At 73.4% G+C, this 48,930-nt stretch carries 38 protein-coding genes; 11 read left to right on the top strand and 27 right to left on the bottom strand.

Annotated elements, in window-relative coordinates; translation table 11 throughout:
- Both ABZ457_RS25530 and ABZ457_RS25525 read right to left on the bottom strand, forming a co-directional pair.
- Positions 1-401 (bottom strand): carboxyl transferase domain-containing protein (locus ABZ457_RS25530; RefSeq protein ID WP_359161509.1); only part of this gene is annotated, 401 nt, incomplete at its 3' end.
- 261 nt (positions 402-662) lie between these two features.
- On the bottom strand, positions 663-884 hold the full coding sequence (locus tag ABZ457_RS25525) for an NPCBM/NEW2 domain-containing protein (protein WP_359161506.1): 222 nt from the start codon (positions 882-884) through the stop codon (positions 663-665).
- Between the two features lie 250 nt (positions 885-1,134).
- Between ABZ457_RS25525 and ABZ457_RS25520 the strand changes: the two genes are divergently transcribed.
- Together ABZ457_RS25520 and ABZ457_RS25515 are read left to right on the top strand one after the other, a co-directional pair.
- A complete protein-coding gene (locus ABZ457_RS25520) occupies positions 1,135-2,361 on the top strand; it encodes a glycoside hydrolase family 64 protein (RefSeq protein ID WP_359161503.1) in 1,227 nt (408 codons plus the stop codon).
- A gap of 238 nt (positions 2,362-2,599) precedes the next feature.
- Positions 2,600-3,202 (top strand): YceI family protein, encoded by a 603-nt coding sequence (locus ABZ457_RS25515; RefSeq protein WP_359161500.1) that lies wholly within the window; start codon positions 2,600-2,602, stop codon positions 3,200-3,202.
- Positions 3,203-3,329: 127 nt separating this feature from the next.
- Here the strand turns inward: ABZ457_RS25515 and ABZ457_RS25510 are convergent, their stop codons facing one another.
- From ABZ457_RS25510 to ABZ457_RS25475, 8 genes are all read right to left on the bottom strand, one after another.
- Positions 3,330-4,541: a S8 family peptidase gene (locus tag ABZ457_RS25510; protein WP_359161497.1), complete on the bottom strand. Its 1,212-nt coding sequence runs from the start codon at positions 4,539-4,541 to the stop codon at positions 3,330-3,332.
- A gap of 173 nt (positions 4,542-4,714) precedes the next feature.
- Entirely contained in the window at positions 4,715-6,088 is a 1,374-nt protein-coding gene (locus ABZ457_RS25505; protein WP_359161494.1) for a hypothetical protein, read from the bottom strand.
- Positions 6,089-6,224: 136 nt separating this feature from the next.
- Positions 6,225-9,338: a glycoside hydrolase family 3 N-terminal domain-containing protein gene (locus ABZ457_RS25500; RefSeq protein ID WP_359161491.1), complete on the bottom strand. Its 3,114-nt coding sequence runs from the start codon at positions 9,336-9,338 to the stop codon at positions 6,225-6,227.
- A 295-nt stretch (positions 9,339-9,633) separates the two neighbouring features.
- Entirely contained in the window at positions 9,634-11,247 is a 1,614-nt protein-coding gene (gene cimA / locus ABZ457_RS25495; protein WP_359161488.1) for a citramalate synthase, read from the bottom strand.
- A 476-nt stretch (positions 11,248-11,723) separates the two neighbouring features.
- A complete protein-coding gene (locus ABZ457_RS25490; protein ID WP_359161485.1) occupies positions 11,724-12,437 on the bottom strand; it encodes a putative Ig domain-containing protein in 714 nt (237 codons plus the stop codon).
- Between the two features lie 400 nt (positions 12,438-12,837).
- The gene (locus ABZ457_RS25485; RefSeq protein WP_359161482.1) at positions 12,838-13,926 is read right to left on the bottom strand and encodes a branched-chain amino acid aminotransferase; all 1,089 of its coding nucleotides are present in this window, start codon (positions 13,924-13,926) and stop codon (positions 12,838-12,840) included.
- Between the two features lie 286 nt (positions 13,927-14,212).
- Complete coding sequence (locus ABZ457_RS25480) at positions 14,213-15,256, bottom strand: 3-isopropylmalate dehydrogenase (RefSeq protein WP_359161479.1); 1,044 nt, start codon at positions 15,254-15,256, stop codon at positions 14,213-14,215.
- A gap of 109 nt (positions 15,257-15,365) precedes the next feature.
- Positions 15,366-15,494: a hypothetical protein gene (locus ABZ457_RS25475; protein ID WP_359161476.1), complete on the bottom strand. Its 129-nt coding sequence runs from the start codon at positions 15,492-15,494 to the stop codon at positions 15,366-15,368.
- A gap of 313 nt (positions 15,495-15,807) precedes the next feature.
- Between ABZ457_RS25475 and ABZ457_RS25470 the strand changes: the two genes are divergently transcribed.
- The 3 genes from ABZ457_RS25470 to ABZ457_RS25460 are packed head-to-tail and all read left to right on the top strand — an operon-like array spanning position 15,808 to position 17,829.
- Positions 15,808-16,179, top strand: coding sequence for a helix-turn-helix transcriptional regulator (locus ABZ457_RS25470; RefSeq protein ID WP_359161473.1), 372 nt, complete (start codon positions 15,808-15,810; stop codon positions 16,177-16,179).
- A complete protein-coding gene (locus ABZ457_RS25465; RefSeq protein ID WP_359161470.1) occupies positions 16,176-16,994 on the top strand; it encodes a hypothetical protein in 819 nt (272 codons plus the stop codon). The genes ABZ457_RS25470 and ABZ457_RS25465 overlap by 4 nt, the downstream gene beginning before the upstream one ends.
- Position 16,995: 1 nt before the next feature.
- Positions 16,996-17,829: a DUF1206 domain-containing protein gene (locus ABZ457_RS25460; RefSeq protein ID WP_359161467.1), complete on the top strand. Its 834-nt coding sequence runs from the start codon at positions 16,996-16,998 to the stop codon at positions 17,827-17,829.
- 118 nt (positions 17,830-17,947) lie between these two features.
- Here ABZ457_RS25460 and ABZ457_RS25455 read toward each other — a convergent pair whose 3' ends face one another.
- The 3 genes from ABZ457_RS25455 to ABZ457_RS25445 form a co-directional block, all read right to left on the bottom strand.
- Positions 17,948-18,196 (bottom strand): hypothetical protein, encoded by a 249-nt coding sequence (locus ABZ457_RS25455; protein WP_359161464.1) that lies wholly within the window; start codon positions 18,194-18,196, stop codon positions 17,948-17,950.
- Positions 18,197-18,403: 207 nt separating this feature from the next.
- Positions 18,404-20,035 carry an L-glutamate gamma-semialdehyde dehydrogenase gene (gene pruA, locus ABZ457_RS25450; protein WP_359161460.1) on the bottom strand — a complete coding sequence of 544 codons (1,632 nt, stop codon included), beginning with the start codon at positions 20,033-20,035 and terminating at the stop codon, positions 18,404-18,406.
- Between the two features lie 65 nt (positions 20,036-20,100).
- Positions 20,101-21,027: a proline dehydrogenase family protein gene (locus tag ABZ457_RS25445; RefSeq protein WP_359161457.1), complete on the bottom strand. Its 927-nt coding sequence runs from the start codon at positions 21,025-21,027 to the stop codon at positions 20,101-20,103.
- A gap of 210 nt (positions 21,028-21,237) precedes the next feature.
- On the opposite strand from ABZ457_RS25445, the gene ABZ457_RS25440 reads away from it, so the two are divergent.
- Positions 21,238-22,398, top strand: coding sequence for a helix-turn-helix domain-containing protein (locus ABZ457_RS25440; protein ID WP_359161454.1), 1,161 nt, complete (start codon positions 21,238-21,240; stop codon positions 22,396-22,398).
- 652 nt (positions 22,399-23,050) lie between these two features.
- Positions 23,051-23,773 (top strand): CAP domain-containing protein, encoded by a 723-nt coding sequence (locus tag ABZ457_RS25435; RefSeq protein ID WP_359161451.1) that lies wholly within the window; start codon positions 23,051-23,053, stop codon positions 23,771-23,773.
- 80 nt (positions 23,774-23,853) lie between these two features.
- Here the strand turns inward: ABZ457_RS25435 and serA are convergent, their stop codons facing one another.
- From serA to ABZ457_RS25405, 6 genes are all read right to left on the bottom strand, one after another.
- On the bottom strand, positions 23,854-25,446 hold the full coding sequence (gene serA / locus ABZ457_RS25430; RefSeq protein WP_359161448.1) for a phosphoglycerate dehydrogenase: 1,593 nt from the start codon (positions 25,444-25,446) through the stop codon (positions 23,854-23,856).
- A gap of 258 nt (positions 25,447-25,704) precedes the next feature.
- Positions 25,705-26,706, bottom strand: coding sequence for a ketol-acid reductoisomerase (gene ilvC, locus ABZ457_RS25425; RefSeq protein WP_359161446.1), 1,002 nt, complete (start codon positions 26,704-26,706; stop codon positions 25,705-25,707).
- 116 nt (positions 26,707-26,822) lie between these two features.
- Complete coding sequence (gene ilvN / locus ABZ457_RS25420) at positions 26,823-27,347, bottom strand: acetolactate synthase small subunit (protein WP_018845263.1); 525 nt, start codon at positions 27,345-27,347, stop codon at positions 26,823-26,825.
- 18 nt (positions 27,348-27,365) lie between these two features.
- Positions 27,366-29,222, bottom strand: coding sequence for an acetolactate synthase large subunit (locus ABZ457_RS25415; protein ID WP_359161442.1), 1,857 nt, complete (start codon positions 29,220-29,222; stop codon positions 27,366-27,368).
- A 217-nt stretch (positions 29,223-29,439) separates the two neighbouring features.
- Complete coding sequence (locus ABZ457_RS25410) at positions 29,440-32,262, bottom strand: EAL domain-containing protein (protein WP_359161518.1); 2,823 nt, start codon at positions 32,260-32,262, stop codon at positions 29,440-29,442.
- Positions 32,263-32,642: 380 nt separating this feature from the next.
- Positions 32,643-33,596 carry a 2-hydroxyacid dehydrogenase gene (locus ABZ457_RS25405; protein WP_359161439.1) on the bottom strand — a complete coding sequence of 318 codons (954 nt, stop codon included), beginning with the start codon at positions 33,594-33,596 and terminating at the stop codon, positions 32,643-32,645.
- 118 nt (positions 33,597-33,714) lie between these two features.
- On the opposite strand from ABZ457_RS25405, the gene ABZ457_RS25400 reads away from it, so the two are divergent.
- The 3 genes from ABZ457_RS25400 (at position 33,715) to ABZ457_RS25390 (ending at position 36,423) form a co-directional block, all read left to right on the top strand.
- Positions 33,715-34,773 (top strand): aldo/keto reductase, encoded by a 1,059-nt coding sequence (locus ABZ457_RS25400; protein WP_359161436.1) that lies wholly within the window; start codon positions 33,715-33,717, stop codon positions 34,771-34,773.
- A 165-nt stretch (positions 34,774-34,938) separates the two neighbouring features.
- On the top strand, positions 34,939-36,111 hold the full coding sequence (locus ABZ457_RS25395) for a PQQ-dependent sugar dehydrogenase (RefSeq protein WP_359161433.1): 1,173 nt from the start codon (positions 34,939-34,941) through the stop codon (positions 36,109-36,111).
- 87 nt (positions 36,112-36,198) lie between these two features.
- The gene (locus ABZ457_RS25390) at positions 36,199-36,423 is read left to right on the top strand and encodes a DUF6191 domain-containing protein (protein ID WP_359161430.1); all 225 of its coding nucleotides are present in this window, start codon (positions 36,199-36,201) and stop codon (positions 36,421-36,423) included.
- Positions 36,424-36,881: 458 nt separating this feature from the next.
- Here the strand turns inward: ABZ457_RS25390 and ABZ457_RS25385 are convergent, their stop codons facing one another.
- The 5 genes from ABZ457_RS25385 to ABZ457_RS25365 form a co-directional block, all read right to left on the bottom strand.
- Positions 36,882-39,986 (bottom strand): AAA family ATPase, encoded by a 3,105-nt coding sequence (locus tag ABZ457_RS25385; protein WP_359161515.1) that lies wholly within the window; start codon positions 39,984-39,986, stop codon positions 36,882-36,884.
- Positions 39,987-40,258: 272 nt separating this feature from the next.
- A complete protein-coding gene (locus tag ABZ457_RS25380) occupies positions 40,259-40,441 on the bottom strand; it encodes a hypothetical protein (RefSeq protein ID WP_359161427.1) in 183 nt (60 codons plus the stop codon).
- A 171-nt stretch (positions 40,442-40,612) separates the two neighbouring features.
- Entirely contained in the window at positions 40,613-42,088 is a 1,476-nt protein-coding gene (gene rox, locus ABZ457_RS25375) for a rifampin monooxygenase (RefSeq protein ID WP_359161423.1), read from the bottom strand.
- Positions 42,089-42,307: 219 nt separating this feature from the next.
- Positions 42,308-42,892 carry a GNAT family protein gene (locus ABZ457_RS25370; RefSeq protein WP_359161512.1) on the bottom strand — a complete coding sequence of 195 codons (585 nt, stop codon included), beginning with the start codon at positions 42,890-42,892 and terminating at the stop codon, positions 42,308-42,310.
- A gap of 74 nt (positions 42,893-42,966) precedes the next feature.
- Complete coding sequence (locus tag ABZ457_RS25365) at positions 42,967-45,183, bottom strand: MMPL family transporter (RefSeq protein WP_359161420.1); 2,217 nt, start codon at positions 45,181-45,183, stop codon at positions 42,967-42,969.
- Positions 45,184-45,517: 334 nt separating this feature from the next.
- Between ABZ457_RS25365 and ABZ457_RS25360 the strand changes: the two genes are divergently transcribed.
- A complete protein-coding gene (locus tag ABZ457_RS25360) occupies positions 45,518-46,429 on the top strand; it encodes a hypothetical protein (RefSeq protein ID WP_359161417.1) in 912 nt (303 codons plus the stop codon).
- A gap of 43 nt (positions 46,430-46,472) precedes the next feature.
- Here ABZ457_RS25360 and ABZ457_RS25355 read toward each other — a convergent pair whose 3' ends face one another.
- The 3 genes from ABZ457_RS25355 to ABZ457_RS25345 form a co-directional block, all read right to left on the bottom strand.
- On the bottom strand, positions 46,473-46,757 hold the full coding sequence (locus ABZ457_RS25355; protein ID WP_359161414.1) for a hypothetical protein: 285 nt from the start codon (positions 46,755-46,757) through the stop codon (positions 46,473-46,475).
- Between the two features lie 87 nt (positions 46,758-46,844).
- Entirely contained in the window at positions 46,845-47,480 is a 636-nt protein-coding gene (locus tag ABZ457_RS25350) for a hypothetical protein (protein WP_359161411.1), read from the bottom strand.
- Positions 47,477-48,751: an AAA family ATPase gene (locus ABZ457_RS25345; RefSeq protein WP_359161408.1), complete on the bottom strand. Its 1,275-nt coding sequence runs from the start codon at positions 48,749-48,751 to the stop codon at positions 47,477-47,479. Before ABZ457_RS25345 ends, ABZ457_RS25350 begins: the two co-directional genes overlap by 4 nt.
- Positions 48,752-48,930 lie beyond the last annotated feature (179 nt).

Genomic DNA, 48,930 nt, shown 5'->3' with positions numbered 1-48,930 from the left:
GGCGCGCCCGCCGAGATCGCCATGTCCATGATCTTGTGGATCTTGGTGGCGTGCGCCTCGCCCAGCGCACCGCCGAAGATCCGGAAGTCGTGCGCATAGACGAAGACCGTCCGGCCCTCGACCGTCCCCCACCCGGTGATCACACCATCCGTGTAGGGCTTCTTCGCCTCCAGGCCGAACCCGCTGGCCCGGTGGCGGCGGAGCTGCTCGACCTCCTTGAAGGAACCCTCGTCCAGCAGGAGCTCGATGCGCTCCCGGGCGGTCAGCTTGCCCTTGGCGTGCTGCGCCTCGGTCGCCCGGTCACTCGGGCCGCGCTGCGCCTGCTCGCGCAGTGCGTGCAGCTCGGCGACGCGGCCGCGTGCGTCGGCCGGCTCGCTGGTGGTCTGGTCCAGAACGGTCATGCATCGACCCTACGGATCCGACCAAGAAAACCCCGCCGTCGACTCTGCACAGTCTCGCGACCGTTCTCCTGTCGGCCTCGTACAGAACCGTCCGACGGGGAGCGCCAACCACCAGCTCGGGACCGGTCCGCGTTGTGGAGGTCCGACAACAGGATGGAGATGAGAGCCGGGTCACAGGGGAGCGTCGGGACTCCGCCGCACGGGTTAACAGCGGGTGGAGCACGGGGCTGCGGGCATGCGCCGGCGGCCCCGCGCAGGATGTCAGCCGGAGCAGCGGAAGCGCGCGGCGCCCCGGTCCGCGTGGTCGTTCCCGTTGCCGTCCCCGCCGTCCTCGACGACCGGCTCCACCTGCTCCGCGCCGGTCACGTCGCCGGTCACGTCGGCGGTCAGGGGCCAGCCCGGGTCGGCGGCCCGGAGCACCGGCGAGGCCGCCCGGCGCTCCCCGTCGGCGAGGCCCCGAGAAGGCGACCCGGCCCCGCTCACCGGGCCGGCGGGCTCGGCGGTTCAGCCGGCGGGCAGGTCCGGGGCGAGGGCGAGGCGCTCGGCGGCGGCAAGGGGCGCGGCAGGCCGACAGCCCTCGCGCGTTGGTCCAAGTCACCTGAAGGAGCGTCGACTTGTGAAGACACGGAAATTCTGAGAGCGCTCTCAGTCATAACTCTTGACGCTGCCCCGGAGCCTCGCGAGAGTGGGCTCCACCCCACACAACTCCCCCCACAGCACCAGGAGTCGCATCGTGATATCCCGACGTCTCTTCCTCACCGGTGCCGCGGCGACCGCCACGGCCCTCACCTACCCGGTCTGGGGAAGCGCTCTCAGCCCGCGCGCGGGCGCCGCGCCCGCCACCTGTGAACTCGCCCTGGAGAACAAGTCCCTGCCCGGCACGGTGCATGCCTATGTGACCGGCCACGAGGACGGCTCCGGCGACTGGGTGCTACTCCGCCCGGACGGCGGCGTGTACAAGCCCGCGAACCCCTCGGCCCCGATGAACCCGCTCGCGGTGGACTGCGCCATCCCGCTGAAGCCGGCCGGGGCGGGCCCGGTCACCCTGACCCTGCCGCGCATGTTCGGCGCGCGGGTGTACTTCGTGCGCGACGGCAAGCTGGACTTCTTCGTGAACCCGGGCCCCTCGCTGGTGGAGCCCGCCTTCGCCACGGCGGCGGACGCGAACTACAACAAGACCTGGTCGTTCGCCGAGTTCACGTTCAACTCCCAGCAGCTCTTCGCCAACATCAGCTATGTCGACCTGGTCACCGCCCTGCCCATCGGGCTCGGCCTGGAGGGCGACGGGAACCACACGGTCGCCCCGCTGCCCGACGGCGCGCTGGAGCGGATCGCCGCCGATCTGGAGGCGCAGGCGGCGAGGGACGGCCGGCCCTGGGACAAGCTGGTCCTGCGCGGGGACGGCGGGAGGGTCCTGCGGGCGATCTCCCCGCAGACCCTGATGGCCCCCTACTTCGACCGCCCCGCCGAGATGCCGTTCCGGGACGCCTTCACCGCGTACATCGACCGCGTCTGGGAGAAGTACCGCTCCGAGGACCTGCGGGTGGACCTCCAGGGCGGGCGCGGGGTGCTCGCCGGGCGGGTCAGCGGCGACACGCTCACCTTCGCGGGCGGGCACACCTTCGCCAAGCCGACCTCCCGGGACGTCTTCACCTGCAACCACGGCCCGTTCACCAACAACCCGGCCGACTCGGACGACAAGAAGGCTCTGATCGCCCGGGTCTCGGCCGCGTTCAACCGGAGCACCCTGCTGACCCACCCGGACCAGCCGAACGGCGCGGCCGCCGCGGACTACTACCGGGACGCGTCCACCAACCACTGGTCCCGGATCGTGCACGCCAACTCCCCCATCGGCTACGCCTTCCCCTACGACGACGTGCGCCCCGACGGCCAGCCGGACGTCTCGGGCGCGGCCCACGACGGCAACCCGCGCCGGTTCACGGTGTCCGTGGGGTCCTGACCGGCCACGGCGGACACGGCGAGACGCGCCGAGACACACCGAGACGCCGAGGGCGCCCGTTCCGGGGGGACGGGCGCCCTTTCGCGCGCCCGGGGCGCCGGGGCGGACAGCGCGCGCCCGGCGGGACCCCCCGCACCGAATGGTTGAAAGTTGAAGGGAATGGGTCTAGGGTCGTTTTCGTTGAAGCTTAAACAACACGTCGGGGAGCACCCCGGCACCCGTCCCCGAGGAGCAGATCATGGGCATCTTCAGCCGCAGCACCGCCACCCCCGCCGCCGTCGACCCGGCGCTCGCCGCCCTCTCCGGCGAGTACACGCTGGACCCGGCGCACACCAGCATCGGCTTCACCGTGCGGCACGCGATGGTGACCAATGTGCGCGGCGCGTTCGGCGCCTTCGAGGGCACCCTGAACCTCGACGGCGGCGACCCGGCCCGCTCCACCGCGTCCATCGACGCGGACATCGCCTCCATCGACACCGGTATCGCCGACCGCGACGCCCACCTGCGCGGCGCCGACTTCTTCGACGCCGAGACCTTCCCGAAGATGACCTTCCGGTCCACCTCCGCCGAGCAGCTCGGCGGTGACACCTACCGGATCACGGGCGATCTGACGATCCGGGACGTCACCCGCCCCCTCTCCGTCGACCTGGAGTTCCAGGGCTCGGCCACCGACGTCTACGGCAACGAGCGCGTCGGCTTCGAGGGCGGCGCGGAGATCCTGCGCTCCGAGTGGGGCCTGACCTGGAACGCGGCGCTGGAGACCGGCGGCGTCATGGTGAGCGACAAGGTCAAGCTCACCTTCGACATCTCCGCGATCAAGAAGGCGGACACCGCGGCCTGAGCCCCGGGCTCCGTCACCCCGCGATCCCCTGAGCGCACCCGCCCGGCCTCCCCGGCCCGGGCGGGCGCTCGCGTGTCCCGGCCGGCCCGGGCCCGGAGCGCGGGCTCCGGGCCCGGGTCCCGGTGCGTCACAGACCGCCGGTGTGGAGGAGCCGGTTCGGGGAGCCCGGGTCGACGGTGAGGGTGTTCGGGACGGCGGTGTCGAGGAGCTGGGCCTCGATCGCCTCCGCCGTGGCGGCCGGGGACGCGGCGCGGGCGAGGAGGGCGGCGCCCGCGACGTGCGGGGCGGCCATGGAGGTGCCGTTGAGTGCGGTGCTGCCGCCGCCGAGGCGGGCCGAGACGATGTCGGCACCCGGTGCGTAGAGGGCGAGGCACTCGCCGTGGTTGGAGAAGGAGGTCTCGCGGTCCTCGGCGTCGCTCGCCCCGACGGTGAAGGCGCGGGCGGCGGAGGCCGGCGAGACCCCGCAGGCGTCGATGTCGTCGTTGCCCGCCGCGACCACGGGGACCACCCCGCCGGCCGCGACCCGGTCCAGGGCCGCGTTGACCGTCGGGGAGGCCGGGCCGCCGAGTGAGGCGTTCATGACCGCGGGCTGCCGGGCGTTCTGCGCGATCCAGTCGAGGCCGGCCATGATCCCGGACCAGGTGCCACGGCCCTCGCAGTCCAGTACGCGCACGCTGACCAGGTCCGCCTGGCGCGCCACCCCGTAGGAGGCGCCGCCGACCGTCCCCGCCACATGGGTGCCGTGGCCGTTGCAGTCCGCACCCACCCGGCCGTCGCCGACCGCGTCGAAGCCGAGGCGGGCCCGGCCGCCGAACTCGCTGTGCGCGTAGTCGATGCCGGTGTCGAGGATGTAGCCGGTGGTGCCGGCGCCCGTACCCGCGACGGTGAACTCCTGGTCCAGGGGCAGGTCCTCCTGGTCGATCCGGTCCAGCCCCCAGGAGGCGGCCGGGGCGAGGGCGCGCGGGGCGGCGGGCCCGGTGCCGGTGCCGTCGGAGGTGACCTCCGCGTCCTGCTCCACGGCGGCGACGCCCGGATGCTGCCGGACGGAGTTGAGCTGCTCCGGGGTGAGCCGGGCGGCGAAGCCGCTGAGCACGGAGGAGTAGGTGAAGAGGGAGGTGACCCCCAGCTGCTCCGTCGTCGCCTCGGCGTCGGCGGAGTCGGCGAGGGAGACGATGTACTGGCCGGCGACGGGCGCGCTCGACCGGTACAGGGGGGCGAGGGCGCCCCGGGAGGGGGCCGGTTCGGCGGGGTCGGTGGCGGCGGCGGTCGTCGGACCGGTGGACACGAGGAGCGCGGCGGCGGCCGCGGCGCAGGCGCTGAGCCTGGTGGTGTGGCGCATGCGCACGAGACAAGCACGCTGCGTAGGCGAATACTACTCTCGGTAGCTCTTTCCCGGCACGCCCCCACGGTTGCCGTACAGCCGTGCGGCGGCGTCACCCTGGCCCGGGTGACGCCGCCGGGGCGGGTGCCCTCAGAACCCGCCGTTCGGGGCCCCTTTCGGCAAGCCTCCGCTCAGAACCCTCCGCCGCCGAAGTCTCCGCCGCCGAAGCCGCCACCGCCCCAGTCACCGCCGCCGAAGCCGGACCCGCCGAAGTCCGAGTCGGAGAAGTCGGATCCGGAGACGTCACCGCCGCTCCAGCCGCCGCCGAAGTCACCGCCGCCGTACTCGGCCGCGTAGGCGGGGGTCGCGAGCATATGACCCATCATCGTGCCGACCAGGAGGCCCGGCAGCAGACCGCCGCCGAAGTAGCCGCCCGCCCAGGGGCCGTACGCCGGGCCGGCCTCCCAGTAGGGGCGGCGGCCGGACTCGGTGTCCACGGTGCGCGCCTCGGGGTCGGCGCCCGCCTCGATCCGGGCCTTGTCGGCCGCGCAGGCGGGGACGTCGCGCACGGTGCCGCCGGACGGCGCCCAGGGCACATCGGCCACGGACGGGCCGTGCCGGGGGTCGAAGAAGCAGGGGGCGCGCCGCTCGGGCACGGGCCGGCCCGCGCGGCGGGCGTCGAGGACGGCGAGCGCGTGGCGCCCGTCCTCCAGGGCCTCCGTGACGGGTCGGACGTCCGAGGGGCGTTTCGCCTTGTCCATGCGGGACTTGGCGGTCTCGTAGGAGTCGAGGGCGCCTTCGTAGTCGGTGCGCATGGTGTCGGTGGCGCCCTTCTCGCCCGGGTGGAAGTCCAGGCGTTCCAGCTCCTCGCCGAAGGCGGTGATGTCCTCGTCGACGACGACCCGGAGCCTGGCCAGGGCCTCGGCCTCCTCGCGCTCGCGGCGGCGGCGCCGGGTGCGGGAGACGGTCAGGGCGGCGGTCGTGCCGGCGACGGCGAGGACGCCGAGGCCGATCAGCAGGCCGACGCCGTTGGGCGAGCCGGTCCCGGTCCCGGTCGTGGAGCCGGAGTCCCAGGAGGCGGGTGCGCTGCCGCGGACCTCGGGCAGGGCGCGGTCGACGAAGTCGTTGAGCTGGGTGACGGCGTCGGTCGGGCCGCCGGCCCTGACGGCGGCGCTCAGCTCGCGGACCTGCGGGGTGGGCAGCACCGCGCGGTCGGCGCCGGCGTCGAAGCCGTCGCCGAGGCGGATGCCGTACAGCCCGGTGATGCCGGTCTGCGCCCGCAGGTCGGACAGCAGCCGTTCGGCCGGGAACTGGTCGGTGGCGGGCAGCAGGGCCAGGAACACCGGCTTGTCGGCGTTCTCGATCCGGGTGGCCAGGGCCGCGGCCTCGGACTCGGAGAGCTGTCCTGCCATGGACGGGTGGACGTACACCGGGCCCTGCTTCAGGGCCGCGGCGGCGTCGGAGAGATCCGCGGCCCGGGCGGTGGACGCCGGGGCCAGGATCAGGAGCAGTGCGATCGTCAGCCCCGCGAGGGCCGACACTCGGGTGAACGGCCGTGTCCTCATACATAGACGCTACCCGAACAGGCATCGAACGGGACATAGTCCCAGCTCCCGGGCATCACGGAGGGCACCCGGGGTGGGTGCCGGGGGTGGGTCTCCCGGGCGGCGGGGCGCGCCGCCCGGGAGACCGCCCGGCGGCTCAGGCCGCGCGGTAGGCGGTGATCAGTTTCGCCACCGCGCCCGCCGGGTCGCCGCTCAGCAGCCGGTGGTCGGCCTCGGCGAACGGCTTCGCCACCCGCTCGGTGAGGTCCCGGCCGATGCGCTGCTGGACGATCTGCCGTGCCGTGCCGACCAGTTCCCTGGCCTGCTCGGACCTCCCCCGGCCCGCCGCCTGGAGGACCTTGGCCGCGAGCTGGACCGCCTTCAGGGTCAGCTCGCCGCCGGGGGGCGTCTTCTTCAGGGTGGTCAGGCCCCAGCCGTAGGGGAACTGGGGGTCGTAGGCCGCGTCGCCGACGTTGATCGGCACCTGCGCCTCCGACTTCGGCCAGGTCACCGGGAGCTGCCCGGTGAACGGCCGCTTCCCGTAGAGGACGTCGGCCACGCCGTCGCCCTCGGTGCCCGGCAGCCAGGAGGCGACGAGGGCGTCGATCGCGCCGAGGCGGTCGCCGAGGAGCTGCGGGCGGCCGGAGACGACGAGGACCACGCACTCCATGGCGGCGCAGACCCGGTCCACGGCGGCCTTGTCGGCGGCGCTCAGCTCCAGGTCGTGCCCGTTGCCGACGTCGCCGATGCCCTCCGCGTAGGGGGTCTCGCCGACGACGACCACCCCCACGTCGTAGCCCTCGGTCGCGGTGGAGGCGTCCTCGGAGTACGCGATCTCCGCGTCCGGGGCGGCCTTGCGCAGGCCCTCCAGGATCGTGGTGCCGGGGGTGGTGGCGCCGGAGGCCCCCTGCCAGCTGATGGTCCAGCCGCCGGCCTGGTTGCCGATGTCGTCCGCGTTGGACCCGGCCACGTACACCTTCTGGGAACGCTTCAGCGGCAGCACCCCGCCGTCGTTCTTCAGCAGCACCTGGGACTTGGCGACGGCCTCCCGGGCGACGGCGCGGTGCGCGGGCGAACCGACCGAGTCCAGGTGGGTGGTGTCGGCGTACGGCTTCTCGAAGAGGCCGAGGCGGAACTTCTGGGTGAGGATCCGGGAGACCGCGTCGTCGACGCGGGCGGTGCTGATCCGCCCGGCGGTGACCTCCTCCTTCAGGGTGCGGGTGAAGTCCTGGTAGTTGGTCGGCACCATGATCATGTCCAGGCCGGCGTTGACCGAGGTGCGCACATCGCTCGGGTAGTCGCCGGGGATCTGGTCGATGGCCTGCCAGTCGCTGATGACGAAGCCCTCGAAGCCCATCCGGTCCTTGAGGACCCCGTTGATCATCTCGCCGTGGGCGTGCATCTTCAGCGGGCCCTCGCCGTCACCGGTGATGTCGAGGGAGGAGTAGGAGGGCATGACCGTGCCGGTGCCGCGCTTCACGGCCTCGGCGAACGGCGCGAGGTGCACCTTCTCCAGTTCCTCCCGGCTGACCCGGGTGATGCCCTGGTCGATGGTGTACGAGCCGGTGGTGGAGGAGCCGAACTCGGTGCCGCCGTCGCCGACGAAGTGCTTGGCGCTGGTGAGGACCTTGTCGTTGCGCTTCAGGTCGCGGCCGTCGGGCGCGCCCTGCATCCCGTTGATCACCGTCTCCATGGCGGTGACCAGGGCCGGGTCCTCGCCGAACGCCTCGTAGGAGCGGCCCCAGCGCTCGTCGCGGGTGACGCAGACGCAGGGGGCGAAGTCCCAGGGGATGCCGGTGGCGCGCACCTCCTTGGCGGTGACCGCGCCGGTGCGCTCGGCGGTCCTCGGGTCGCGGCCCGCGCCGATGCCGATGTTGTGCGGCATGATCGTCGCGCCGATGACGTTGTTGTGGCCGTGGACGGCGTCCACGCCGTAGATCAGCGGGATCTGGAAGCGGGTCGCCTGGGCGCGGAGCTGGTAGCCGTCGATCATCTTCGCCCACGCGGCGGGGGTGTTGGGCGCGGGGACCGAGCCGCCGCCGGAGAGCAGGGAGCCGAGATCGTAGGCGGCGATGTCGCCCTGGGAGCGGAGCGCGTTGCGCTCGGCCTGGGTCATCTGGCCGGCCTTCTCGGCGAGGGTCATCCGGGAGAGGAGGTCGGCGACCCGCTTCTTCACGGGCAGCCTGGCGTCGAGGTAGGGCAGGCCGTGGGCGTCGATCACGATCTGCGGGGTCTCGGCGGGGGCCTTGGCTCCGGTGACGGTGAGCTGGAGCGGAATGGTTTCGGCCGCCTCGGCGGAACGATCCTTCTTGGTGGTGACGGAGACCGTGTGCGAGGTGCCGGAGGCGGTGCCGGCCGGGAAGGTGACGGTGCCGGAGACGGGCTCGAAGTCCTTGCCGGGCTCGGCACGGCCGTCCTCGCCGGTGCGGTAGGCGACGGTCACGGGCTCGTCCAGGGGCACGGCGCCGGTCGTGCCGACGGTGATCCTGGCCCGGGCCGTGCCGCCCTCGCCGACCGGGTACACGGCGGCGTCGGTGGTGACGCTCGCCTTGAGGGCGGGGTCGGCCTTCCCGTACAGCTCCAGGCCGTCCATGGCGAAGGTGCCGGGGGCGCCGGGCGGGAGGGTGAGGGCCCAGCCCCACATCTCGTTGAGGCCGAGGATCTGGTCGATCCCGCCGACGGGCTGGTAGTCGGCCCGGTAGACGAAGTCGGCGAAGGGGATCTCGACGAGCTGCCAGCCCTGCCAGTCGTCGGTGAAGGAGGTGGTCCACAGTTCGGAGGCCCCGCCGTGCGCGCCGCCGTCCTTGATCTCGAAGTTGATCCGCTTGCCCGAACCGGGCGGCAGGGGCGCGGTGTTCTGGCCGTACCACCAGAAGCGGAGGCCCTTGGAAGCGGTCCAGTCCTTCGGGGGCTCGTCGACGGCGAACTCGTGGCTGAGGCCGCCCCAGCCGCTGATGTCGTAGCTGCCCTGGAGGACCTTGGCGCCCTCGGGGGCGTCGGCGCGCTCGGCGAACTCCAGCTCCGGGTGGTCGTCGGCGTCGCTGCCCCAGGTGAAGATGCCGTCCGCGGGCGGGTCGGCGAACGGGACCTCACCCTCGAACCGGTCGACGGGCACGGGGGCGGGCTCGTCGGCGGGGGCCGCGGCGGCGGTGCCGGGCAGGGCGCCGGCGAGCAGGGAGGCGAGCACGGCGGTGGCGGCGGCCAGCGCCGTGCCGAGGGTACGCGGCCCGGTCCGGGATCTGACGCGGAATCCGGTGCGGGGGCGGGGCATGACGGCTCCTTCGCGGAGGGTGGCGGTCGTGCGGGACGTCCCGCGCACCGCGCCGCGGACGCCGCACGGATGCGGCGCCGAACCCATCGCGGTACCGGTTCCTGCGGGGTGCGGCGAGTCAACAACCCGCCGATCCCGCCGTCAAGACTTCACACCGAAATCGCGTGGAGTCCAATTCAGTTGGCCGGAACGGGGGTTGTGCCTTCACTTCGTGAATGCGCGGGCCCTTGACGGCCGTTCGTTCCGACAGTTCACCGACACAGCGCACCGCCCCCGCGCAACTCCCCCGCCGCCGCTACTCCGTGGGCTCGATGCCCGCCCGCAGCAGCCCGTAGGTGTACGCGTCCTCCAGCGCCTGCCAGGAGGCGGCGATGATGTTGTCCGCGACGCCGACGGTGGACCACTCGGCCGTGCCGTCCCCCGTGGAGATCAGCACACGGGTGGTGGAGCCGGTGCCGTGGCCGCCCTCCAGGATGCGGACCTTGTAGTCGATCAGCTCCAGCTTGGCGAGCTGCGGGTAGATCTTCTCCAGGCCGACGCGCAGCGCCTGGTCGAGGGCGTTGACCGGGCCGTTGCCCTCGGCGGTGGCGAGGATGCGCTCGCCCTTGGCCCAGAGCTTGACCGTGGCCTCGTTGGCGTGGGTGCCGTCGGGGCGGTCCTCGACGATCACCCGCCAGGACTCGGTGCGGAAGTAGCGGCGGGCGCGGCCCTCGGCCTCGGCGCGGAGCAGCAGTTCGAAGGAGGCGTCGGCGGCCTCGTAGGTGTAGCCCGCCAGTTCGCGTTCCTTGACGCGCTCGACGACCCGGCCGACCAGTTCGCGGTCGTCGCCGAGGTCGATGCCCAGTTCCTTGCCCTTGAGCTCGATCGAGGCGCGGCCGGCCATGTCGGAGACCAGCATCCGCATGGTGTTGCCGACCTGCTCGGGGTCGATGTGCTGGTAGAGGTCCGGGTCCACCTTGATCGCGGAGGCGTGCAGTCCGGCCTTGTGGGCGAAGGCGGAGACACCCACATAGGGCTGGTGGGTGGAGGGCGTGAGGTTGACAACCTCGGCGATGGCGTGCGAGATCCGGGTCGTCTCGGCGAGGGCGCCCTCGGGCAGGACCCGCTTGCCGTACTTCAGCTCCAGGGCGGCGACCACCGGGAAGAGGTTGGCGTTGCCGACCCGCTCGCCGTAGCCGTTGGCGGTGCACTGGACATGGGTGGCGCCCGCGTCGACGGCGGCGAGGGTGTTGGCGACGGCGCAGCCGGTGTCGTCCTGGGCGTGGATGCCGATGCGGGCGCCGGTGTCGGCGATGACGGTGGCGACGACGGCCTGCACCTGGGCGGGCAGCATCCCGCCGTTGGTGTCGCAGAGGACGACGACGTCGGCGCCGGCCTCGTACGCGGTGCCGACCACGGCCTTCGCGTAGGCAGGGTTGGCCTTGTAGCCGTCGAAGAAGTGCTCGCAGTCGACGAACACCCGGCGGCCGTGCTCGCGCAGATGGGCGACGGTGTCCCGGACCATCTCCAGGTTCTCGTCGAGGGTGGTGCGCAGGGCCAGCTCGACATGCCGGTCGTGCGCTTTGGCGACCAGGGTGACCACCGGGGCCCCGGAGTCCAGGAGCGCCTTGACCTGCGGGTCCTCGGCGGCGCTGCCCCCGGCCCGGCGGGTGGCGCCGAAGGCGACGAGCTGCGCGTGGCGGAAGGTGATCTCGCGCCGGGCGCGGGCGAAGAACTCGGTGTCCCGCGGGTTGGCGCCGGGCCAGCCGCCCTCGATGAAGCCCACACCGAAGTCGTCCAGGTGCCGGGCGATGGTCAGCTTGTCCGCGACCGTGAGGTTGATCCCCTCGCGCTGCGCGCCGTCGCGCAGGGTGGTGTCGAAGACGTGGAAACTGTCGTCGACCTGCGTGGCCTGGTCGTTGGTGGTCATGCCGTCCTGACTCCTGTCGGATGAGTGGCTCCGGAATGATGGCTCCACTTGCCCCCGTCGCCGCGCGCCGCTCGTCCGGCCGTGGTGGGGCCGCAAAACGAAAAGACCCCTCGCGGGTGCGAGAGGTCTGCGCGCGGGTCTGGGGCACGGTGCCCGCCGTCCGCGGGATTGCTGTCCACGGTTTCAGCGGTCACTGCGGACCGGCGCGCTGCTGCCGATAATCATGGCGAACGAGAGCACGAAGGCAGTCTGCCACAGCCGGGCCCCGCCGTGGACCACGGTCTCACGATGCGGGCGGCGGGCGGGGCCGGGGTCTCGGGGCCCGGGCCCCGAAGAGCCGGGACCGGAGGCCGGGGCCAGGGCCCGGGTGGGGCCCAGGGGCCCGGGTCTCGGGACTCGGGCCGGCCCGGCAGGCGGGCGGCCCGGTCAGCATCCGCTGACCGGGCCGCCCGAGAACGGTGGTGCGGTCCTGTGCGTCAGATGGTGCAGCCGGGTCCGGTCAGCGGGCGGACGCAGACGTTCAGGCCGGCGCCGCCGTTGTTGGTGTTGATGCCGGGGCCGCCGTCGAGGACGTCGAGGCCGTTGCCGCCGAAGAGGGCGTCGTTGCCGTTGCCGCCGGTGAGGACGTCGGCGCCGTCCCCGCCCTCGATGCGGTCGTTGCCGTCGCCACCGGAGATCTTGTCGTTTCCGGTGCCGCCGCACAGGAGGTCGTTGCCGCCGCGGCCGTCGATGACGTCGCTGCCGCCGAGGCCGAAGATCACATCGTCACCGGGGGTGCCGATCAGGACGTTGGGGAGGTTGTTGCCGACGATCGTGGGGGTCGCGGTGGCGCAGGTGAGCGCGGGGGCCGCACCCACGGTGATCTGGAAGTCACGGGTGATCGGGGTGACGTTCGGGTCCGGGTCGGTCGCCTCCACGGTGAAGTCGTAGGTGCCGGTGGTGGTCGGGGTGCCGGAGATGACGCCGGTCGCGGGGTCCAGGTTCAGGCCGGGCGGCAGGGTGCCGCCGGTGACCGCGAAGGTGGGGGCTCCGGAGCCGCCCGAGGTCTGGAGGGTGGTGGAGTACAGGGTGCCCACGGTGGCGTTCGGCAGCGGGCTGGTGGTCACCCAGGCGAGGTCCTGGACGGTGTAGGTGAAGACGAGGGTCGGGCGGGTGGACGCGGGGGCCGCGGTCGCCACGGCGTTGGTCACGCCCGTCGGCGAGGCGTAGGAACTGCCCGCTCCGCCGGCGCCGGAACCACCGGCGCCGCCGTACCAGCCGCCGCCTCCGCCGCCACCGCCGACGCCGGAGCTGCCCGCGCCGCCCTGCGCGAGGGCGCCGCTGTTGCCGGTCCCGATCGCGAGACCCGCGGTGCTGCCGGCGCCTCCGCCGCCCGGGCCCGAGTTGGCCCGGCTGCCGCCGCCGCCACCGCCCGCGGTGTACGCGGCGGCGCCGCGGCTCGATCACCGCCCACTGACCATCCGTCAACGACGTGTCATAGGCGGGCTTGCACGTGCAGACACACATGACGGTGATCTTCGCGAACTCTCAGACCGCGAAGATCACCACCGTCGACTACAAGCAGCAGTTGATCAATTACCCAACACTTTCTCAGGCCAGGCGGTGCGTCCAGCCGTGGACGTCCTCCGCCTTGCCCGTCTGGATGTCCAGCAGCGCCTTGCGGAGCTTGAGGGTGACCTCGCCGGGCTCGCCGCCCGACTGCCGCCACTCGCCCCGCGCGGACTTGACCGTGCCGACCGGGGTGATCACGGCCGCGGTGCCGCAGGCGAAGACCTCCTTGAGGGTGCCGTTCTCCGTGTCGGCCTGCCACTGGTCGATGGAGACGCGGCCCTCCTCGGAGCGGTGGCCGAGGTCCTCGGCGAGCTTGAGCAGGGAGTCACGGGTGATGCCGGCGAGCAGCGAACCGGTCAGCTCGGGGGTGACGATCCGGTCCTCGTAGACGAAGTACAGGTTCATGCCGCCCAGTTCCTCGACCCACTTGTGCTCCACGGCGTCGAGGTAGGCGACCTGGTCGCAGCCCTTCTGCGCGGCCTCGGCCTGGGCGAGCAGGGAGGCCGCGTAGTTGCCGCCGGTCTTGGCGTCGCCCACGCCGCCGGGCACGGCGCGGACCCGGTCCTCGGAGAGCCAGATGGAGACCGGCTTGACGCCGCCGGGGAAGTACGCGCCGGCGGGCGAGGCGATCACCAGGAAGAGGTACTCGTTCGCAGGGCGGATCCCCAGGCCGACCTCGGTGGCGATCATGAACGGGCGCAGATACAGCGACTCCTCGCCGCCGTGCGCCGGGACCCAGGCGCTGTCCTGACGGGCCAGCGCGTCGCAGGCGCCGATGAACAGGTCGACCGGCAGCTCGGGCATGGCCATTCGGCGGGCGGACGCCTGGAAGCGCCTGGCGTTGGCCTCGGGGCGGAAGGTGGCGACCGAGCCGTCCGGACGGCGGTACGCCTTCAGCCCCTCGAAGATCTCCTGCCCGTAGTGCAGCGTCAGGTTGGCCGGGTCGATCGACAGCGGCGCGTACGGGACGAGCTCGGCGTCGTGCCAGCCGCGGCCCTCGGTCCACTTGATCGTCACCATGTGGTCGGTGAAGTGGCGGCCGAAACCGGGGTTGGCCAGGATCGTCTCGCGCTCCGCGTCGGACAGGGGGTGCGAGGAGGGCTTGAGCTCGATCGTGGGCGTCGTCATGAGTGGATGTCCTTCACCGTTGGTAGTGACGGACCGCGCTCACGCCGACTGGTGCTCGGACGTCCGAGCACCACCGTGCGCCACGGCCCACGTTCGATTATCGCGCGCGTGGGACCGGGGGCGGAACAGCGTGCCGGAGCGGGGCAGCGTGGTGCGGTCCGGGTTCGATGGTGGCACCCGGGGCCGCACAGGAGAAGCCGCCGGGCGCGGTGGGGATGCGACCCGGCGGCGGGCGGGGGCTGCCGTTCGGGCGGCCCCCGGTGTCTGGTGTGTCGGAACCGGCGGGTCAGCTCGCCACGCGTACCGCGAGCGCGTCGCCGATCTCGTCCGTGGTGCGGACCGTGTCGGGGGTGCGTTCCGCGAGGTCGGCGGCGACCGCCTGCTCGACCCGGACGGCCTCCGCCTCGTGGCCCAGGTGGCGCAGGAGCAGGGCGACGGAGAGGACGGTGGCCGTGGGGTCGGCCTTGCCGGTGCCGGCGATGTCGGGGGCCGAGCCGTGGACGGGCTCGAACATCGACGGGAAGGCGCCGGTCGGGTTGATGTTGCCGGACGCGGCCAGGCCGATGCCGCCGGTCACGGCCGCGGCGAGGTCGGTGAGGATGTCGCCGAAGAGGTTGTCGGTGACGATGACGTCGAAGCGCTCGGGCTGGGTGACGAAGAAGATCGTCGCGGCGTCGACGTGCAGATAGTCGGTGGTGACCTCGGGGTACTCGCGGCCGACCCGGTCGAAGACGTTCTTCCACAGGTGGCCCGCGTACACGAGGACGTTGTTCTTGTGGACGAGGGTCAGCTTCTTGCGGGGGCGGGCGTTGGCGCGCTCGTACGCGTCCCGGACCACGCGCTCCACACCGTGGGCGGTGTTGAGGCTGACCTCGGTGGCGACCTCGTGCTCGGTGCCGGTGCGCAGCGAGCCGCCGTTGCCCGTGTAGGGGCCTTCGGTGCCCTCGCGGACGACGACGAAGTCGATGTCCGGGCGGCCGGCGAGCGGGGTCGCCGTATTGGGGAACAGCTTCGACGGACGCAGGTTGACGTAGTGGTCGAAGGCGAAGCGGAGCTTCAGGAGCAGGCCGCGCTCCAGGACGCCGGAGGGGACCGTCGGGTCGCCGATGGCGCCGAGCAGGATCGCGTCGTGGCCCTTGAGCGACTCCAGTTCGGCGTCGGGCAGGGTCTCCCCCGTCCGGTGCCAGCGCTGGGCGCCGAGGTCGTACTCCTTGGTCTCCAGCTTCACGTCCTGCGGGAGGACGGCGGAGAGGACCTTCAGGCCCTGGGCCACGACTTCCTTGCCGATGCCGTCACCGGGGACCACTGCGAGATTGATGCTGCGAGACATGACGGCACCCTACTCCGCGTCCCATGGATTGACATGAGGCGTCCACGATGCGGACTCGCGGGCGGCTCGCGCCGGGGTCGGGCCCCGGCGCGCGGGGCGGAAGGCCGGCTCAGTGGCCGGTCTCGCCGCCGTTGTCACGGCGGTCGAGCGCGCGCTGCAGCGCGGCGGCGGCGTTCCTGCGGTCGTCCTCGGTGGTGCGGGGGGCACGGCGGACGCGGTGGACGGTCTCAGCGGACATGGTGATCGACTCCTTGGAGATCGGAAGGATTTCGAAGGCGCCGGAAAGAGGCGGGGAGCGAGGCCGCAGGGATTGCCTGCGCAAGGGCTCTGGCTCACGACCGCCATTCGCTGGATCGAGCGAGACGTTCGGCTCCTACAAAAGTAGGGCAGCCCCACCGCTCTGTCTCCACAATTACTCGGACTTCCTACTATCTGAGACGGCCCTTCGAGCCGGCCTCCACCACCCCAGGTCAGGGCTGTTCCGCTTCCCGACTCAGATCGATGCACGATCTAGCTTGCACTCCTATCTAGCTGGTGATGAGATGCACCTCATGGCCGCAGACCGCAGAACCAGCTGGCTCAAGGGCGTGCTCGACCTGCTCGTCCTCTCCTGCCTCACCGGCGGCGAGAGCTACGGGTACGAGATCGCCAGGTCCCTCGCCGAGGCGGGGGTGGGCCAGGTCAAGGGCGGCACCCTCTATCCGGTCCTCAACCGGCTGGAGGAGAACGGCTATGTGGTCGGCGAGTTCCGCGCCGCCGAGCGCGGTCCGGGCCGCCGCTACTACCGGCTCACCGCCCTGGGCCGGGCACATCTGGCGGGTGAGACCACCGCCTGGCTGGAGTTCCACACCGCCGTCCGCGCCCAGCTGACCACGCCACCGGCCACGGGCCACGGCGGACCGACCCCGGGGGGAAGCGCATGAGCACCGAGGACACCCGCGACGCGGTCTGGTTCGACCGCCTCGCCACCGCCCTGCGCGCGCAGGGGGTGCCGGACGAGCGGGCCGGGGCCACCCGCGCCGAACTCGCCACCCACCTCGCGGAGACCGGCACCCGCGCCGAGGAGGAGTTCGGCCCCGCGGCGGAGTTCGCGGCGCGCCTCGGCGGCGCGGCACCGGGGCCGGGCGCGCCCGGCGAGGGCGTGGACGAGCCGGGTGAGGGGGCCGAGGAGTGGACCTGGACCGCGGACGTCTACCGCGACCTGGAACTCCTCGCCGCGCACGGTGACGCGGGCTGGGAGGTCCAACGCCTCGACAGGCTGGGCCGGTTCGTGTGCCGCCGGGAGCCCGGCACGGCGATGCGCTGGGAGTACCGGCGCGAGATCGTCGGCGCGGCCGGGGCACAGGCCCCGGACGGCGCCCTGGCCCGGCTGGCACCGGAGGGCTGGGAGCTGTGCGGCGAGTGGTTCCACTATGCCTACTTCAAGCGGCCGAGGTCGGCGGACGAGGGGCCGGCCGCGATGCTGACCGCGCTGCCCGCGCGGCCGGGCCGCTCCTGGTACATCGGCGCGAAGGCGCTCGCCCTGCCCGTCGGATGGCTGCTGGTGGTGGCCGTGGTCCAGGCGGGGTACTGGACGGGCCGGCTGGGCATCGGCTGGACGGTCGGCCTGCTGACCGGCGGGGCCCTGCTGGTGGCCCTGGCGACCCGGCGCATCGTCGCCTCGACGGCCTCCCCCGCCCTGCCGCAGCGGCCGCCGTTTCCCCGGGGAGGCGAGGGGCAGACGGGTACGGGAGGTTGACATGAACGCTCAGACACTCGCCGCATCCGGCCGCTCGTCGGCCCGGCGGGCGGCGAACAGCAAGGCCGTCGGCATAGGTGCTCGGTGGGGACTCGCCGCACGCGGCGTGCTGTACCTGCTCATCGGGGTGCTCGCGCTGCAGATCGCCTTCGGCGACAGCGGGGAGCAGGCGGACCGGGGCGGCGCCCTCGCCGAACTCGCCAAGCAGCCGGCCGGGCCGGTGATGCTGTGGGCGGTCGGCATCGGCCTGATCGGCATGGCCCTGTGGCGGCTGTCGGAGGCCCTGTTCGGGGCGGCCGGGGAGGACGGCCGCAAGGCGGGCAAGCGGGCGCTGTCCGGGGCCCGGTTCGTGTTCTACGCCTTCGTGGCGTACTCGGTGCTGTCCTTCGCCGCCGGTGAGAGCGGCAGCGGCTCCAGCGACCAGCAGTCGCAGGACGTGACCGCGCGTGCCCTGGAACTGCCCGGCGGGCAGTGGATCGTCGGCCTGGCGGGCCTCGGCATCATCGGCGCCGGCCTCTGGATCGCGGTCCGCGCCGCGCTGCGGAAGTTCCACAAGCACCTCAAGCGCGGCGAGATGTCGCGGAAGGCGAAGAGGTTCACCGATGTGACCGGCGTCGGCGGCGGCCTGGCGCGGGGCGCGGTCTTCGCGATGATCGGCTTCTTCGTCGCCAGGGCGGCCCTGGAGTACGAGCCCGACAAGGCGAAGGGCTTCGACGACGCGCTGCGCGCCTTCGCCGACACCCCGGCCGGGCCGTGGCTGCTGGCGCTCGTCGCGGCCGGGCTGGCGCTCTTCGGGGTGTTCTCCTTCGCCATGGCGCGGTGGCGCAAGGTCTGAACCCGGGTGGCCCGCCCGGGCCGGGCGGCACGAGACGGGCCGGGAGCGGCCGGGCGGCACGAGACGGGCGGGAGCGAGGGGATGCCGGGGCCGGGGCCTGTGCCATCCCCTCCGCGCGTCAGCCGGAGGTCGCCTCGTCCAGGACGCGCGCCACCCGCGCCGTCCACGCCGTGAACTCCTCGCGTGCCTCGGGGGTGAGCCCGGCGTCCCCGGCGAGAGCGGCCGCCTGGTCGTCGCTCAGCCCGTCCGTGCCCAGGTCGGCGAGGAGAACGTGGAGCCGGGCCATGACACCGGCCAGCCGGCGGGCGTCCTCGTGGTCGATGCTGTCCACCCCGTGGCCGGGGCCGAGAGTGGTGGATCCGGGCATGGCGTCCTCCTGGACTCCTCGGGAGCCCCCCTCCACACCGAAGCCTAGGGCCTTTCGACGGGACCGGCCGGGCCGGGGGCCCCGCCGCCCGGACCCGGCCCGGAACGTGAGCCGCCCCCGGCCGGTCTTGGGGGGACCGGCGGGGGGCGGTGTTCACGGGGTGGTACCGCGGGGGTACCGGGGGGGCACGGTGGCGCCGGGCGGGGGTCAGCCCATGTGCGGGTAGGTGTAGTCGGTCGGCGCGACCAGGGTCTCCTTGATGGCGCGGGTCAGCGTCCAGCGCATCAGGTTCTGCGGGGCACCGGCCTTGTCGTTGGTGCCGGAGGCGCGGCCGCCGCCGAAGGGCTGCTGGCCGACCACGGCGCCGGTCGACTTGTCGTTGATGTAGAAGTTGCCCGCGGCGTACCGCAGCTTCTCCATCGTGTGCGCGGCGGCGGCACGGTCGTTGGCGATCACCGCGCCGGTGAGGGCGTAGTCGGAGACGGACTCCATCTGCTCCAGCATGGCGTCGTACTCCTCGTCCTCGTAGACGTGCACGGCGAGGATCGGGCCGAAGTACTCCGTGGTGAAGACCTCGTTGCCGGGGTCGGTGCACTCGATGACCGTGGGGCGCACGAAGTAGCCGACCGCGTCGTCGTAGCTGCCGCCCGCGACGATCGTGCAGGTCGGGTCCTCCTTGGCGCGGTCGATCGCGGCCTTGTTCTTGGCGAAGGACCGCTCGTCGATCACGGCGCCGATGAAGTTCGACAGGTCGGTGACGTCGCCCATGGCGATGCCGTCGACCTCGGCCGCGAACTCCTCCTTGAAGCCCGAGTTCCACAGGGAGGCCGGGATGTAGGCGCGGGAGGAGGCCGAGCACTTCTGGCCCTGGAACTCGAAGGAGCCGCGGGTCAGGGCGGTCTTCAGCACGGCGCGGTCGGCGCTCGGGTGGGCGACGACGAAGTCCTTGCCGCCGGTCTCGCCGACGATCCGGGGGTAGGAGCGGTACTTCTCGATGTTGTTGCCGACCGTCTTCCACAGGTGCTGGAAGGTGCGGGTCGAGCCGGTGAAGTGGATGCCGGCGAGCATCGGGTGCTCCAGCGCCACCTCGGAGACGGCGAGGCCGTCGCCCGTCACCAGGTTGATGACGCCCTTGGGCAGGCCCGCCTCCTCCAGCAGCTGCATCAGCAGCACGGCGGCGTGGGTCTGCGTCGGGGAGGGCTTCCAGACGACGACGTTGCCCATCAGGGCGGGCGCGGTCGGCAGGTTGCCCGCGATGGCGGTGAAGTTGAACGGGGTGATCGCGTAGACGAAGCCCTCCAGCGGGCGGTGGTCCAGGCGGTTCCAGACGCCCGGCGAGTTCGCCGGGGGCTGCTCGGCGAGCAGGTCGCGGGCGTACTTGACGTTGAAGCGCCAGAAGTCGACCAGCTCGCAGGGGGTGTCGATCTCGGCCTGCTGGGCGGTCTTCGACTGGCCGAGCATGGTGGAGGCGGCCATCGTCTCGCGCCAGGGGCCGGCCAGCAGCTCGGCGGCGCGCAGGATGATCGCGGCGCGGTCGTCGAAGGACATGGCGCGCCAGGCGGGCGCGGCGGCGAGGGCCGCGTCGACCGCGTCCCGGGCGTCCTGGGCGGTGGCGTTGCCGAAGGTGCCGAGGACGGCCTTGTGGTTGTGCGGCTGCACGACGTCGAAGCGCTCGCCGCCGCCCATCCGCTTGACGCCGCCGATGGTCATCGGCAGCTCGATCGGGTTCTCGGCCAGTTCCTTGAGCTTGGTCTCCAGCCGGGCGCGCTCGGGCGAACCGGGGGCGTAACCGTGGACCGGCTCGTTGACCGGGGCGGGGACCTGGGTGACGGCGTCCATGATTCCGTGGCTCCTTCTGCGGGTTGAGCGAGGGGTGTAGAGGGCCGTGGGCCGGTTCGTGCGGGTCAGTTCTTGGTGATCATCGAGCGGGCGAAGAACAGCAGGTTGGCCGGCTTCTCCGCGAGCCGGCGCATGAAGTAGCCGTACCAGTCGGTGCCGTACGCGGTGTAGACGCGCATCCGGTGACCCTCGGCGGCCAGCCGGACGTGCTCCTCGCCGCGGATGCCGTAGAGCATCTGGAACTCGTACTCGTCCAGCTTGCGCCCGGCGCCCCGGGCGAGCTCCTGGGCGATGGCGATCAGGCGCGGGTCGTGGGACCCGATCATCGGGTACCCCTCGCCCTCCATCAGGATGCGCAGGATGCGCACATACGCCTTGTCGATCTCCGCCTTGTCCTGGAGGGCGACGGAGGCGGGCTCCTTGTAGGCGCCCTTGACGATCCGGACACGGCTGCCGTTCGCGGCGAGGCGGCGGGCGTCGTCCTCGGTGCGGTACAGGTACGCCTGGATGACGCAGCCGGTCTCCGGGAAGTCCTTCCGCAGCTCCTCGTGGATGGCGAACATCGAGTCGAGGGTGGTGTGGTCCTCGGCGTCCAGCGTCACCGTGGTGCCGATCGCGGCGGCGGCCTCGACGACCGGGCGGACGTTGGCGAGGGCCAGCTCGTGGCCGCCCTCCAGGGACTGGCCGAACATCGACAGCTTGACCGACATCTCGGCCTTCGGGCCGAAGCCCAGACCGGCCAGGTGCTCGATCAGCTCCAGGTAGGCGTCGCGCGCGGCGGCGGCCTGCTCGCGGGTGGTGATGTCCTCGCCGACGACGTCGAGGGTGACCTCCAGGCCCCCGGCCACCGCGTCCTGGACGATCGGGACGACCTGGTCGACGGTCTCGCCGGCGATGAAGCGGGCGACGACCTGCTTGGTGCCCGGCGCGGCCGACACGAAGCGGCGCATGCGGTCGCTGCGCGACGCGGCGAGGATCACGGGACCCAGCACGGGCACCTCCATGGAGCACGTTCAGAAGAAGGGGCGGAACCCGGGAAGTCCGACGAGACCGACGAGACCGACGAGACGGGAACATTCCGGAAACCGCACGAAGAACCACCGTGAAACCTAAGGATGGCGCGGATCGCGAACCATCGACAGCTGTCACGCATCCGTGTCCCGGATCTCAGACATCTGTCTGAGGGGTGCGAGAATGACCGGGTGAAAGGCGACTACCAGGACCTGGTCGACGAGGTGTCCGCGCTGCTCGGGGCCCCCGCGACACTGGAGGACCGGGACTTCGGCCTGATCGCCTTCGGCGCCCACGACAGCGACGACGACACGGCGATGGACCCGGTCCGCACCCGCTCGATCCTCACCCGGAAGTCCACCCCCGCCGTGCGGGCCTGGTTCGAGGGCTTCGGCATCACCCGGGCCACCGGCCCGGTCCACATCCCCGCCGAACCGGAGGCGGGCGTCAACCGCGCCCGCCTCTGCCTGCCCGTCCGCCACCGGGGCGTGGTCCTCGGGTACGTATGGCTGCTGGACGCCGATCCCCGGCCCCGGCCGGACCGGCTGGCCTCCGCCATGGAGGTGACGGAGCGGATCGGCCGGCTCCTCGCGGACGAGGAGCGGGCGGGCGCGGACCTGTCCCGGGAGCTGCGGGCGGTCCTGGCGGCGGACCGGGGCCGCCCGTACGACACGGCCCTCACCGCGCTGGGCGAGGCCCTCGGGGAGGACGCGCAGGGGCTGCACACCCTGGTGTGCGTGCTGCCCTGGCGGTCCGGCGACGCGCCCTCGGCCCGGTCGCTGCCCGGGGCCGCGGCGCTCTGCACGGTGGCGGTGCGCGGCGGCGCGGGGGACGCCCTGGCGGCCCTGGTGCGGCTGCGGTCCCCGGAGAACCCTGGGCCGGCGGTCGCGGCGGCGGCCCGGCTGCGGGAGTCGGCGGGCACCGGCCCGGGCGGGGACGGCGGCGCCGGGTGCGGGGTCGCGGCGGCCCGGCGTGGGCTGGCCGCGCTGGACGCGTCCTGGCGGGAGGCGGTCGCGGCGGCCCGGGCATCCCTCGCCGAGCCGCGGCTCGGTCCGGTCGCCCACTGGCCGGAGCTGGGCGCGTACCGGCTGCTGACGGCCCTGCCCCCGGAGGCGTCCGAGGACCCCGCCGTACGGGAACTGCTGGCCCCCGCCCACGCGGAACTCGCCCGTACCGCCGAGGTGTTCCTCGACCGCGCGGGCCAGGCCGGGCGCACGGCGGCCGCCCTCGGCATCCACCGGCAGACCCTCTACTACCGCCTGTCCCGCATCGAGCAGCTGACCGGCCTCGATCTGGACGAGGGCGGCGACCGGCTGCTGCTCCACATGGCCCTCAAGAGCGCAAGACTGTAGGGCTTGCCGCGCTCACCGAGATGCGTCAGCCCTGGTCCGACAGGGCTCACGGCGAGGGCCCCGGGAGCGGCCGGACAGGGCACCGCGATACGCCGTGACTGCGGGCAGGCATGGAACAGGTCGCGGCATTTGCGATCGAGAACGAATCGAACCGTTGCTTCGTGACAACCGCCACAGGCTTTTTCGGACACCGGCAGGTCGATACTACGTGCCGTCTCGACGACATAAGCAGGTTTGTCCATCTCGATACGGACATGCCTCACACAACCCTCGGCCACCTCGCCGTCGCGCCCACCCGCACCCATTCGCAGGCCGAAAAGGGCCATTTGACGGGCAGTCACGAATCACGGCGGCTCCGGCAAGCGCACCAGCACGCCCGGACGCCCATGGCAAGGGGGTGCCCTCACTACTACCCCTCTCCGTAGAGGGTCGTCGTTGTCCTCCGCTCCCGGCCGTCCTAACAATGGCTGCCCGCAAAGGCGCCGCCGCAGGTCGCACACAGAACGTGCCAGGCCAGCCCCTCGGTGGCGCTCCGCGATGACGAACGAGGTCACACATGAGCAAGCACCGCCGACCGACGCATTACCGGAAGATAACCATCGCTGCCGTCACCGTGGCCGCCGTGGGGGTGCCCTCTGTAGCCATGGCATGCATGGACCCGCAGGACGATCGGGACAGCCGCGCCCGCGGCGAACGGCAGAACGTACGCTCCGACCAGCGGTGGCACGACAACGAGTCGGGCCCGCGATGGGCGGGGGACAAGAAGGACCGGAAGCCGACCCGGCCCTCGTCGGGGAACCCGACACGCACCGCACCGCCGGCCGCCCCCAAGACCAAGGACCCCAAGGCCGCCGCACCGAAGCCGAAGGCCCCGAGGACCAAGGCGCCGAAGCCCACCGCGCCGCCCACGACCGCGCCGAAGCCCACCGCACCGAAGCCCACCGCACCGCCCACCACCGCGCCGAAGCCCTCCGCGCCGTCCACGACCGCGCCGGTGTCCGGGCATGTCGCCCGTGTCGTGGCGCTCGTCAACAGCGAGCGCAGCAAGGCCGGATGCTCGCCGGTGACCGTGAACGCGAGACTGTCCAAGGCCGCGCAGGCGCACAGCGAGGACATGGCCTCCCACCGGAACATGTCCCACACGGGCTCCGACGGATCGAGCGCGGGTGATCGCATCACGCGGGCCGGCTACAACTGGAGCACCTACGGCGAGAACGTCGCCTACGGATACTCGACTCCCGAACAGGTCATGGCGGGCTGGATGTCCAGCCCCGGCCACAAGAAGAACATCCTGAACTGCGGGTTCAAGGAGATCGGCGTCGGCCTCGCCCAGCCCGACGACTACTGGACGCAGAACTTCGGCACGGCCGGATAGGCATCCGCCGCGGGCCGAGGGGCCCGGTGCGTGGGTGCACCGGGCCCCTCGGCCACTCTCCTGCGGGCCCGCGGGCCGCCTCAGTCCGTGAGGTTCACCGAGCGGGCCGAGGCCGCGCCGATCTCCTCGGCGATCTCCGTGACCACGGCCGGCGGGACCGTGTCGTCCACGGTGAGGACGACCAGCGCCTCGCCGCCCTCCTCGGCGCGGGAGACCTGCATACCGGCGATGTTCAGCCCGGCCTCGCCGAGGATGCGGCCGACGGTGCCGACCACGCCCGGGCGGTCCTCGTAGCGCAGCACCAGCATGTGGTCGGCGAGCGCCAGGTCGATGTCGTGGTCCCCGATGGCCACGATCTTCTGGAGGTGCTTGGGGCCGGCCAGGGTGCCGGACACGGCGATCTCCTCGCCGCCGCCGAGGGTGCCGCGCACGGTGACGACGTTGCGGTGGTCGGGCGACTCGGAGCTGGTGGTCAGCCGGACCTCGACCCCGCGCTCCTGGGCGAACAGCGGCGCGTTGACATAGGACACCGTCTCGTCCACCACGTCCTCGAACACGCCCTTGAGCGCGGAGAGTTCGAGGACCTTGACGTCGTGCTGGGTGATCTCGCCGTAGACCTCGACGTCGAGGCGGACGGCCACCTCGCCCGCGAGGGCGGTGAAGATGCGGCCCAGCTTCTCGGCGAGCGGCAGGCCGGGGCGCACGTCCTCGGCGATGACACCGCCCTGGACGTTGACCGCGTCCGGGACCAGCTCACCGGCGAGCGCCAGGCGCACCGAACGGGCCACCGAGATACCGGCCTTCTCCTGCGCCTCGTCCGTGGAGGCACCGAGGTGCGGGGTGCAGACGACCTGGTCCAGCTCGAAGAGCGGGGAGTCGGTGCAGGGCTCCTTCGCGTACACGTCGAGACCGGCGCCGGCGACGCGGCCCTCCTTGAGCGCCGAGAACAGCGCCTCCTCGTCGACGATGCCGCCACGGGCCGCGTTGACGATCCGGACCGAGGGCTTGACCTTGTGCAGCGCCTCGTCGCCGATGAGGCCCAGGGTCTCGGGGGTCTTCGGGAGGTGGACGGTGATGAAGTCGGAGACCTCCAGCAGCTCGTCCAGGGTGAGGAGCTTGACGCCCATCTGCGCGGCGCGGGCCGGCTGGACGTAGGGGTCGTAGGCGACGATCTTCATGCCGAAGGCGGACATCCGCTGGGCCACCAGCACACCGATGCGGCCGAGGCCGACGACGCCGAGGACCTTCTCGCTCAGCTCGACGCCCGTGTACTTGCTGCGCTTCCACTCGCCGTTCTTCAGCGCGGTGTTGGCCTGCGGGATGTTGCGCGCGCTGGCGACCAGGAGGCCGCAGGCGAGTTCGGCGGCGGTGACGATGTTGGAGGTGGGGGCGTTGACCACCATCACACCGGCCTTGGTGGCGGCGGAGACGTCCACGTTGTCCAGGCCCACGCCGGCGCGGGCGACCACACGCAGCTTCTTGGCGGCGGCCACGGCCTCGGCGTCGACCTTGGTGGCCGAACGGATCAGGATGGCGTCCACGTCGGCGATGGCGGGCAGCAGCTCCGCGCGGTCCGCGCCGTTGCAGTGCCGGATCTCGAAGTCCGGACCGAGTGCGTCCACGGTGGCGGGCGACAGCTCTTCAGCGATGAGTACGACGGGTTTCGAGCTCACGGTGAGTCCTCACATGTCCGGTGCAGACGGCCGTCCCGACGGCCGCAGCGGTGGAGGGGGCTAGCCGCGTGGAAGACGCACGACACTGTGGGCCTGACGCGTATGTACGGATGAGTGTAGTGGTGACAGGGGCCGCGTCACGCGCCTCGTCGGCAGGATCACCCGTCCGTGGCGGGACGAAGTGTCGCAGGGCCCGCGCGGGCGGCCGGGATGCCCCGAGGGGACCGCGCGGACGCGGTCCCCTCGGGAGCCGGGGCCTCAGCCCTCGTCGTTGTCGACCCAGCTCATGAGCTTGCGCAGCTCCTTGCCCGTGGTCTCCAGCAGGTGCTCGGAGTCCTGGGTCTTGTACTCGTTGTACTTCTTCAGACCGCCGTGGTACTCGTCCATCCAGTTCTTGGCGAAGGTGCCGTCCTGGATCTCGGCGAGGACCTTCTTCATCTCGGCCTTGGTCTGGTCCGTGATGATGCGCGGGCCGGTGACGTAGTCGCCCCACTCGGCGGTCTCGGAGACCGACCAGCGCATCTTCTCCAGGCCGCCCTCGTACATCAGGTCCACGATCAGCTTCAGCTCGTGGAGGCACTCGAAGTAGGCGATCTCCGGCTGGTAGCCCGCCTCGGTCAGGGTCTCGAAGCCCGCCTTCACCAGCGCCGCGGTGCCACCGCAGAGGACGGCCTGCTCACCGAAGAGGTCGGTCTCGGTCTCCTCCTTGAACGTCGTCTTGATGACGCCCGCGCGGGTGCCGCCGATGCCCTTGGCGTAGGACAGCGCCAGCTCGAACGCCTTGCCCGTGGCGTCCTGCTCGACGGCCGCGATACACGGCACGCCGCGGCCCTCCTCGTACTGGCGGCGGACCAGGTGGCCCGGGCCCTTGGGGGCGACCATGGCGACGTCGACACCGGCCGGGGGCTTGATGAAGCCGTAGCGGATGTTGAGGCCGTGGCCGAAGAAGAGGGCGTCGCCGTCCTTGAGGTTCGGGGCGATGTGCTCCTCGTAGACCTGGGCCTGGATCGGGTCCGGGACCAGGATCATGATCACGTCGGCCTCGGCGGCGGCCTCCGCCGGGGTGACGACCCGCAGGCCCTGCTCCTCGGCCTTCGCCTTGGACTTCGAGCCCTCGTGCAGACCGACCCGGACGTCGACGCCGGAGTCGCGCAGCGACAGCGCGTGGGCGTGGCCCTGGCTGCCGTAGCCGATCACCGCGACCTTGCGGTTCTGGATGATGGACAGGTCGGCGTCGGCGTCGTAGAACAGCTCGGCCACTGGGATTCTCCTTGGAATGCTGGTGTTGCGTCCCACCGTACGGCGGGCGTGGACGGGAGGGTTGCCGGGTCTCGACTGGCGAGACCTGCGCGGACGGCCCGGGGCGCCGGGAGGGTTCAGGCGCTGCGGTCCAGGGCGCGCAGCGAGCGGTCCGTGATGGACCGGGCGCCGCGCCCTATGGCGATCGTGCCGGACTGGACGAGTTCCTTGATGCCGAACTGCTCCAGCATCTTGAGCATCGCCTCCAGCTTGTCACTCGAACCGGTGGCCTCGATGGTGACGGCGTCGGGCGAGACGTCGACGGTCTTGGCGCGGAAGAGCTGGACGATCTCGACGATCTGGGAGCGGGTCTCGTTGTCGGCGCGGACCTTCACCAGCACCAGTTCGCGCTGGATCGCGGCGGAGGGCTCCAGTTCGACGATCTTCAGGACGTTGACCAGCTTGTTGAGCTGCTTGGTCACCTGCTCCAGCGGCAGGTCCTCGACGCCGACGACGATGGTGATGCGGGAGATGTCGGGGTGCTCGGTGACGCCGACCGCGAGGGAGTCGATGTTGAAGCCGCGGCGGGAGAACAGGGCGGCGATCCGGGCCAGGATGCCGGGGGTGTTCTCGACCAGGACCGAGAGCGTGTGCTTGGACATGGCTTTCTCTGCTCTCTCTCAGTCGTCTTCGGCGTCGCCGAAGTCGGGACGGACACCGCGGGCGGCCATGACCTCGTCGTTGGAGGTGCCGGCGGCGACCATCGGCCAGACCTGGGCGTCCTCGTGGACGATGAAGTCGATGACGACCGGGCGGTCGTTGATCGCGTTGGCCTCCTCGATCACCTTGTCCAGGTCCTCGGGGGACTCGCAACGGATCGCGTGGCAGCCCATCGCCTCGGAGAGCTTCACGAAGTCCGGGACGCGGGTGCCGGCGCTCTTCTCCAGGCCGGTCGCGTCCGGGCCGGAGTGCAGCACGGTGTTGGAGTAGCGCTGGTTGTAGAAGAGGGTCTGCCACTGGCGGACCATGCCCAGGGCGCCGTTGTTGATGATGGCGACCTTGATCGGGATGTTGTTGAGCGCGCAGGTGACCAGTTCCTGGTTGGTCATCTGGAAGCAGCCGTCGCCGTCGATCGCCCAGACCGTGCGGCCGGGGCGGCCGGCCTTGGCGCCCATCGCGGCGGGGACCGCGTAGCCCATCGTCCCGGCGCCGCCGGAGTTGAGCCAGGTGGCGGGCTTCTCGTAGTCGATGAAGTGGGCGGCCCACATCTGGTGCTGGCCGACGCCCGCGGCGAAGATCGTGCCCTCCGGGGCGAGTTCGCCGATGCGCTTGATGACCTGCTGGGGGGCGAGGCTGCCGTCGTCGGGCTGCTCGTAGCCCAGCGGGTAGGTGTCCCGCCAGCGGTTCAGGTCCCGCCACCAGGCGGTGTAGTCACCGGCGTTGCCGTCGCTGTGCTCCGCCTGGACCGCCTGGACCAGGTCCGCGATGACCTCGCGGGCGTCGCCGACGATCGGGACGTCCGCGGTGCGGTTCTTGCCGATCTCCGCCGGGTCGATGTCGGCGTGGACGATCTTGGCGAAGGGCGCGAAGCTGTCCAGCTTGCCGGTGACCCGGTCGTCGAAGCGGGCGCCGAGGGCGACGATCAGGTCGGCCTTCTGGAGCGCGGTGACGGCGGTGACGCTGCCGTGCATGCCCGGCATCCCGACGTGCAGCGGGTGGCTGTCGGGGAACGCGCCCAGCGCCATGAGGGTGGTGGTGACGGGCGCGCCGGTCAGCTCGGCGAGGACCTTCAGCTCGGCGGTGGCGCCGGCCTTGAGGACGCCGCCGCCGACGTAGAGGACGGGCCGCTTGGCGCCGGTGATCAGCTTGGCCGCCTCGCGGATCTGCTTGGCGTGCGGCTTGGTGACCGGGCGGTAGCCGGGCAGGTCGGTCTGCGGGGGCCAGGAGAAGGTCGTCTTCGCCTGGAGGGCGTCCTTGGCGATGTCGACGAGGACCGGGCCCGGGCGGCCGGTGGCCGCGATGTGGAACGCCTCGGCGATGGTGCGCGGGATGTCCTCGGCCTTGGTGACGAGGAAGTTGTGCTTGGTGATCGGCATGGTGATGCCGCAGATGTCGGCCTCCTGGAAGGCGTCCGTGCCGATCGCCTTGGAGGCCACCTGGCCGGTGATCGCGACCAGCGGGACGGAGTCCATGTGTGCGTCGGCGATCGGGGTGACCAGGTTGGTGGCGCCGGGTCCTGAGGTGGCCATGCAGACGCCGACCTTGCCGGTGGCCTGCGCGTAGCCGGTGGCCGCGTGGCCGGCGCCCTGCTCGTGGCGGACCAGGACGTGCCGGACCCTCGCGGAGTCCATCATCGGGTCGTACGCCGGGAGGATCGCGCCGCCGGGGATGCCGAACACCGTCTCCGCCCCCACCTCCTCAAGGGAGCGGATGAGGGACTGCGCGCCCGTGACGTGTTCGACGGGGGCGGAGGGCTGTCCGCCGCTGCGGGGCCGCGGCTGCGGATGGGCCCCGGTGGCCTGCTCGGTCATCGGCATTCTCTTCTCGATGCGATGGGTTTTTGCGAGGGTTTGGTACGGGTCTGCTCTGTGCCGGTGCAACAAAAAACCCCTCGTGCCGTCAGGCAAGCGAGGGGAGCGCGTCGGAGGTTCCAGCGGGGCCTGTCAGTGGCGGCCCTGCTCAGCCGACGCGCTGTCCAAGTACGAGAATTCGGGTGCGCATGGCACAGACCCTCCCCCCGACGCACTGTCACTGTCAAGTGGGTGGGACACGCGTCTCACTATTCGAGCCGTTGCGTGCCTGCGGGATTCCGGCGGTGAGCAGCGGCAACGGCATCCCGGCGGGTACCGGGTAGGTGCCGCGGACCAGGGCGCGGCGCAGCCGGTACTCGTCCAGCGGCCCGGAGAAGGCCATTCCCTGGCCGTGGGTGCAGCCCATCGCGCGCAGGGCGAGGACCTGCTCGGGGACGTCGACGCCGTCGGCCACCGCGTGCATACCGAGGTCGCGGGCGATCCGCAGCAGCCCGCTGGTGATCTTGTGCAGTCGGGCCGACTCGACGACCCCCTCGACCAGCCCCCGGTCCAGCTTGAGGACGTCCACGGGGAGGCGGCGCAGGGCGTTGATCGCCGCGTAGCCGCTGCCGAAGCCGTCGAGGGCGATCCGCACACCGAGCCGGCGCAGGGCGGTGAGCCGCTGTTCCAGGTCGTCGAAGGAGATCCGCGGGTCGCTGTCGGCCAGCTCGATGACCAGGGCGCCGGAGGGGAGCTGGTGCCGGGTGAGCAGGGCCTCGATGGAGCCGAGGGGCAGGGAGCGGTCGAGGAGCAACCGGGCGGAGAGCCGCACGGAGACAGGGGTGGGATGGCCGAGCCGCCCGCGTTCGGCGGCCTGCGCCACGGCCTCCTCCAGCAGCCAGCGTCCCAGTTCGGCGGCGCGGTTGCCGTCGTCGGCGACCCGCAGGAACTCGGCGGGGGTGAAGAGGATGCCCTGCGCCGATCTCCAGCGCGCCTGGGCGGAGACGGCGGTGATCCGGCCGGTGGCCAGGCTGACCACCGGCTGGTGGAGCAGCGCGAACTCGCCGTCGTGCAGGGCGCTGCGCAGCTTGGCGGCCAGCTCGGTGCGGCGCACCACCTCCGCCTGCATCTGCGGGGCGTAGAGCTCGACGCGGTCCTTGCCGGCGGCCTTCGCCCGGTACATGGCGAGGTCGGCGTTGCGCATCAGGTCGCCGGGGTCGATGGAGGGCTCGGCGAAGGCGACGCCGATGGAGGCGGCGACCCGCACCTCGGCGCCGTCGATGCGGTACGGCTGGGAGAGCATCAGCCGCAGCCGGTCGGCGATCTCGTGGACCTGGAGTTCGCGGTCGGCCTGGGCGGTGGTGCCGTCGCCGACGATGAGGGCGGCGAACTCGTCGCCGCCGAGCCGGGCCGCGGTGTCCCCGGCCCGTACGGATTCGGCCAGTCTTCGGGCGGCCTGGACGAGGAGTTCGTCGCCCGCCTGATGGCCGAGACGGTCGTTGACGCCCTTGAATCCGTCGAGGTCGATGAAGAGCACCGCGGTGGCCCGGTCGCCGGCCCGGCGGCCGGAGAGGGCACGGCGCACCCGCTCGGTGAACAGGGCCCGGTTGGGCAGGTCGGTGAGGGGGTCGTGCTCGGCGTTGTGCTGCAACTGGGCCTGGAGGCGCACGCGTTCGGTGACGTCCCGGCTGTTGAAGATCAGACCGCCCTGGTGGCGGCTGACGGTGGACTCCACATTCAGCCAGGTGCCGGTTCCGGAGCGGAAGCGGCACTCCATCCTGGTGGTGGGTTCCTCGGCGGGCTGGGCGGCGAGGAAGCGCCGGACCTCGTGCACGACCCGTCCGAAGTCCTCGGGATGGATCAGGGAGGCCAGTTCGGAGCCGACGAGTTCCTCCGCGTCCCGGCCGTAGACCTTGGTGGCGGCGGGTGAGACGTAGCGCAGCACCCCGCTGGGGGCGGCGATCATGATGACGTCGCTGGAGCCCTGCACCAGGGAGCGGAAGTGGCTCTCCTTCTGGGCGAGTTCATGGCTGAGGGCGATGTTGTCCAGCAGCATGATGCCCTGGCGGACCACGAGGGCGAGGACGACGGTGCAGCCGGTGATCACGACCACCCGGTCCACCCGGCGGCCCTCGGTGACGCTGTAGAGGATGCCGAGGGTGCAGATCGCCGCCGCGAGATACGGCGTGAGGGCGGTGAGGGAGCTCGCCAGCGGCCGGGCGGCCCTGCCGGGCCGCCGGGGGCCGCGCGCCGCCCCGCCAGCCGCCTCCACGGCCCTGCGCGCCCCCCAGGGGGCGTACGCGAGGAGCAGCGAGCCGGCGAACCAGCCGGCGTCCAGGAGCTGGCCGGAGCGGTAGCTGTCGCGCAGCAGCGGTGAGGTGAACAGGGCGTCGCACAGCACGGTCAGGGCGAGCCCTGCGATGGCCGTGTTGACCGCGGAGCGGCTGCCGGGGGTGCGCCGGAAGTGCAGGGCCAGCACCATGCTGACCAGCACGATGTCGAGCAGCGGGTAGGCGAGGGCCAGGGCGGCCGGGGCCACGCTCTCGCCCCGGGCGTGCGCGGTGTGGGCGAGCGCCAGGCTCCAGGAGAGGGTCAGCAGGGAGCCGCCGATCAGCCAGGCGTCGAGGCCCAGGCAGACCCAGCCGGCCCGGCCCGAGGGGCGCTTGGCCAGCACCAGCAGGCCGACGATGGCCGGCGGTGCGAAGCAGAGGAAGAAGAAGTCGGCGACGGACGGGCTCGGCACCGGGGCGTCGAGCACCACCTCGTACCAGCCCCAGACCGCGTTTCCCGCGGCGGCCATGAACGAGGAGAACGAGAACAGCAGCCAGGCGGGGCGGAAGCGGCACTCGGGTGTGCGCGCGTAGAGCAGGCAGGAGACGGCGGCGATCAGGGCGGCCGCGCTCAGCCCGAAGTCGCCCATGATCAGGGCGAGTTCCCGGGAGCCCCAGCCGAGGCCGGCGCCCACCGCGTACGCCGCGCAGACGGCGGCGAGCGCGAGCTGCCGGCGCAGCGCGGTGCCGCCCGCCGGGCGGGTCTCGCGGGCCGTGAGCGCGCCGGGGGCGCTCACCGGACCGCCTCCGCCCGCGCCGTCGGCGCCCGGTGCCGCGCGGGGCGGCCGGACGGCGGGCACGGGCGGGGCCGGGCGCCGCGTGGCGCCCGGCCCGCCGGGGCGCACGGAGGTGGTCGTCGGCGGCTCCGCCGCGTCGGTTCGTCGGTCCATCGGCCCCGCATCGCCCGTCGCCCCCCTCAGGTCTGATCGGCAGTCAGTGCGCGTGCGCGTAGCCGCACCGCCCCTCTGCGTCCGGTGCAGCCCCCAGGTCGGGACGATACACCAATATCGTCACTCAGGGACATAGCGCCTCTACTCTCCGTGACGACCTGCGACAACGGGGCCACGCGGCGCATTCGGGTGACTTCGCAGGGTGAGGTCCCGGCGGCGCCGGGTGATCAACCGCCGGTCGTCAGCACCACGTTGCGCGGCTCCTCCCCCGCGGCGAAGCGGCTCACCTGATCGGCGAGCAGGCGCTTGGCGCGGGGCATGAACGCCGAGGTGGAGCCGCCGACATGGGGGCTGATCAGCACTCCGGGGGCGTGCCACAGCGGATGTCCGGCGGGCAGCGGCTCGGGGTCGGTGACATCGAGGGCGGCGGTGATCCGGCCCGTCTCCACCTCCGCGAGCAGGGCCTTTGTGTCCACGACCGGGCCGCGGGCCACGTTCACCAGCAGCGCCCCGTCCTTCATCCGGGCCAGGAAATCGGCTCCCACCAGGCCCTTCGTCCGCTCCGTGAGCGGCGTCGTGATGATCACCACGTCCGCTTCGGGCAGCAGGGCGGGCAGATCGGCGAGTGCGCGCACTTCGCCGCGCTCCGATGTCCGCGCGGAGCGCGCGACGCGCGCCACCCGCGCGCACTCGAAGGGCGCGAGCCGGTCCTCGACGGCCGCGCCGATGGAGCCGTAGCCGACGATCAGGACCGATGTGTCCGCGAGGGCCGGGTAGAAGCCCGAGCGCCACTCCTCGGCGTCCTGTCCGCGCACGAACCCGGGAATCCCGCGCAGCGAGGCCAGGACCAGGGCGAGGGTCAGCTCCGCGGTCGACGCCTCGTGCACGCCCTTGGCGTTGCACAGCCGCACCCCGGCGGGCAGGGAGGCGAGGCCGGGCTCCACATGGTCCGTGCCGGCGGAGAGGGTCTGCACCACGCGCACCGACCGCATGGCCTCCAGCGGGCGTATGGCGATCTCCATGCCCTTCATATAGGGCACGGCGTAGAAGACGCAGTCGGCCGGATCGGCCGGGAAGTCCGCTCCGCCGTCCCAGAAACGGTAGGTGAGGCCCGAGTCCGCGGGCGAGGGAAGGCCGTCGATCTCGTCGGCGGCGATGGGCAGCCACACATCGGAAGTCATGGTCAGGAGGCTATGCGAAGCCGGGCCGTACGCATCGGCGCCGTGGGCATTGGTTAAGTTCTTGGGGCGGCCCGGCCCGGTCCACGAAAAGGCCCACACGGAAGGCGGTTACGGGGAGTTGGAGCGCAGGACGATCGGTGCGGCGGCCCTTCGGGTGGGCGCCGTCGGGCTCGGCTGCATGCCGATGAGCTGGGCGTACACCGGCTCGCAGCAGCGGGGGGAGCGCTCCTTGCGCACCGTGCACGCCGCGCTGGACGCCGGGACGACCCTGCTGGACACCGCCGACATGTACGGCCCGTTCACCAATGAGCTGCTGCTGGGCCGGGCCCTGAAGGAGCGGCGCGCGGACGCCTTCGTGTCGACGAAGGTGGGGCTGCTCCTCGGTGACCAGCACCTGGTCGCCAACGGCCGCCCCGGCTATGTGCGCAGGGCGTGCGACGCCTCGCTGCGCAGGCTGCGGACCGATGTGATCGACCTGTACCAGCTGCACCGGGCCGACCCCGAGGTGCCCGTCGAGGAGACCTGGGGCGCGATGGCCGAGCTGGTCACGGCGGGGAAGGTACGGGCGCTGGGGCTGTGCGCGGTGGGCGACGCGGGCGGCGGTGCCGGTGGCGCCCGGCCGGGCGTCCGGGCCGTTCGGGCCGTTGGGGCCCGGGCCGGGCGGCGGGCCGGGGGCGATCCGCACGACGGAACGATCCGCCAACTGGAGCGCGTACAGCAGGTGTTCCCGGTCAGCGCGGTGCAGGCGGAGCTGTCGGTCTGGTCGCCCGAGGCGCTGACGCGGCTGCTGCCGTGGTGCGAGGCGCGGGGCGTCGGGTTCCTGGCGGCGATGCCGCTGGGCAGCGGCTTCCTCACGGGGACACTGACCCCGGGGCAGGGCTTCGAGCCGGACGACGCCCGGGCCCGGCACCCCCGGTTCACCGCCGAGATGATGGCCGCGAACCAGCCCGTGGTCGCGGGGCTGCGCAGGGTCGCCGAACGGCACGGCCCCGGCGCCACCGCGGCGACGGTGGCACTGGCGTGGGTGCTGGGCCGGGGCCGGCACGTGGTGCCCGTGCCGGGGTCGAAGCGGCCCGAGTGGGCGGTCCGGAACGCGGCGGCCGCCGGGCTGCGGCTCACGGAGCGGGACCTCGCCGAGATCGCGGCGCTGCCGCGCGCCCTGGGCTCCTGGGACTGAGGAGCCCTCTCCGGGGCGGCCCGCTCCGGAGGGGGCCTTCCGGGGGACGGGATTCTTTCCGAAGATCGGGAACCTCCGGGGGCGCCCGGGTGTAAGACAGGTAGGAGACAGGCACGTCACCCGCGCTCGCCGCACACCGCGAGCTGCCGTCGAAGGGATCCCACCGTGCACCGTCCAGCTCTGGCGGCCGCCCTGGCCGCCGCCGCGCTCGTCCTGACGGCCGGCTGCTCGTCGGGGGACGCGGGGGACCCGGCGGGCGGCACCGCCGGCTCCCCGTCCGCCGCGGGCTCCTCCCCCGCCGCGTCCGGCCCGGCCGCCTCCGCCACCCCCTCCGCCCCGCCCGCCAAGGGCTCGGTCGAGGTGGTGTCCACGCTGACCGAGGGACTGGAGTCGCCCTGGGGCGCGGCCGCGCTGCCCGGCGGGGACCTGCTGGTGGCCTCCCGGGACGGGGGCACGATCACCCGGGTCGCGGCCGAGGGCGGGAAGAAGACCGAGCTGGGCGCGGTCCCGGGTGTCTCACCGGGCGGCGAGGGCGGCCTGCTGGGCCTCGCCGTCTCGCCCGACTTCGCCTCGGACCGGATGGTCTACGCGTACTTCACCACCGCCTCGGACAACCGCATCGCCCGCATGCTGTACGACGAGGGCAAGCCGGCCGGGCAGCAGCTCGGCGCGCCCGACACGGTGCTGCGGGGCATCCCCAAGGGCGTGATCCACAACGGCGGCCGGATCGCCTTCGGCCCGGACCGGATGCTGTACGCGGGCACCGGCGAGGCCGGTGACACCGGGCTGTCCCAGGACAGGGAGTCCCTCGGCGGCAAGATCCTGCGGATGACGCCGGACGGGCAGCCCGTGCACGGCAACCCGGACGCCGACTCGGTGGTGTACTCGCTGGGCCACCGCAATGTGCAGGGCCTCGCCTGGGACGGCGAGAAGCGGCTGTGGGCGGCCGAGTTCGGGCAGAACACCTGGGACGAGCTGAACCTGATCGAGCCGGGGAAGAACTACGGCTGGCCGGAGGTGGAGGGCCGGGCCGGGGAGTCCGGGTTCACCGACCCGGTCGCGCAGTGGCGGACCTCCGAGGCCTCGCCGAGCGGTATCGCCTGGGCCGAGGGCTCGATCTGGATGGCGGGCCTGCGCGGTGAGCGGCTCTGGCGCATCCCGCTCGCCGGAACGGAACCTTCCGCGGACCCCCAGCCGTTCCTGGAGGAGGAGTACGGCCGCCTGCGCACGGTCCTGCCGGCCGGCGGTGACCAGTTGTGGCTGATCACGAGTGAGACCGACGGCCGGGGAAACCCGGGGCAGGGTGACGACCGGATTCTCCGCCTGGAGGTCCGCTAGCACCCGCCCGCCCGCGGAAGCCGGCGGAGCACGTCTGCGACACCCTCCCGGACGGACCGGGAGGCCCACCGGGGAGGTGGCCGAGCGGTGTTCGACCTGTTCCATGAACTGTTCTCCCCCGGCCGCGCGCACACCGAGGCCGAACGCAACCGCCTGGAGCTCACCCGCGAGGACGTGGGGGACGGCGCGGAGCCCGGCTGCGGGCCGATAGACCTCACCTCGGGCGTGGTCACGGTCCGCCGCCCGGCGGTGCCCGACCCGGGCGAGGCCTCCGGACCGGACGGCCCCGAGGGACCCCCGCCGGAGGCGTGAGGGCCGCCGCGGGCGGCTCGGACCGGGGCGCGTCGGGGTGGACCGGGGCTGCGGGGCCGGACGGGCCGACCGCGCCTGCTGGCGGAAACGTGCTCCGCCCGTGCCGGCGTGGTCTCTCCGGGCCCAGTCGGAGGCCGGGGACACTGCGGGCCGGTGGGCGCGGGGCCGAAGGCTTCCCACCGGTAGCGCAAAGGCCCGCCGCAGGCGGCTCGGACGGGCGGCGGGATGCGCCCCGAGGCACCCGGCCCGGACGGGCCGGACGCCAACGGGCGCGTCGGGACGTCGGCCGCGTGCCCCAGCGGGGCGCGTCACGGCCCGGGGCCTCCAGCGGGCCGATAGGCGCGAGGCCGGTGGCGCGGGGCCGAGGCCGGTGGCGCGAGGCACCGGGCCCGGACGGACCGACCGCGCCTGGACAGGCTGACGGGGGGCCGGCCCGCCGAGTGGCCCGGCGGGCCGCGTCACGGCCGGGGCGGGGTGTCCAGCAGGTCGGTGAAGAGGCGGAGGCGATGCGCCACCGCCGCCGCCTCCACCCGGCCCGTGACGCCCAGCTTGGCGAGGATGTTGGAGACATGGACACTCGCCGTCTTCGGCGAGATGTACAGCTCCTCGGCGATACGGCGGTTGCTGTGCCCGGCGGCGACCAGCCGCAGGACGTCCCGCTCGCGCGGGGTCAGACCGAGCGCTGCGGCCTCCGCGCGGTCCGGCTCACCGGTCGTGGCGGCCGGCGCGGGGGTTTCACCGGCGGCCGTGGCCGGGGCGATCCGGGCGCGGCGGGCCAGCAGGGCGACGTCCTCCGCGAGCGGGCGGGCGCCCAGCTCCCGGGCCGTCTCCCCCGCCAGCCCCAGCAGCTCCGCCGCCGAGGCACGGCGTTCGTCCGCCGGTCCGGGCGCGGCGGGCCGCAGCAGGGACTCGGCCCACCGCAGACGCACCCGCGCCAGATCGTGCGGGCGGTCCAGCGGCTCGACGGCACGCACCGCCTCCGCCCAGTCCTCGGCCGTGTCGGCGTCCTCGGCCCGGCGCAGTTCCGCGCGGACCCAGCGTTCCAGGGCGTGCCAGACGGGTACGGCGGTGGGCAGGCTCCGGGCGGCGGCGCGGATGCGGTCGAGGCGGGCGGCGCGTTCCGGCGCGGTGGCCGGCAGGTCCCTGGTGTCGGCCTCCAGGGTCGCGGCCGCCAGCAGCAGGGGCCAGGCGTAGCACTGGGTGCCGGGCGGGAAGCCCTCGGCGGCGACCCGCGCCAGCTCGGCGCGCGCGTCGGCCTGGCGGCCCTCGGCGGCGGCGAGGCGCAGGGTGACGACGGCGAGCGGCAGGGTCTTCTGCGGCATGGGGTCGTGCGGGCCGAAGAACTCCCGGGCCCCGGCCAGGCGGGCGGCGGCCCCGGCGGTGTCTCCGCGGTCCACGGCGAGCAGGGCCAGCACCGCGGAGGCGTACCCCTTCGGGACGGGGCTGGTCGCCGTGCGCAGGGCCTGTTCGCCAGCCTCCTGGGCGCGGTCCCACTGCCCGAGCGCGTGGCGGGTCTCGGCGAGGTTGCTGCGGACCCACGCCTCGTGGTCGCGCAGGCCGTACCGCTCGCAGTGGGCCAGCCCCTCGACGAGGAGGTCCAGGCCCTCGCGGTAGCGGCCCGTGTTGTGCAGCACGGAGGGCAGGTTCACATGGGAGCGGCCGATGTGCGCGGGCAGCCGCAGCTCCAGGACGCGTTCCCGGACCTCGTGCATCTCCTTCAGGCCGCCGTCGATGTCGCCGGAGTCGACGAGGAGGCTGCCGAGGGTGAGCCGGGACCGGAGTTCGATGTCCTCGTCGCCGACCATCCGGGCGTAGGCGACGGCCCGTTCGGCGGTGGCCAGGCTCTCCGGGCCGGGGTTGTGCGTCATGCCCCAGGAGGCGGAGTCGGCGAGGACCTCGGCGTGCACGGCGGACGGCGGCAGTCCGCGCACCAGGTCCTGGGCGGTGCTGAGTTCGGCCCAGCCGTCGCCCCGGCCGAGGGAGGAGACCAGGCGGGAGCGCTGGATGGAGAACCAGGCGGCGCGCAGCGGGTCGCCGTCCTCCTCGGCGAGGCGCTGCCCGCGCTTGCTGATCTTGTAGGCGCGTTCGCGTTCGCCGCAGAGGCGTCCGGCGACGGTGGCCTCGGCCATCAGGTCGAGATAGCGCAGCGGGGCGGTGGCCGGGTCGCAGCCGCAGGGCGGGTAGACCTCGACGTGGTCGACGGGGCGCAGCCCGTCCCGTACCTCCGGGGAGGCGGCCTCCCACAGGTCCATCGCGCGCTCCAGGAGCCGTAGTTGCTCCGCGTAGGCGTGGCGGCGGCGGGCGGCCACGGAGGCGGCGAGGACCGCGGGCAGGGCCTTGGCCGCGTCGCCCGCGCGGTACCAGTAGGTGGCGAGGCGGGTGGTGCGCTCCTCCTCGCGCACCAGGCCCGGGTCGGCCTCCAGGGCCTCGGCGTAACGCCGGTTGAGCCGGGAGCGCTCGCCGGGCAGCAGGTCGTCGCTGACGGCCTCCCGGGCGAGGGAGTGGCGGAAGCGGTAGCCGTCGCCGTCCGGGGTGGCGAGCAGGATGTTGGCGCCGACGGCGGCCCGCAGCGCCTCGTCGAGGTCGTCGTCGGGCAGCCCGGCGACGGCCTGGAGCAGGGCGTGCTCGACGGTGGAGCCGCCCTCGGCCAGGATGCGCGCCACCCGCTGGGTGTCCTCGGTCAGCGTCTCGATGCGGACCAGGAGGATGTCCCGCAGGGAGTCCGGCAGCCCGGAGCAGGAGTCGGCGCTGAGGCTGGCGGAGAGTTCCTCCACGAAGAAGGCGTTGCCGTCGGAGCGTTCGAAGACGCGGTCGACGAGGGCGGGCGCCGGGTCGTCGGCGAGGATGCCGGCCATCTGGCGGGCGACCTCGGAGCGGTTGAAGCGGGTCAGCTCGACGCGCTGGACCGTGCGGGTGCGGTCCAGTTCGGCGAGGAGGGGGCGCAGCGGGTGGCGCCGGTGCACGTCGTCGGACCGGTAGGTGGCGATCAGGAGCAGCCGCCCTCGGCGCAGGGTGCGCAGGAGGTAGGCGAGCAGATGACGGGTGGAGGCGTCGGCCCAGTGCAGGTCCTCCAGGACCAGCACGACGGTGTGCCGCGCGGAGACGCGCTCCAGCAGCCGGGCGGCGAGTTCGAAGAGGCGCGCGGTGCCGGACTCGTCGCGGTGCGCGGACTCGGCGCGCGGGCCGAGTTCCGGGAGCAGCAGGGCGAGTTCGTCCTCCTGTCCGGCCGCGGCCCCGGCGAACTCCTCGGGAAGGCGGCGGTGCAGGGCGCGCAGCGCGGTGGAGAAGGCGGCGAAGGGGAGGCCGTCCGCGCCGATCTCGACGCAGCCGCCGACGGCGACGACGGCGTCCCGGCGGCACGCCTCGCTGAGCAGTTCCTCCACGAGCCGCGTCTTGCCGACACCGGCCTCGCCCCCGACGAGCAGCGCCTGCGGCTCCCCGCCCGCGCCGTCCCCGGCGGCCGGGCCCGTGGCACGGGTCAGGGCGTCGGTGAGCAGGGCGAGTTCACCGGCGCGGCCGACGAAGACGGGGCTGACGGATCGGGTCTCCACACCGCCGAGCATCGCACAGGGGTACGACACCCCCGGCCCCGCGTCCGCCGCCACCCCCGTGGGCGACGGACGCGGGGCGGGGGCGTCCGGGGGCCGGGCGGCCCCGCCGGACCCGGTCGAGCCCACAGGGGCGTCCGGCCCGGGGCCCGCCGCCCGGCCCACCGGCCCGGACACACCCGAGGCGCGGGCGGGCCCGGCCACAGCCGTGGGCTCCGGACCGGCCGACACGGGGCCGGACGAGCGGCGCTCCCGGGCCGACGCGCCGCCGGGCGGCGGCCCGCCGGTCATGCCGCGCGGGTGTAGCGGCTGGTGTCCGCTGGGTTCACCCGGCCCTTCCCGTCCTTGCGGCGGCGTCTGCGCCCGCCGCGGGCGGCGGCGCCGGCCACCGCCTCGCGGATGCGGCGCTGCTCCGCGGCCTCGCGGATCAGTTCGGCGCGGTGCAGCTCCTGGATCTCGTAGTGCAGCACGGGTGCTCCCTGGGTCGGCGGGCCGTGGCCCGGCGGTCGTGTCGCGGCGGCTGCCGCTGGACTCGACTCTCGCGCCTCAGGCGGGGGCGGCACATCGGGCGGCTGCCTCATGTTCGGGAGCGCCCGGTCCTTAGGGACGCCCCGCACCGGCCCGTATTCCCACCGGGCGCCTTAGATCCCGCCCGGGGCCCCCGCCGCGCCGAACCACCGCGGCAGGACGTCGAGGAGGTCCGGGTCCCGCCGCCCGTCCCCGGCCCAGGCCACATGCCCGTCCGGCCGCAGGAGCACCGCGCTCAGGCCCGCCAGGACCGGCGCGTCCCGCTCGTCCACGTCGTCGACGACGTGGTCCACGCGGTCCGCCCAGCCCGCCACCGAGAGGGTCCCGGTCCGGTCGAGCAGCAACCCGCGCCCGGTGTGCGTCAGTTCGTAGAGCCGCCGTCCCCCGGACAGCCTGAGGTCCCGCAGCCGCCGCCCGAGGAGCCCGGGGCCGTCGCCGAAGTCGTAGCGGACCCCGACCGCCGTGATCATCCCCGTCACGTACCGGTTCACCTCCTCGAAGTCCATCAGCTTCGAGAGCAGCTCCCGCAGCGCCGCCGGGCCCGGTTCGGTGCCCAACAGGGTGATCTGGGCACGGGTGTTGTCCAGTACGGCGGCGCCCACCGGGTGCCGTTCCGCGTGGTAGGTGTCCAGCAGCCCGTCCGGCGCCCAGCCGTTCACCTCCGCGGCGAGCTTCCAGCCGAGGTTGACCGCGTCCTGGACGCCGAGGTTGAGCCCCTGGCCGCCGGTCGGCGGGTGGATGTGCGCCGCGTCGCCGGCCAGCAGCACCCGCCCGGCCCGGTAGCGCTCGGCCTGCCGCGTCGCGTCCCCGAACCGGGAGAGCCAGCGCGGCGAGTGCACCCCGAAGTCCGTGCCGGCGTAGGCCCGGAGCTGCCGCCGGAAGTCGTCGAGGGTCGGCCCGGTCGCCCGGTCCTCTGCGACCCCGTCGGCGGGCACCACGATGCGGTACACCCCTTGCTGCCCGTCGATGTCGGGGGCGATCCCGAACCGCAGCTGCGTGCTGCGGACCTCCTCGACGGCGGCGGCGATCTCCTCCCGGTCGGCGGTCGCCTCCATGTCGCCGAGCAGGGTCTCCACGGTGGCGGGCTCGCCCGGGAAGCCGACCCCGAGGAGCTTGCGCACCGTGCTGCGGCCGCCGTCGCAGCCGACGAGGTAGCGCGCGCCGAGCCGGGCGCCGCCGGCCAGTTCGACGCGCACGCCCTCCTCGTCCTGACTCAGCCCGACCACCTCCTGCCCGCGCCGGATCTCGGCGCCGAGTTCACGGGCGCGCTCCTCCAGCAGGCGTTCGGTGACGGGCTGCGGGGTGGCGAGCCCGTAGGGGTGGGCGGTGTCCAGCCCCTCAGGCCACGGCTTGACGATCCCGCCGAAGAGACCGCCCGCCGTGAACGTCTCGCTGACCGCGAGGAAGCGGTCCAGCAGACCGCGCTGGTCCATCAGCTCCACGCTGCGCACATGCAGTCCGCGCCCCCGGGACTGACCGGTCGGCCCGGTCAGCCGCTCCAGCACGACCACCCGCACCCCGTGCAGCCGCAGTTCGGCGGCGAGCATCAGACCGGTCGGTCCGGCGCCGACCACGATCACATCGATCATCACAAATCCCCGTATATCCGCTCAGTTTCCGCGTCCGGCCTGCGATTCTGCGGCACGACCGGGGCCTTGCGGCAAGCCCCCCACTGCGCTATACGTTGAGAGTGGCAAGGAGTCGGTGACCTCCTTGCCCTTTCTGTTGTCCGGGGTCTGTTGCCGGGGCCGTTTCGGGGCACCCGCACCGGCGGGGACTCGGGCGTGTACATGTACCGGACGCGCCGCTCACACCCGTCCCGCACCGGGCTCCGCCGCCCGTGCCCTCCTCGCCCGCCACTCCGGGGCCAGGACGGACCACACCTCGATGTCCTGCCGCTCGCCCCGGTAGAGGTGACTCTGGCGCAGGACGCCCTCGCGGGTCATGCCGAGGCGGCGGGCGACGGCGATGCTGGGGGCGTTCGCGGAGGAGACCTGCCACTCCACGCGGTGGAAGCCGCGCGTCCGCACCGCCCAGTCGATGATCACGGTCGCGGCCCGGGTGACCAGGCCCCGCCCGGTCGCGGCGGGCTCCAGCCAGCAGCCCGCCTCGCAGGTGCCCTGGGCGGCGTCGATGACGGGGAAGAGCACCCCGCCGACCAGGGTGCCGTCCAGGCGGATGCCGTACATCCGGCCGGTGTCCGCGGCCGCCTTGTCCGCGTAGCGCTGGAGGTGGGCGCGGGCCCCGGCGAGGTCCCGGACCAGGTCGGGGAGGCCCACATGGCGGCCTATGTGCTCCCGGCCGCGTTCGATGTGGGCCAGGAACTCCTCGGCCTGCCAGGGCTCCAGGGGTCCCAGTTCCGCGCCGTCGTCACCCAGGCTGACCGTGTACACGCTGCTCCCCACCGTCGGGTCGTCGAGTCGTCGAGCAGCGGGGCGGCGGCCGCATCCGGCCGGACCGCCTACGCCTAGGGGACGAGTTCCTCGTCCTCGCGCCGCCGCTGCACCGGGATCTTCGCACGGGCCGCCTCGCGGCACCCGGGCTTCTCGATGCTGATGCGGGGCAGCCAGCGGTCCACCGAGCGGGGCAGCCACCAGTTGGCGCCGCCGAGCATGTGCATCAGCGCGGGCACCAGCAGGGTGCGCAGGACGAACGCGTCGAGGGCGACGGCCGCGGCCAGTCCGATGCCGAACATCGCGACCACCCGGTCCCCGCTCAGCACGAACGCGAGGAAGACCGAAATCATGATCACGGCGGCCGAGTTGATCACCCGGCTGGTCTCCGCGAGGCCCACCCGGACCGCGCGGCGGTTGTCGCCGGTCTCCAGCCACTCCTCGTACATCCGGCTGACCAGGAAGACCTGGTAGTCCATGGAGAGCCCGAAGAGGACCGAGACCATGATCACGGGCAGGAAGGGTTCGATGGGCCCGGCCCGGCCGAGGCCCAGCAGCTCGCTCCCCCAGCCCCACTGGAAGATCGCCACCACGACCCCGAACGCGGCGGCGACCGCGGCCACGTTCATCAGCGCGGCCTTGAGCGGGATGCCGACCGAGCGGAAGGCGAGCAGCAGGAGCAGGCAGCCGAGCGCGATCACGACGCCGACGAAGAGGGGCAGCTTGCCGACGATGATCGAGGCGAAGTCGTCGTAGCTCGCCGTCACCCCGCCGACGTACGTGGTGAGCGAGGTGCCCTGCTCGGCCGCCGGCAGGATCTCCTCGCGGAGCCGGTCGACCAGCTCGCTGGTGTCCTTGCTCTGCGGCGAGGTCTCCGGGACGACGGTCAGCACGGCGGTGTCGCCACTGCCGTTGTACGCGGCCGGTGAGGCGTCGGCGACGCCCGGGGTGGAGCGCAGGGTGCCCGCGAGGCGGTCCATGGCCACCTTGTCGTCCGCGCCGTCGAGGGTGGCGACGACGGTGAGCGGCCCGTTGACGCCGGGCCCGAAGCCCTCGGCGAGCAGGTCGTACGCCTGCCGGGTGGTGGCGGTGGCGGGCCCGTTGCCCTGGTCGGAGGTGCCGAGGTGGAGGGAGAGGGTCGGCAGGGCGAGGACCGCCATGACGACCGCGGCGACGGCGCCGAGCAGCTTGGGATGGCGCTCCACGAAGGCGGACCAGCGGGCCGCGAAGCCGGTCGGCAGCTCGGGCGCGGAGCCGTGCTCGGCGAGCCGGCGGCGCTCGCGGCGGCTGAGGGCGCGCATGCCGATGAAGGAGAGCAGCGCGGGGAGGAGGGTGACGGAGGCGGCGACGGTGAGCACCACGGTCAGCGAGGCGGCGACGGCCACGCCGTTGAGGAAGCCGAGGCGCAGGATCAGCATGCCGAGCAGGGCGATGCAGACGGTGGCCCCGGCGAAGACGACCGCCCGGCCGGTGGTGGCGACGGCCTCCCGGGCGGCCTCGGCGACCGGGAGCCCGCGTTTGAGGCCCTGGCGGTGTCTGGTGACGATGAACAGCGCGTAGTCGATGCCCACACCGAGGCCGATGAGGAGGCCCAGCATGGGCGCGAAGTCGGCGACGGTCATGACGTGCCCGAGGAGCACGATCCCCGCGTAGGCCGTGCCGACCGAGACCAGGGCGGTGGCGATGGGGAGGACGCTGGCGGCGAGGGAGCCGAAGGCGAGGAAGAGCACGACGGCGGCGACGGCCACGCCGACGATCTCCGCGAGGTGCCCGCCGGGCGCCTCGGTGAGGGCGACCGCCGTGCCGCCGACCGCGACCTCGGTCCCGGCGCCCTCGGCGGCCTCCGCGGTCTCCACGACCGCGGTGGCCTGGTCCACGGGGATCTCGTCGGCCTGCCGCTCGAAGGTGACCACGGCGTAGGCGGTGCGGCTGTCGGGGCTGATCTGCCCGGCGCCCTGCCCGCTGTAGGGGCTGGTGACGGAGGCGACGCCGTCGAGCCGGGCGACCTTGTCGAGCATCGCGGACATCCGCTGCTCGACGCCCGGATCGCGGACGCTGCCGCTGTCGCTGTCGGTGCGCCATACGACGTTGTCGCTGTCGCCGCCGCGCCCGTGGAAGCCCTCCTGGAGGAGGGCGGTGGCCCGGCCGGACTCGGTCCCGGGGACGTCGTAGTCGTTGGAGTACGCGGACCCGGCCACGACCGCGCCCGCGGCGGTGCCGCCGAGCGCGAGGAGCCAGAGCAGGACGACGACGAGGCGGTGCCTGACGCACCACCGGGCGATTGCTGCCAACGACTGCTCCCTGACTGGTTCGTGGATCTTTGACCGGGAACAGCCCGCAAAGAACGCATGACCTGCAGAGAACACTGTCGCAGGCGATCGTGATCGTTTGCCCGTTTCGTGGGCTTACTCACAGGGGTGGGCGATATCCGCCACCCGCCCGGTCCCCGCCCCCGCCCCCGCCCCGGTCCCGGCGAGTCCCCGTCCCGGTCCCCGCGAGGAGTCCGATCGACTTCCGGCCACATGATCCGGACGGCCCGGGACAGCCTGCGGGTCGGCGGACCGGCCCGTCGGGAATCGGCCTCGGTCGCCGTGCGGGCCCGCGATGCCGGCCGGGCCTGGCACGATGGCTGACATGGACACCTGGGGGAACCACCGGACGGCACTGACGCCGGCGGAGGCTGCGGAGTTCGCCCGCGCGCTGCACGAGGCGCCGGGGCCCGTCCCGTGCCCGGGGCCGGTCCCGTTCCCGGTGGTCGTCCACACCCCGGGCGCCTCCTCGGCCGAGCGCCGCGAGGCGCTGCGCGAGGTGTACGGGGCGATCGTGGCCCGGCTGGGCGAGCCGACCCTCTACGGCGGCTCGGCGCACGGCCCCTGCGTCCGGTGGCGCGACAGCAGCCGCACGGTGCTGCTCTCCGGCGATGTGCAGAGCGTGGGGCTCTCCGTCCACGACACGGCGACGCTGGAGCGCGAGGAGCACCGGCGGTTCGCCTGGAGCGGCCCCTCGGGCGAGGAGCCTTTCGACGCGCAATCCCTGCCGTACGTCTGGCAGTTGGACCGCGGCGGCCCCGGGGAGCGTCCGCCGGGCCCGCCACCGGCCCGCTCCGCGGTGAGCCTCGACCACTTCGGCGCCTGCCTGGAGGTCCTGCTCGCCTCCTGGGTCGAGCAGCTGCCGGTGCAGGTCGGCGCGGACTGGGCGAGCTTCACGCTGACGAGCACGGCCGACCGGGGCCGCCAGCTGGTCCTGTCGTACAGCATCGAGGACGGGCTGCACGCGGCGGTGGACGACCGGGACGCGCCCGGCGTCGACCTGCACACGCACACCATGCGCGCCCGCGGCTGGCAGTCCCACGACCGGGGCTGGTGGCAGACCGAGTACCCGGCCCCGGACCGGGCGGACGCGGCGGCGCTCGCGGGCCTGGTCGTCAACGAGCTGCGCGCCCGGGGCACGGTCCGCCCGGAGGAACTGCGGGCCCGGGACGCGAGCTGCAAGGACCGCGGGGAGCTGCGCCTGCCGGGCCTGGGCATACGCCACTGACCCGCCCCCGGCGTCCGGGAGCGGGTCAGGGCGGGGCGGAGCGTCAGGCGCCGAGGAGCCCCGTCACGGGGGCGAGCTGGCCCGTCAGCGGGTCCAGGTCGTGCGGCACACCCGCGAGCCGGTTGAGCCCGGCGAGCTGCTCCGAGGGGGCCGGGACGGCCTTGCTGTGCTCGGGGCCGACCGAGTCGGCGGCGAGCGCGTCGAGTTCGTCCGTCACCGAGAGCGGCTCGATCGGCCCGAGGGGCGCCGCGCTCGCGACGGGCGCGGCCAGGGCGGTGGCCCCCGCGGCGAGGGCGACGGCGGCGAGAAGGCGCTGTGCTGTGGTCATGCCGTGAGCAACGCGACGCCCCCTGATCGGTCACGGCCCACCCGACCCGATCACCCGCGCGAACGGGGCCCGGGGACGGCCCGGGGTCTACAGGAAGCCGGACGCCGCGAGCGCCGCCTCGGTCTCCTCGCACCACTGCCGGTAGGAGGGCACCTGGGCGAGCACGTCGAGATCCGTGTGCCGGACCAGCAACTCCGCCCGGTCGTGCAGCACTTCGCGCGCGTCCTCCCCGAGGAGCGCCTTCCAGACCTGCTTCGGCCCCAGTTTCGCCCTGCTCCCCTTGAACCGGACCTGCCCTTCGACGGCGGACGGCTTGGCGTACGGGTACTCCGGCAGCCCTCCGGCGACCCGTTCCAGCGCCACCCGGTCGGCGAGCATCCACGACTCCGTCATCAGCACGGGCACCAGCGGCACGGCCCTCCCGGCACGCGGGGCCGCGGCCCGGCGGACGTCCAGCTCGGCGACGAGCTTCAGCCGGGCGTCACGCGCGTCCTCGTCGCCGTGGACGAAGACGATGTCGCAGTCCCTCGCCAGCTCGGCCGCGGCTTCCAGCACCCGGTCCGGCCTGTCATTGGATCGGACCGGGGACACCTCGCAGGACAGGACGTCGACGGTCTGCGTGCTCCGTTCCAGCAGCAGCCGGTCGAGCTGACGGACCACCAACTGCTCCAGATAGGGCCCGTCGCTGCCCTCGACGAGCAGCCCCGGCAGGATCGTCCTCACCGTCCGCCGCCCCCCAGCCCGCGGAGCAGCCGCTCCACCCGCTCCGGGGTGACCGTCTCCCCCGGTTTGCGTCCGGGGTCGTACGGGCGCAGCGGGCGGGCGACGGTGGCGCGGGAGACGCTGCCGTCCGCCGGGTCCACGCGGTCCGCCTGCTCCAGGAAGACGATGCTGCCCGAGAGGTCGCCGCGCAGGGCCCCGAGCAGGGCGGGCGAGTGGGTGGAGGCGATGAGCTGGCGGTAGGACGCGGCTCCGGCGTCCACCCCGGTGCCGCGCCGGAGCCGGCGGACCAGGTCGGCGACGTGCTCCGGGTTCATGCCGTTCTCGATCTCCTCGACGCACATCCCGCCCGGCCACGCCGGGTCCTGCGCGGCCGCGAGGAGGGCGACCATCCGGAGGGTGCCGTCGGAGAGGGCGGGCGGGGAGAGCCAGCCGGTGCGGCTGAAGCGGACCTCGAAGTCGTACTCCTCGCGCCGCTCGTCGTACACGGTGCGCACGTCCTCGATGTCCTCGACGAGCGCGGCGAGGTCCGCGGCGAAGCGGCGCCACAGCGGGGGGCGTTCCTCGATGCGGCGCAGCACCTCGGCGGTGTTGGCGCCGTCGGGGGCGAGCCGCCCCTCGCCGAGGACGGGCGTCGGGCGGCGCAGGGCGGCCGGGTCCAGCAGCAGGGGCGGCCAGGCGGCGCACTCGCGGGCGGCGAGCATCCGCAGTTCCGCGCCCGGCTCGGCGAGCAGGGCGTCGTCCACGGTCTCCCCCGGGGGGAGCGCGGCACCCAGCGGGCCGTGGAAGGGCAGGTACGCGGCGCCCCGGCCCGCGGACCGGGCGGCGAAGGCGGCCCTGGCGCGCACCACGGCCTCGCGTGCGTCCCCGTCCAGGCCGACGCGTTCCATCCAGCCGGTCTCCTCCAGGCTGCTCACCCAGAGGGCGCTGCCCCGGGCGGGCCGCAGGGACCGGTGCTCGGTGCGGTCGAGCCGCAGCCGGATCCGGATCGGCAGCGGCCCGTCCGCGGTGGCGACCAGGGCCCCCACGGTGATCGTCAACTCGCTTCCGGGGCCCGCTTCGCCGCGACGGAACAGCCCGCCGGCGGCCAGGCGCGGGTCCCGGCGCACGGTGTCCTCGACGCCCCGGTCGGCCGTGCCCGCCACCAGCCGCAGGGCGTCGAAGAGGTTGGACTTCCCCGCGCCGTTGGCGCCCAGCACCAGCAGGGCCGGGGGCACGTCCAGGTGGAAGCCGCGGAACGACTTGAAGCCGTCGATCCGGATCTGGGTGATCATCCTCTGTGGTGCTCCTCCGCGATCGGCTCCCGCCACCCTAGCGGCGCCGGACCTCCCCCCGTCCGAACGCCCGAGGGGGCGCCCCCGCCGGGGGGGGGGGGGGGGGCCCCGGGGGGCGGGGATACCGGGGGGGGGGGGGCCCGGCGCCCCCGCGCGGGGGGGTGAGCGGCATGGAGCGG

Source organism: Streptomyces sp. NPDC005805 (assembly GCF_040630445.1).
Classification (GTDB): Bacteria; Actinomycetota; Actinomycetes; order Streptomycetales; family Streptomycetaceae; genus Streptomyces.
The sequence above is the reverse complement of the archived record's forward strand: the minus strand, read 5'-3'. Positions and strand labels throughout refer to the sequence as shown.

What these genes read in the sequence shown, in the direction of transcription:
- ABZ457_RS25405 (WP_359161439.1), bottom strand. Translation starts at nt 33,596, where the DNA reads ATGACTTCCGATGTGTGGCTGCCCATCGCCGCCGACGAGATCGACGGC.
- ABZ457_RS25385 (WP_359161515.1), bottom strand. Translation starts at nt 39,986, where the DNA reads ATGCTCGGCGGTGTGGAGACCCGATCCGTCAGCCCCGTCTTCGTCGGC.
- ilvN (WP_018845263.1), bottom strand. Translation starts at nt 27,347, where the DNA reads ATGTCCAAGCACACGCTCTCGGTCCTGGTCGAGAACACCCCCGGCATC.
- ABZ457_RS25415 (WP_359161442.1), bottom strand. Translation starts at nt 29,222, where the DNA reads ATGCCGATGACCGAGCAGGCCACCGGGGCCCATCCGCAGCCGCGGCCC.
- ABZ457_RS25355 (WP_359161414.1), bottom strand. Translation starts at nt 46,757, where the DNA reads ATGACCACAGCACAGCGCCTTCTCGCCGCCGTCGCCCTCGCCGCGGGG.
- rox (WP_359161423.1), bottom strand. Translation starts at nt 42,088, where the DNA reads ATGATCGATGTGATCGTGGTCGGCGCCGGACCGACCGGTCTGATGCTC.
- pruA (WP_359161460.1), bottom strand. Translation starts at nt 20,035, where the DNA reads ATGGACGCCGTCACCCAGGTCCCCGCCCCGGTCAACGAGCCGGTCCAC.
- ABZ457_RS25435 (WP_359161451.1), top strand. Translation starts at nt 23,051, where the DNA reads ATGGACCCGCAGGACGATCGGGACAGCCGCGCCCGCGGCGAACGGCAG.
- ABZ457_RS25480 (WP_359161479.1), bottom strand. Translation starts at nt 15,256, where the DNA reads ATGTCTCGCAGCATCAATCTCGCAGTGGTCCCCGGTGACGGCATCGGC.
- ABZ457_RS25460 (WP_359161467.1), top strand. Translation starts at nt 16,996, where the DNA reads ATGAACGCTCAGACACTCGCCGCATCCGGCCGCTCGTCGGCCCGGCGG.
- ABZ457_RS25470 (WP_359161473.1), top strand. Translation starts at nt 15,808, where the DNA reads ATGGCCGCAGACCGCAGAACCAGCTGGCTCAAGGGCGTGCTCGACCTG.
- ABZ457_RS25485 (WP_359161482.1), bottom strand. Translation starts at nt 13,926, where the DNA reads ATGACGACGCCCACGATCGAGCTCAAGCCCTCCTCGCACCCCCTGTCC.
- ABZ457_RS25505 (WP_359161494.1), bottom strand. Translation starts at nt 6,088, where the DNA reads ATGAGGACACGGCCGTTCACCCGAGTGTCGGCCCTCGCGGGGCTGACG.
- cimA (WP_359161488.1), bottom strand. Translation starts at nt 11,247, where the DNA reads ATGACCACCAACGACCAGGCCACGCAGGTCGACGACAGTTTCCACGTC.
- ABZ457_RS25510 (WP_359161497.1), bottom strand. Translation starts at nt 4,541, where the DNA reads ATGCGCCACACCACCAGGCTCAGCGCCTGCGCCGCGGCCGCCGCCGCG.
- ABZ457_RS25500 (WP_359161491.1), bottom strand. Translation starts at nt 9,338, where the DNA reads ATGCCCCGCCCCCGCACCGGATTCCGCGTCAGATCCCGGACCGGGCCG.
- ABZ457_RS25360 (WP_359161417.1), top strand. Translation starts at nt 45,518, where the DNA reads ATGGCTGACATGGACACCTGGGGGAACCACCGGACGGCACTGACGCCG.
- ABZ457_RS25515 (WP_359161500.1), top strand. Translation starts at nt 2,600, where the DNA reads ATGGGCATCTTCAGCCGCAGCACCGCCACCCCCGCCGCCGTCGACCCG.
- ABZ457_RS25455 (WP_359161464.1), bottom strand. Translation starts at nt 18,196, where the DNA reads ATGCCCGGATCCACCACTCTCGGCCCCGGCCACGGGGTGGACAGCATC.
- ABZ457_RS25475 (WP_359161476.1), bottom strand. Translation starts at nt 15,494, where the DNA reads ATGTCCGCTGAGACCGTCCACCGCGTCCGCCGTGCCCCCCGCACCACC.
- ABZ457_RS25345 (WP_359161408.1), bottom strand. Translation starts at nt 48,751, where the DNA reads ATGATCACCCAGATCCGGATCGACGGCTTCAAGTCGTTCCGCGGCTTC.
- ABZ457_RS25465 (WP_359161470.1), top strand. Translation starts at nt 16,176, where the DNA reads ATGAGCACCGAGGACACCCGCGACGCGGTCTGGTTCGACCGCCTCGCC.